At 61.3% G+C, this 43,153-nt stretch carries 38 protein-coding genes, 1 tRNA gene and 1 pseudogene; 30 read left to right on the top strand and 10 right to left on the bottom strand.

The genetic code is table 11. The features are described 5' to 3' along the window. Positions 1–318: 318 nt before the first annotated feature. Positions 319–1,146 carry a MurR/RpiR family transcriptional regulator gene (locus AC1DUU_RS00675; protein WP_476781477.1) on the bottom strand — a complete coding sequence of 276 codons (828 nt, stop codon included), beginning with the start codon at positions 1,144–1,146 and terminating at the stop codon, positions 319–321. A gap of 159 nt (positions 1,147–1,305) precedes the next feature. Between AC1DUU_RS00675 and AC1DUU_RS00670 the strand changes: the two genes are divergently transcribed. The 11 genes from AC1DUU_RS00670 to AC1DUU_RS00620 all read left to right on the top strand — a co-directional run bounded on the left by AC1DUU_RS00670 (position 1,306) and on the right by AC1DUU_RS00620 (position 12,902). Beyond that, the gene (locus AC1DUU_RS00670) at positions 1,306–2,127 is read left to right on the top strand and encodes an N-formylglutamate amidohydrolase (protein ID WP_476781476.1); all 822 of its coding nucleotides are present in this window, start codon (positions 1,306–1,308) and stop codon (positions 2,125–2,127) included. A gap of 18 nt (positions 2,128–2,145) precedes the next feature. After that, positions 2,146–3,705: an amino acid permease gene (locus AC1DUU_RS00665; protein WP_476781475.1), complete on the top strand. Its 1,560-nt coding sequence runs from the start codon at positions 2,146–2,148 to the stop codon at positions 3,703–3,705. A gap of 99 nt (positions 3,706–3,804) precedes the next feature. Continuing rightward, the gene (locus tag AC1DUU_RS00660; protein WP_476781474.1) at positions 3,805–5,175 is read left to right on the top strand and encodes a glutamine synthetase family protein; all 1,371 of its coding nucleotides are present in this window, start codon (positions 3,805–3,807) and stop codon (positions 5,173–5,175) included. Between the two features lie 53 nt (positions 5,176–5,228). Continuing rightward, positions 5,229–5,681: a helix-turn-helix domain-containing protein gene (locus AC1DUU_RS00655; protein ID WP_476781473.1), complete on the top strand. Its 453-nt coding sequence runs from the start codon at positions 5,229–5,231 to the stop codon at positions 5,679–5,681. Next, positions 5,671–6,090, top strand: a complete 420-nt coding sequence (locus tag AC1DUU_RS00650) for a type II toxin-antitoxin system VapC family toxin (RefSeq protein WP_476781472.1) — start codon at positions 5,671–5,673, stop codon at positions 6,088–6,090. The genes AC1DUU_RS00655 and AC1DUU_RS00650 overlap by 11 nt, the downstream gene beginning before the upstream one ends. Positions 6,091–6,106: 16 nt before the next feature. Next, the gene (locus AC1DUU_RS00645; protein WP_476781471.1) at positions 6,107–7,492 is read left to right on the top strand and encodes an aldehyde dehydrogenase family protein; all 1,386 of its coding nucleotides are present in this window, start codon (positions 6,107–6,109) and stop codon (positions 7,490–7,492) included. 37 nt (positions 7,493–7,529) lie between these two features. Beyond that, a complete protein-coding gene (locus AC1DUU_RS00640; protein ID WP_476781470.1) occupies positions 7,530–8,702 on the top strand; it encodes an iron-containing alcohol dehydrogenase in 1,173 nt (390 codons plus the stop codon). A gap of 239 nt (positions 8,703–8,941) precedes the next feature. After that, a complete protein-coding gene (locus AC1DUU_RS00635; RefSeq protein WP_476781469.1) occupies positions 8,942–10,048 on the top strand; it encodes an ABC transporter substrate-binding protein in 1,107 nt (368 codons plus the stop codon). A gap of 64 nt (positions 10,049–10,112) precedes the next feature. Beyond that, positions 10,113–11,030 (top strand): ABC transporter permease, encoded by a 918-nt coding sequence (locus AC1DUU_RS00630; RefSeq protein WP_476781468.1) that lies wholly within the window; start codon positions 10,113–10,115, stop codon positions 11,028–11,030. Next, complete coding sequence (locus tag AC1DUU_RS00625; RefSeq protein WP_476781467.1) at positions 11,027–11,818, top strand: ABC transporter permease; 792 nt, start codon at positions 11,027–11,029, stop codon at positions 11,816–11,818. Before AC1DUU_RS00630 ends, AC1DUU_RS00625 begins: the two co-directional genes overlap by 4 nt. Before the next feature lie 19 nt (positions 11,819–11,837). After that, positions 11,838–12,902, top strand: coding sequence for an ABC transporter ATP-binding protein (locus AC1DUU_RS00620; protein ID WP_476781466.1), 1,065 nt, complete (start codon positions 11,838–11,840; stop codon positions 12,900–12,902). Positions 12,903–13,009: 107 nt separating this feature from the next. Here the strand turns inward: AC1DUU_RS00620 and AC1DUU_RS00615 are convergent, their stop codons facing one another. Together AC1DUU_RS00615 and AC1DUU_RS00610 are read right to left on the bottom strand one after the other, a co-directional pair. Further along, entirely contained in the window at positions 13,010–13,255 is a 246-nt protein-coding gene (locus AC1DUU_RS00615) for a hypothetical protein (RefSeq protein WP_476781465.1), read from the bottom strand. A gap of 169 nt (positions 13,256–13,424) precedes the next feature. Next, on the bottom strand, positions 13,425–14,591 hold the full coding sequence (locus AC1DUU_RS00610; RefSeq protein WP_476781464.1) for a dihydrodipicolinate synthase family protein: 1,167 nt from the start codon (positions 14,589–14,591) through the stop codon (positions 13,425–13,427). A gap of 317 nt (positions 14,592–14,908) precedes the next feature. Between AC1DUU_RS00610 and AC1DUU_RS00605 the strand changes: the two genes are divergently transcribed. The 12 genes from AC1DUU_RS00605 (at position 14,909) to AC1DUU_RS00550 (ending at position 29,126) form a co-directional block, all read left to right on the top strand. Next, positions 14,909–15,946 carry a LacI family DNA-binding transcriptional regulator gene (locus AC1DUU_RS00605; RefSeq protein ID WP_476781463.1) on the top strand — a complete coding sequence of 346 codons (1,038 nt, stop codon included), beginning with the start codon at positions 14,909–14,911 and terminating at the stop codon, positions 15,944–15,946. Further along, positions 15,943–16,944, top strand: a complete 1,002-nt coding sequence (locus AC1DUU_RS00600; RefSeq protein ID WP_476781462.1) for a Gfo/Idh/MocA family protein — start codon at positions 15,943–15,945, stop codon at positions 16,942–16,944. The genes AC1DUU_RS00605 and AC1DUU_RS00600 overlap by 4 nt, the downstream gene beginning before the upstream one ends. 4 nt (positions 16,945–16,948) lie before the next feature. Beyond that, positions 16,949–18,559 carry an acyl CoA:acetate/3-ketoacid CoA transferase gene (locus tag AC1DUU_RS00595; protein ID WP_476781461.1) on the top strand — a complete coding sequence of 537 codons (1,611 nt, stop codon included), beginning with the start codon at positions 16,949–16,951 and terminating at the stop codon, positions 18,557–18,559. After that, positions 18,552–19,331 carry an enoyl-CoA hydratase/isomerase family protein gene (locus AC1DUU_RS00590; RefSeq protein WP_476781460.1) on the top strand — a complete coding sequence of 260 codons (780 nt, stop codon included), beginning with the start codon at positions 18,552–18,554 and terminating at the stop codon, positions 19,329–19,331. Before AC1DUU_RS00595 ends, AC1DUU_RS00590 begins: the two co-directional genes overlap by 8 nt. Then, on the top strand, positions 19,331–20,851 hold the full coding sequence (locus tag AC1DUU_RS00585; RefSeq protein ID WP_476781459.1) for an aldehyde dehydrogenase family protein: 1,521 nt from the start codon (positions 19,331–19,333) through the stop codon (positions 20,849–20,851). The genes AC1DUU_RS00590 and AC1DUU_RS00585 overlap by 1 nt, the downstream gene beginning before the upstream one ends. A 91-nt stretch (positions 20,852–20,942) precedes the next feature. After that, positions 20,943–22,196 (top strand): ABC transporter substrate-binding protein, encoded by a 1,254-nt coding sequence (locus AC1DUU_RS00580; RefSeq protein ID WP_476781458.1) that lies wholly within the window; start codon positions 20,943–20,945, stop codon positions 22,194–22,196. 65 nt (positions 22,197–22,261) lie between these two features. Next, entirely contained in the window at positions 22,262–23,179 is a 918-nt protein-coding gene (locus AC1DUU_RS00575; RefSeq protein WP_476781457.1) for a carbohydrate ABC transporter permease, read from the top strand. Then, positions 23,176–24,057, top strand: a complete 882-nt coding sequence (locus AC1DUU_RS00570) for a carbohydrate ABC transporter permease (RefSeq protein ID WP_476781456.1) — start codon at positions 23,176–23,178, stop codon at positions 24,055–24,057. Before AC1DUU_RS00575 ends, AC1DUU_RS00570 begins: the two co-directional genes overlap by 4 nt. A gap of 4 nt (positions 24,058–24,061) precedes the next feature. After that, a complete protein-coding gene (locus AC1DUU_RS00565) occupies positions 24,062–25,177 on the top strand; it encodes an ABC transporter ATP-binding protein (protein WP_476781455.1) in 1,116 nt (371 codons plus the stop codon). Position 25,178: 1 nt separating this feature from the next. Next, on the top strand, positions 25,179–26,687 hold the full coding sequence (locus AC1DUU_RS00560) for a GMC oxidoreductase (protein WP_476781454.1): 1,509 nt from the start codon (positions 25,179–25,181) through the stop codon (positions 26,685–26,687). Next, positions 26,684–27,460 carry a 3-ketoacyl-ACP reductase gene (locus AC1DUU_RS00555; RefSeq protein ID WP_476781453.1) on the top strand — a complete coding sequence of 259 codons (777 nt, stop codon included), beginning with the start codon at positions 26,684–26,686 and terminating at the stop codon, positions 27,458–27,460. The genes AC1DUU_RS00560 and AC1DUU_RS00555 overlap by 4 nt, the downstream gene beginning before the upstream one ends. A 10-nt stretch (positions 27,461–27,470) precedes the next feature. Next, positions 27,471–29,126 (top strand): GMC family oxidoreductase, encoded by a 1,656-nt coding sequence (locus AC1DUU_RS00550; protein ID WP_476781452.1) that lies wholly within the window; start codon positions 27,471–27,473, stop codon positions 29,124–29,126. Positions 29,127–29,149: 23 nt separating this feature from the next. On the opposite strand, the gene AC1DUU_RS00545 is transcribed toward AC1DUU_RS00550, so the two are convergent. The 3 genes from AC1DUU_RS00545 to AC1DUU_RS00535 form a co-directional block, all read right to left on the bottom strand. After that, positions 29,150–31,096: a diguanylate cyclase domain-containing protein gene (locus tag AC1DUU_RS00545; RefSeq protein ID WP_476781451.1), complete on the bottom strand. Its 1,947-nt coding sequence runs from the start codon at positions 31,094–31,096 to the stop codon at positions 29,150–29,152. A 224-nt stretch (positions 31,097–31,320) separates the two neighbouring features. Continuing rightward, complete coding sequence (locus AC1DUU_RS00540; RefSeq protein ID WP_476781450.1) at positions 31,321–31,689, bottom strand: YidH family protein; 369 nt, start codon at positions 31,687–31,689, stop codon at positions 31,321–31,323. A gap of 121 nt (positions 31,690–31,810) precedes the next feature. Then, positions 31,811–32,224, bottom strand: a complete 414-nt coding sequence (locus tag AC1DUU_RS00535) for a hypothetical protein (RefSeq protein ID WP_476781449.1) — start codon at positions 32,222–32,224, stop codon at positions 31,811–31,813. A 244-nt stretch (positions 32,225–32,468) separates the two neighbouring features. On the opposite strand from AC1DUU_RS00535, the gene AC1DUU_RS00530 reads away from it, so the two are divergent. The 4 genes and pseudogenes from AC1DUU_RS00530 to AC1DUU_RS00515 form a co-directional block, all read left to right on the top strand. Beyond that, positions 32,469–33,815, top strand: a complete 1,347-nt coding sequence (locus AC1DUU_RS00530; protein ID WP_476781448.1) for a DUF3300 domain-containing protein — start codon at positions 32,469–32,471, stop codon at positions 33,813–33,815. A 52-nt stretch (positions 33,816–33,867) separates the two neighbouring features. After that, positions 33,868–34,815 (top strand): DUF2950 family protein, encoded by a 948-nt coding sequence (locus AC1DUU_RS00525; protein ID WP_476781447.1) that lies wholly within the window; start codon positions 33,868–33,870, stop codon positions 34,813–34,815. 220 nt (positions 34,816–35,035) lie between these two features. Continuing rightward, entirely contained in the window at positions 35,036–36,676 is a 1,641-nt protein-coding gene (locus AC1DUU_RS00520) for a pilus assembly protein TadG-related protein (protein WP_476781446.1), read from the top strand. Positions 36,677–36,874: 198 nt separating this feature from the next. Then, positions 36,875–37,193 (top strand): annotated as a pseudogene (locus tag AC1DUU_RS00515) (ABC transporter permease subunit); the annotation flags it as partial. A 19-nt stretch (positions 37,194–37,212) separates the two neighbouring features. Here AC1DUU_RS00515 and AC1DUU_RS00510 read toward each other — a convergent pair. Further along, positions 37,213–37,287: transfer RNA gene (locus AC1DUU_RS00510), tRNA-Val, on the bottom strand. 105 nt (positions 37,288–37,392) lie between these two features. Next, positions 37,393–37,755 carry a cell cycle two-component system response regulator CpdR gene (gene cpdR / locus AC1DUU_RS00505; RefSeq protein WP_018429348.1) on the bottom strand — a complete coding sequence of 121 codons (363 nt, stop codon included), beginning with the start codon at positions 37,753–37,755 and terminating at the stop codon, positions 37,393–37,395. 229 nt (positions 37,756–37,984) lie between these two features. Here cpdR and AC1DUU_RS00500 point away from each other — a divergent pair, with 229 nt between their 5' ends. Both AC1DUU_RS00500 and hisN read left to right on the top strand, forming a co-directional pair. After that, positions 37,985–38,875, top strand: a complete 891-nt coding sequence (locus AC1DUU_RS00500) for an N-formylglutamate amidohydrolase (RefSeq protein ID WP_476781445.1) — start codon at positions 37,985–37,987, stop codon at positions 38,873–38,875. A 228-nt stretch (positions 38,876–39,103) separates the two neighbouring features. Beyond that, entirely contained in the window at positions 39,104–39,874 is a 771-nt protein-coding gene (gene hisN / locus AC1DUU_RS00495) for a histidinol-phosphatase (protein WP_476781444.1), read from the top strand. Positions 39,875–39,881: 7 nt separating this feature from the next. Here the strand turns inward: hisN and AC1DUU_RS00490 are convergent, their stop codons facing one another. Beyond that, positions 39,882–40,841: a lysophospholipase gene (locus AC1DUU_RS00490; RefSeq protein ID WP_476781443.1), complete on the bottom strand. Its 960-nt coding sequence runs from the start codon at positions 40,839–40,841 to the stop codon at positions 39,882–39,884. A gap of 459 nt (positions 40,842–41,300) precedes the next feature. Here AC1DUU_RS00490 and AC1DUU_RS00485 point away from each other — a divergent pair, with 459 nt between their 5' ends. Then, complete coding sequence (locus tag AC1DUU_RS00485) at positions 41,301–41,771, top strand: Hsp20 family protein (protein ID WP_476781442.1); 471 nt, start codon at positions 41,301–41,303, stop codon at positions 41,769–41,771. A 78-nt stretch (positions 41,772–41,849) separates the two neighbouring features. Here the strand turns inward: AC1DUU_RS00485 and AC1DUU_RS00480 are convergent, their stop codons facing one another. Continuing rightward, positions 41,850–42,899, bottom strand: a complete 1,050-nt coding sequence (locus tag AC1DUU_RS00480; RefSeq protein WP_476781441.1) for a threonine aldolase family protein — start codon at positions 42,897–42,899, stop codon at positions 41,850–41,852. Positions 42,900–43,153 lie beyond the last annotated feature (254 nt).

Raw genomic sequence — 43,153 nt, 5'->3', positions numbered from 1 at the left:
GCTTGCGAGGACTGTGCGCGAACTCGGTACGAAYAGCACCCAGCCAGCGGCTGCGACAAGCGCAATGACGATTGCCAAGACAATCTGCTTCCAGGCGGCCATCTGCATTCCAGTCTCGCTAAGTCCCTCGGCCCGGCATCGATCCGGTGCCACCTACACCGCTGCGCGCGGCGTCTGCACATTGTTTCGAGGTCTTGTGCGCGCAAAAAGGGCGTGCAGGCGACCGCAGTATAGCCTATTTCGATAGCCGAGACTTATGGCAATTCTCCGCCTGCCGCACATTAAATCTGCGTAATCTTTGCAGGAATGGACGCCGGATCAGCGCAGATCCTCGATCTCGCGGATGCGCTTGGCACCATCGGTTTCGAGCTTTCGGGTCAGCGCGCCGATCAGCGTTTCGGCGGCCACGAACAACGCAGCGGACGAATCCCAGGCGGAAGGCACTGCTGTGCGCCCGGCGATCACATGGCGGGCAAACCGCGCGATCGGCGACAGCCACTGGTCGGTGAACAGGACGATCGTTGCGCCGCGATTATGCGCTTTCTCGGCAAAGTGGATCAGGCTGTCCTGGTAGCGGCGGATGTCGAAGATCAGCAGCGTGTCGCGCTTGCTCATGTCGATCAGCCGATCGCGCCACAGGCTTTCCTGGCCGACGAGGTGGGTGACATTCGGCCGGATCAGATTGAGATGGGCGGCCATGTAGCGCGCCAGGGGATCGGTGAAGCGGCCGCCGACGAGATAGACATGGGCGCGCTGGTTGGCGAGCTGACCGACGATGTCGGTGAGTTGCTTGTCCGAGATATGCCTGAACGTCTCGCGGACATTTTCGAGCACCGCCTCGAGGATAGGCGCTGTCGAGGCGGGCAGGGGCGATTGTGCCGTGTTGGTGCGAGAGGCAGGCGACTGCAACTGGGCCGCCAGCTCGTCCTGAAGTGCCGACTGGAACTCCGGGTAGTTCTGGAATCCCAGCCTTGCAACAAAGCGCAGGATGGTCGGCGACGACACACCGGCCTGCTGGGAGAATTCGGCCACCGTTTTCAGCCCGATCAGCGGATATGACGCGATCAGCGTCTGGGCCGCACGGCGCTCGCCGGCCGGCATCGTGTCGATCTTTTCCGTGATCAATTCGGCAACGCTCGAAACCATCTGCATCTCCTCTGCGCACGTGGCCGATCTGGCCCAGCCGTGAGTCAGTTGCGCGCCTCAAATGACATTTGACAAACTCTTCCGATGTGTATGAAATCATCCATAGGGGCGCAATGAACAAAAATACGTAACATACGATACGGCCCCGGGGATGAATGAATGGGTATGGGCCAGGCCGCACTACGCGCCATGTCGAATGCCGTCCGGGTGACCAATCGGGCCGGGCGCAGCCCTTACGTCATTGTCTGCGATCACGCTTCCAATCGTCTGCCCGCGAGCTTCGGCACGCTCGGGCTCGACGCGTCCGAAATGCAGCGCCACATCGCCTGGGATCCGGGCGCGCTGCCGGTCGCCGAACGCATGGCCGAAGGCCTCGATGCGACGCTGGTTCAGTCCTGCGTCTCGCGGCTTGCCATTGATTGCAACCGGCCGCTCGCGGCCAACGACCTGATCCCCGAGATCAGCGAAACCACAGCGATTCCCGGCAACGCCGCACTCACCGTCGCTCAGCGCGAGGCGCGAATCGCGCTATCATGGCGACCGTTCCACGATGCGATCGACGAGGTCGTTTCGGAACGGCTCGGCGAAGGGCGGGAGACGAGACTGGTGTCTGTCCATTCCTTCACCCCGGTCTACAAGGGCGTTTCGCGCCCCTGGCACATCGGCATCATTCACGACGAAGATGCCCGGCTCGCCGCCCCCTTGATCGCGGCGCTGCGGGAACTCGACAACGTCAATGTCGGCATCAACGAGCCCTATTCGCCGGCCGACCGCGTCTATTTCACCCTGGAACACCACGGCAGGTCGCGCGGCCTGCCGTGCGCAATGATCGAAATCCGCAACGACGAAATTCCGGCGCAGACCGGGCAGCGGAAATGGGCGGATTTGCTCACGGGCATCTTTGCGGAACTCGAACCGGAGGCGGGCGAGGCAGCCCCATTCCAGACGGGCACCGGCCGCGCAGCTCAATCGAAGGCATAACAATAAGGGGACACTGACATGGCAGCACCTGGTTATACCGACAAAGACAAGAGCGAGGACGTCCAAGTCCTTCACARTATGGGCTACGCCCAGGAACTCGAACGGCGAATGAGCCAGTTCTCGAATTTCGCGGTTTCTTTCTCCATCATCTGCATTCTCTCAGGCGGCATTAATTCGCTGGCCCAGGCAACGTCGGGCGCGGGCGGTGCCGCCATCGGCATCGGCTGGCCGCTCGGCTGCTTCGTCAGCCTGGTCTTCGCCGTCGCCATGGCGCAGATCAGCTCGGCCTATCCGACGGCCGGCGGCCTCTATCACTGGGGCTCGATCCTCGGCAACCGCTTTACCGGCTGGCTCACTGCCTGGTTCAACTTGCTCGGCCTCGTCACCGTGCTGGGCGCCATCAATGTCGGCACCTACTACTTCTTCATGGGCGCCTTTGGCACCACCTATCTCGGCCTCGAAGACACTACCACCACCCGTATCATCTTCCTGGCTATCATCACCGGATTGCAGGCACTGGTGAACCATATGGGCATCGGCCTTACCGCCAAGCTCACCGACTTCTCCGGTTACCTGATCTTCGCAACCGCGATCGCACTGGCGCTCGTGTGCCTGATCGCGGCCGACAGCTACGAGATATCTCGACTGTTCACCTTCTCGAACTATTCGGGTGAAGCGGGCGGCAATGTCTGGCCGGCCAATTCGTCGATGTGGGTGTTCCTGCTTGGCCTTTTGCTGCCGATCTACACCATCACCGGCTACGACGCCTCGGCGCACACCTCCGAAGAGACGCTGAAGGCAGCACATTCCGTGCCGCGCGCCATGATCGGTTCCGTGCTGTGGTCGGCCCTGTTCGGCTACATCATGCTGTGCTCGTTCGTGCTCATGCTGCCGAGCATGGACGATGCCGCAAAGCAGGGCTGGAACGTGTTCTTCTGGGCGATGACCGAAYAGGTCAACCCGCTCGTCAAGGACCTGCTTTACTTCGCCATCTTCGTCGCCCAGTGGCTGTGCGGTCTGGCGACAGTGACGTCGGTGTCGCGCATGATCTTCGCCTTCTCGCGTGACGGTGGCCTGCCGGGCTCGCGGGCACTGGCCAAGGTCAGCCCGACCTACCGCACGCCGGTAGCTGCGATCTGGACCGGCTCGATCCTGGCGGTGCTGTTCGTCTGGGGCTCGTCGCTTGTCTCCATCGGCGAGACGCCGGTCTACACCATCGTCGTCGCCTGCACGGTCATTTTCTTGTTCTTCTCCTTCACCATCCCGATCGCGCTCGGTTTGATTGCCTGGGGCACGTCGAAGTGGGACAAGATGGGACCGTTCGATCTCGGCGAGGGCGTCTTCAAGCTGTTCGCCGTGCTGTCGATCATTGCCATGGTGCTGATCTTCGTGATCGGCATCCAGCCGCCCAACGACTGGGCGCTCTACATCACTGTCGGCTTCCTGGTCGTCACCGGCATCGTCTGGTTCGGTTTTGAGGCACGCCGCTTCCAGGGCCCGCCGATCGGCGACGAGGTGGCCAAGCGTGCCGCCGAGATCGCCGCGGCCGAACGGGCCGTGGGCGAAACCGGACACTGACAGCTCTCACAATGGCCGTGGCCGGCCAAGCGCCGGCCACGTCTCGTTTCAACCCCCAAGACGATCTTTTGAAGTGGCATTGCCCGGAGCGGAACAAAAATGGCTGGAAATCTCTCATTCGATCAGTTGAAAAAGGCTGTCGCCACAGGCGAGATCGACACGGTTCTCGCTTGTGCCGTCGACATGCAGGGCCGGCTGGTCGGCAAGCGGTTTTTGGCCAAATACTTCGTCGAATCCGCCTATGACGAGACGCATGGCTGCAACTATCTGCTGGCCAACGACATCGATATGGAGCCGGTGCCCGGCTACAAGGCGGCGAGCTGGTCGAAAGGCTATGGCGACTTCGTCATGAAGCCCGACCTCGACACCATCCGAAAGGTGCCGTGGCTCGAAAAGACCGCGCTTCTGCTCTGCGACCTGCAGGACCACCACACGCATGAAGACCTCGCCCACTCGCCGCGCGGCATCCTGCGCAAGCAGGTCAAGCGGCTGCAGGATCGCGGCTATCTCGCCTATTTCGCTTCCGAGCTCGAATTCTACCTGTTCAGCGAAACCTACGACTCGGCGCGTGGAAAGCACTGGCAGAACCTCGACACGGCATCGCCCTATATCGGCGACTACCTGATCGGCATCACCACCAAGGAAGAAGGCGTCATGCGCCGGCTTCGCAACGAGATGGAAGCTGCCGGCATTCAGATCGAAAATTCCAAGGGCGAGTGGGGCCCGGGCCAGGAAGAGATCAACGTCCGCTACGCTGAGGTTCTGGAGATGGCGGATCGCCATGTCATCTTGAAGAACGGCGCCAAGGAGATCGCGGCCAGCGAAGGCAAGGCCATTTCCTTCATGGCCAAGTACAATTACGGCCTCGCCGGCAACTCCAGCCACATCCACAACTCGCTGTGGAGCGCGGACGGCAAGACACCGCTGTTCTACGACAAGGGCAGTGAATGGACGTTGTCGAAGCTCGGTCAGCAATGGGCAGCCGGCCAGCTCAAATACGCCAAGGAATTCACCTGGTTCCTGGCGCCCTATATCAATTCCTACAAGCGCTTCCAGGCCGGCACGTTCGCCCCGACCAAGATCATGTGGAGCGAGGACAACCGCACCGCTGGCTTCCGCCTCTGCGGCGAGGGCACCAAGGGCATCCGCATGGAGTGCCGGATCGGCGGTGCCGACCTCAATCCCTATCTCGCCTTCGCGGCTTTGATCGCGGCGGGCCTCGCAGGCATCGACGAAAAGCTTGAGCTGCAGAAGCCATTCGTCGGCGATGCCTATCAGGCTGCCAGCCTGCCCGAAATTCCCAAGACCCTGCGCGATGCAACGGAAACCTTGGCGTCGTCGAAGATGTTGATCGAGGCTTTCGGCGAGGACGTCATCGAGCACTACGTCCACACCGCGCGCTGGGAACAGTTCGAATACGACCGTCGCATCACCGACTGGGAATTGCACAGGGGATTCGAGCGGTATTGATAAAATCAAAAATTGCGAGATAATGTGATTATCGCAATATCAATCAGGCCGACATGTCCACGTCTCAGACAAAAATCGACAAGGAATGGTTCAACAGTCGAATGCAGGAGAACGGTCTGTCTCGTGGACAGGTGGCCAAAAAGATGGGGCTGGACCCAAGTGCCTTGTCGCGTGCACTGAATGGCCAGCGTGGGATTAAAACAGACGAAATTGTGAAAATCGCAGCGATACTCAACGAACCAGTAAGCGCGGTGGTTGCTCACTTATACATGCGTAGCGACACGGAGGTTTCTGCGATCCCTACGTCGAAGCCGCACCTCGGTGCTGGCTTTATGGAGGCTCAGTTGGATTTCAAAGATACGTCGGGCGGAAACGAAGAGCGCATCGTCGCACCGCGCGGGGCCGATCCCTTGTTCGGCTGCATGGCTGACACGCTGACTTTGTTGCCGGACGTCGACTATACCGCGCCTGCCGATCCCGACTGGGGCAGGGCATATGAAGACTGACGGGCTGCTTCTGGATACATGCTTTATTCTGTGGCTTTCAACCGAGCAGCCGGTGGCACGCGTTGCCGTCGACGAGGTCACCAGTGTCCGGAAAAATGGCGGCGTGATCTCCGTTTCGGCGATGTCGGCTTGGGAAATCGGACTGCTTGTCGCCAAGGGCCGGCTTCCGTACATCAAGTCGCCACTTGCATGGTTTCAGCAGTTTGTTGAAGCAGGAGCTGTGCGTGTCGAAGCTGTCGACAGCGAGGTTTTGGTTGAATCTTCGTTTCTGCCCGGCGGCGTCCACAACGATCCGACGGACCGCATCATCATAGCCCAGGCGCGATCGAAAAACCTGGCCATCGTCACGCGGGATCGTGCAATCCTTGCTTACGGTGCGGCTGGCTTTGTCAAGACAATCCCTTGTTGAACTGGAGTTCTCTGTTTTGGAAACCGTAAAACTCAAATCCCCCGTCGATGGGTCGATCTATGCCGAACGGCCGATCGCCGAGGACAAGGCGGTCAACGCCGCGGTAGAACGCGCCCGTACCGCACAGGTCGCGTGGGCCCAGACCTCGATTGCCGAGCGTGGCAAGTACATGCTGGCCATGCTGGAACACCTCGTGGCGATGAGCGACGAGATCGTGCCCGAGATCGCTTGGCAGATGGGCCGCCCGGTTCGCTATGGCGGCGAGTTCGGCGGCGTCAAGGAACGCACCAACTACATGGTCGAGATCGCCGAACAGGCGCTCAAGCCGGTGCTCGCCTCCAACCCCAAGGACGGCTTCCGCCGCTATGTCCGCAAGGACCCACTCGGCGTGGTCATGGTCATCGCGCCGTGGAACTATCCCTATCTGACCGCCGTCAATACCATCGTGCCTGCACTGATGGCCGGCTCGACCGTCATCTTGAAGCACGCCGCCCAGACGCTGCTCGTCGGCGAGCGTTTCCAGCAGGCCTTCGACAAGGCAGGCCTGCCCAAGGGCGTGTTCCAGAACATCGTCTTGAACCACGTCCAGACCGAGAAGCTGCTCGCCTCCGGCAAGATCGACCACGTCAATTTCACCGGCTCGGTTGCTGGTGGGCGTGCCATCGAAAAGGCTGCGGCCGGCACCTTCATGACGCTCGGCCTCGAGCTTGGCGGCAAGGACCCGGCCTATGTGCTGCCCGACGCCAAGATGGACCATGCGGTCGCCAACCTCGTCGAGGGTGCGTTCTTCAATTCCGGCCAGTGCTGCTGCGGCATCGAGCGTGTCTACGTCCACGAAAAGGTCTATGACCAGTTCGTTGAGGGCTTCATAGCGGAAACAAAAAGCTATGTTCTGGGCAATCCGCTTGAGCAGGCAACGACAATGGGGCCCATGGCGCAGGCCCGCTTCGCCGATTTCATCCGCGAGCAGAAGGCCGAAGCCCTGCGCAAGGGTGCCGTCGCGCATATGAACACCAAGGACGCGGCTGACAAAGCGGGATCGCCCTACCTGCCGGCCGAAGTGCTGACCAATGTCGACCACCAGATGAGCGTCATGCGGGAGGAGAGCTTTGGCCCCATCGTCGGCATCATGAAGGTGCGCAATGACGAAGAAGCCATCGCCTTGATGAACGACAGCCCCTATGGCCTGACCGCTTCGATCTGGACCTCAGACACCGACCATGCAGTTGCGATCGGCGACCGCGTTGAAACAGGCACGGTGTTCATGAACCGCTGCGACTATCTCGATCCCGCACTCGTGTGGACCGGCGTCAAGGACACCGGCAAGGGCGCGGCCTTGTCGCAGATCGGCTACGACAATCTGACCCGGCCGAAGTCCTATCACCTGCGCGAAAAGATCTGATTTCCCGAAAGCCAATCGATTTCCTGAAAGCAAAGACATGTCCAAACTCGTTTCCAAGTGGAACTACCCCACCACCGTTCGTTTCGGCGCCGGTCGCATTTCGGAGCTGCCCGACGCGCTTGCCGCCACCGGCATCAAGAAGCCGCTTTTCGTCACCGATCCGGGCCTGGCAAAACTGCCGGTCGTCGCTTCGACGCTGAAGATCCTCGATGACGCCAAGGTGCCTTACGGCGTCTTTTCCGATGTTCGCCCGAACCCGGTCGAGTCCAACCTCACCGCAGGCATTGCAGCCTTCAAGAAGGGCAAGCATGACGGCGTCATCGCCTTTGGCGGCGGTTCGGCGCTCGATCTCGGCAAGCTGATCGCCTTCCAGGCAGGCCAGACGCTGCCGGTGTGGGATTTCGAAGACGTCGGCGACTGGTGGACCCGGGCCAACTCCGACGCCATTGCACCGATCATCGCCGTTCCGACCACCGCCGGTACCGGCTCGGAGGTCGGCCGCGCCAGTGTTCTGACGCATGAGGCGACGCATACCAAGAAGGTCATCTTCCATCCGAAGATCCTGCCTGCCATCGTCATTGCCGATCCGGAACTTTCGGTGGGCATGCCGCAATTCATCACCGCGGGCACCGGCATGGATGCGCTGGCGCACTGCCTGGAGGCTTATTGCGCGCCCGGGTTTCATCCAATGGCGGACGGTATCGGCGTCGAAGGCGTGCGGCTGGTCTTTGAAAACCTGCCCAAGGCCTACGCCAACGGCAAGGATCTGACCGCGCGTGCCAACATGATGGCTGCCGCAGCGATGGGCGCGACCGCATTCCAGAAGGGTCTCGGCGCCATCCATTCCCTGTCGCACCCGATCGGCGGTCTCTACGACACCCATCACGGCATGACCAATGCCGTCTTCATGCCCTATGTGCTGGCGTTCAATCGCGATGCGATCGAAGACAAGATCGTCCGGCTGGCTGCCTATTGCGGCATCAAGGGCGGTTTCGACGGTTTCGCCAAGGCGGTGATCAAGCTGCGCAAAGAACTCAAGGTGCCGCACGCGCTGCCCGGGCTCATCAAGGGTCTCGACATGGACAAGAAACGCAAGACCCTGATCGCCGACATGGCGGTGGTCGATCCGACCGCTGGCGGCAACCCGATCAAGCTCACCAAGAAGGCAGCACTCGGCTTGCTTGAAAACGCCATCGAAGGGACGGTTTGAGACTAGTGCTGGAACGCGAACGCGACTTGTATAGTCGGCAAAATAGAGGGGAGGGCTTGGGGAGGCTTCCGCAATTTAATTAGCCGGTAAACAACGGCGACGATTGCGACAACCGATTAAAAGTAGTTAACTTTTTTCCACTGCGCGCGCCGGCTTCATTTAACCTTCATGCGATTGTCACATGAAGCCGATACCGCATCGCAGGCGTCTCAGGGCGTCAGTTCAACGGAGAGGACAACATGTTCAAGCTTACGGGAAAAGTGCTTTCCCTTACCGCGGCGTCGCTGATGGTGACGACCGCGATCGTTTCCGCGCAGGATCTCGCCGCGCTCGAGGCCGCCGCCAAGGCGGAAGGCCAGCTCACCACCATCGCGCTTCCGCATGACTGGTGCGGTTACGGCGCGGTGTTCGAAGGCTTCAAGAAGAAGTACCCCGAGATCACCATCAACGAATTGAACCCCGATGCGGGTTCCAGCGACGAGATCGAGGCCATCAAGGCTAACAAGGACAACAAGGGCCCGCAGGCGCCTGACGTCATCGACGTCGGTCTCTCCTATGGCCCGCAGGCCAAGGCCGACGGCCTGATCCAGCCCTACAAGGTCTCGACCTGGGATTCGATCCCCGATACCGCCAAGGATGCTGACGGCTTCTGGTACGGCGACTATTACGGCGTGCTGTCGTTCATGGTGAACAAGGATCTCGTCAAGAACGCGCCGACAGACTGGGCCGACCTGCTCAAGGACGAATACAAGAACTCCGTCGCCCTCGCCGGCGATCCTCGCACGTCCAACCAGGCGATCCAGGGCGTCTACGCGGCCGGCCTGGCCTCGGGCGCAACCGACGCCAAGTCCGCAGGCGAGAAGGGCCTCGCCTTTTTCAAGGAGCTGAACGCCAAGGGAAACTTCGTGCCGGTCACCGGCAAGGCAGCGACGCTGGCACAGGGCCAGACGCCGATCATCGTTTATTGGGATTACAACGCGCTTAAGGGTCGGGACACGCTGAACAACAACCCGCCGGTCGAAGTCGTCGTTCCAAAGACGGGCGTCGTCGCTGGCGTCTACGTCCAGGCGATCAGCGCCTATGCGCCGCATCCGAACGCTGCCAAGCTGTGGATGGAATATCTCTATTCGGACGAAGGCCAACTCGCGTGGTTGGATGGCTACTGCCACCCGATCCGCTTCAACGATCTCGCCAAGAACGGCAAGATTCCGCAGGCAATGCTCGACAAGCTGCCGCCGCCTGCGTCTTATGAAAAGGCCGTGTTCCCGACGCTTGACGACCAGTCAGCCGCGAAAGAGATCGTGACCAAGCAGTGGGATTCGGTGGTTGGCGCCAACGTCCAGTAATTGAGTTTCTGCCATCACGGGCGGCCACGTGGTCGCCCGTATTTTCTCTCAAGACGGCGCACGAATGACCCAAGCCAGCATAACCACCACGGCTGATGCCGCGCGCTCCGCGCCACCGGACGCGCAAAGAGGCTTCCGCCTGCCGACCCATTGGCTCGGCGTCGCGCCGTTCTTCATTTTTGCACTGATGTTCCTGATCCTGCCGACGCTCTACCTCGTCGTCGGGGCCTTTCAGAACGATCAGGGCCAGTTCACGTTCGACAACATCCGGCAATTGTTCATCGACCAGTCGATCCGCGACTCTTACTGGGTGTCGATCAAGATCAGTTTCTTTTCCGCCACCATCGGCGCTCTCGTCGGCCTTGCCATGGCGATTGCCATCGTGCGCGGCGGGTTGCCCACCTGGGTGCGCTCGTCAACTATGACGTTTTCGGGCGTCGCCTCGAATTTCGCCGGCGTGCCGCTGGCCTTCGCCTTCCTGGCGACCCTCGGCCGTCTCGGGCTCGTGACCGTCATCTTGCGCGACGCCTTCGGTATCAACATCTACGCGATGGGCTTCAACGTGCTCAGCTCGTGGGGGCTGATCGTTGTCTATCTCTTCTTCCAGATCCCGCTGATGATCGTCATCATCACGCCCGCCATCGACGGACTCAAGCGCGAGTGGGGCGAGGCGGCAGCAACGCTCGGCGCCACGACCTGGCAATATTGGCGGATGGTCGTGATCCCGGTTTTGTGGCCGAGCTTCCTCGGCACTGTCATCTTGCTCTTCGCCAACTCATTCGGTGCCATTGCCACCGCTTATGCGTTCACCGGCTCGTCGCTCAACATCGTGCCGATCAAGCTTTATGCGCAGATCCGCGGCGACGTGCTGCACAATCCGCATCTCGGCTATGCGCTAGCCTTCGGCATGATCTTCGTCACCGGTCTCGCCAACATCTTCTATATCTGGTTCAGGACCCGCAGTGAGAGGTGGCTCAAATGAAGTCCAGTCGCTTCTGGGCCTGGCTCGTCTTTGCTGTTGGCGCCGCCTATTTCTTCATTCCGCTGATCGCGACTTTCGAGTTTTCGCTGCGCATGCGGCGCGGCGAATACTCTTTTGACGCCTACCGCGTCGTGCTCGGCGACGCCCGCTTCCAGGAAACCTTCGCCTATTCGGTGACGGTGGCGGTGTTCACGATCATCCTGGGCGTGCTGCTTGTCGTGCCGACGGCCTATTGGATCAGGCTGCGCATGCCGCAGCTCAGGCCCATCGTCGAATTCATCACTCTGCTGCCGCTCGTCATTCCGGCCATCGTCATCGTCTTTGGCTATATCAGGATGTATGGTTCGAACTCGCCGCTGCCGTTCCTGGGCTCGGCGCGGGGAACCGATGCGCTTCTGGTGATCGGCTATGCGACGCTGGCGCTGCCTTATATGTACCGCGCCGTCGACACGGGCCTGCGCACCATCGACGTGCGCACGCTGACTGAAGCCGCCCAGATTCTCGGTGYCGGCTGGGTGACCATCATCGCGCGCGTCATCCTGCCCAACGTGCTGATCGCCGTGCTGTCGGGAGCTTTCCTGACCTTCGCCATCGTCATCGGCGAGTTCACATTGGCGAGCCTGCTCAACCGCCCGGCCTTCGGTCCTTATCTGCAGAACATTGGTGCCAACCGCGCCTATGAGCCGGCAGCACTTGCGGTCATTGCTTTTGCCATCACCYGGGGGTGCATGTCGGTGATCCAGATCCTTGCACGTTTCGCGCCGAAGTCGGCAAATCGCCCGAACTGAACAAAAAGAGCAAAAGCCTATGGCCGACCCCTTCCTTTCCATCCAGAACGTCAAGAAATCCTTCGGCAACGTTGCCGTGGTCAAGGATTTCAATCTTGATGTCGGCGCGGGCGAGTTCGTCTCTTTCCTCGGACCCTCGGGTTGCGGCAAGACCACCATGTTGCGCATCGTCGCCGGCTTTGAGGAACCCTCGGCCGGCAAGGTCATGATCGGCGGCAAGGACGTTACTGGCCTCAAGCCCAACCAGCGCAATATCGGCATGGTGTTTCAGGCCTATGCGCTGTTTCCCAACCTGACCGTCGCCCAGAACATCGGCTTCGGCCTCAAGGTTGCCGGCATGCCCAAGGCGGAAGCTCAGGCGCGCGTCGCCGAGATGCTCAACATCATCAAGCTGCCCGAATTCGGCGACCGCTATCCCTATCAGCTCTCAGGTGGCCAGCAGCAGCGTATCGCCTTGGCGCGTGCGCTGGCGCCCAAGCCCAAGCTGCTCCTGCTCGACGAGCCGCTGTCGGCGCTTGACGCCAAGGTGCGCATTTCGCTGCGCGAGGAAATCCGCTCGATCCAGAAGAAGCTCGGCATCACCACCATCTTCGTCACCCACGACCAGGAGGAGGCGCTGTCGATGTCCGACCGCATCGTGGTGATGAACGAAGGCCGCGCCGACCAGACCGGCACGCCGTTCGAGATCTACAATCGGCCCTCGACCAAGTTCGTCGCCAACTTCGTCGGCACGCTCAATGTGCTTGAGGGCACGATCAGCGACGCTGCGTTGGGCACGGTCAAGATCAATGCCGAAGAGATAGGGCTCAAGGGCAAACTCAACGGGTCGAAATCCGGTGACACGCTGTCGTTTGCGCTTCGTCCCGAGGCCATCGCGCTCGGGCGCAAGGCGGGCAATGATTCAAGCCTGACCGGCCAGATCGCTGACGTGCATTTCCTGGGCTCGGTCATCCGCGTCCGTGTCGGCATTGGCCAAAACATGGTCTCGCTCGACACCTTCAACAGCCCCAACAGCCCTCCGCCTGCCGTCGGCGAGAAGACCGAGATCAGTTTTTCCTCTGGGGATGTGCTGGTACTACATTAGGTACAACAGCAAACCTGCGGTGATGCTGCAGGGCGACTAGAACGAATACCGTCAAATGAGAGGCCACGGACAGAGCCCGTGGCCTGCAATTGGCAATCGGCAACCGACTATGGATTGATGAGAACGTTGACCACCTTGGTGTTGTCGTTCTTGTCGGTCTGGATATCGACCTTGGCGCCTGCCGCAACTTCCGGTGGGATGGCGATAGAGGGGTCAATAGTCCAGCTGGTGCCGTCTTCCAGCGTGATGACGCGCGTTTCCTTGTTGTATTCCTTTACCACGCCATTGGCGTCGGCGAAGGCGGGAAACGACATTGTGCCGGCAACGGCCAAGGCGAGTACGAACTTTTTCATATAAGTGCTCCTTTGGTGTTTCAGCAATTTCATTGAACCACGTCGAAAGGCCCGCACGCACAAATTTCACGCGCACGCCACCGCCCCCAGCGACAGCTAAACAGCCGAGACGCTGTTTGGTTCCAACCAACGCAAAAAATTAATGGGCTAGACTAGGCGAAGCTAAGGGTCAGCCGATGCCGTACTGCATCATGAGAGCCGTCACGCGCTCGACCGCGAGGTCTGGCCTGTCGAGTACGTTGGCTTGATCGGCCAGGCGGAAGATATCGGCGTAATGCACCGCTCCACGTGCCGACTGCATGCCGGCCGGCATGGTGAAATGGTTCTGGTGGCCGTTGAGCCAGGCGAGAAAGACGACGCCAGCCTTGTAGTACTGCGTCGGCGCCTCGAAAATCTTGCGCGACAGCGGCACGGTTGGTTCGATGGTGGCACGGAAGGTATCCACATCGCCTTGCGCCAGAGCCGCAAGCGCCTTCGAGGCCGAGGGTGCCACCGCATCGAAGATGCCGAGCAGTGCGTGGCTGTGGCGCGTGCCGTCGCCTTCGATCAAACTGGCATAGTTGAAATCGTCGCCGGTGAAGCAGATCACGCCCTCGGGCAGGCGGCGGCGTAGCTCGACCTCATAGGCTTGGTCGAGCAGCGAGATCTTGATGCCTTCGACCTTGTCCTTGTGGTCAACGATGATGGCGAGCACGGTGTCGAGCGCGTCCTCGAAGCGTCTGCTGCCCCAGTAGCCTGCAAGCTCGGCGTCGAACATGTCGCCGAGCCAGTGGAGGATGACCTTGTCTCCGGTCTGGCCTAGTATCCGGCCGTAGACCTTGCGGTAGTCGTCGGGCGATTTGGCAACATGCGCGAGTGCACGGCTGGCCATCATGATCGAGCGGCCGCCATGCTTTTCAACGAAGCCGACCTGTTCTTCATAGGCTGATATCACCTCGTCGAGTGATTTGGCGTCCTGTTTGGCCAGTTGATCAGTGCCGGCGCCACAGGCGAGGTCCGCGCCTTCGACCGAACGCGCCTCGGTGAGCGAACGGCGGATCAGCTCCTGTGCGCCGGCCCAGGCGAGTCCCATTCCACGCTGCGAGGTGTCCATCGCTTCGGCGATCCTGAAGCCGAGGCCCCAGAGGTGATGGCGAAAGGCCATGGTCGTATCCCAGTCGATCGCCGGCTTGTTCCATGGGGTTGTATCGGCCCATGGATCGGAAACGACGTGGGCTGCGGCATAGGCGATACGGTTGAAAACGGGCACTTCTGAGGGTCGCTCCAATGGCGTACCCACGAGCCTGTAGTCGATGACCGTGCGGTCCACTTGTGGAAGCTTCACAAACCTGGCCATGGGTTCCTCCCCTGATCGGTTGCATGTCGTAATTTAGATCGTTCCAAATTTCAAGGCGGAATATCGAGGTGCCGCGGAGTTCATCTGGACTTCAAGTCTYTGATCGCTGGAGTCGCAGAGCAATTTTCGCCGAAAAGGTCACAACAGCCTGCAAACGCCCACGACAGGGGCTCGGAATGTGGATGCCGAAGTTGCACCATTGGCTCGGCGCTGCCGGAAAGGCGCAAGCTTCCGAAGCCTCGTGATGCTTGACAGTTTGGAACGTTCCAATTATTGGACTCGAATAACGGGCCGTAAGTCCCGCCGGGAGGATCGAGTTGAAGCAGCCGAAAGTGACAGTTGTCGATGTTGCGCACGCCGCTGGCGTGTCGAAATCGACCGTGTCGCTCGTCCTTCAGGGCAGCTCACTGGTGAACGAGGGGACGCGAGCCAAGGTGGGTGCCGTCATCCGCGAGCTTGGCTACGTCTACAACCGTGGCGCTGCCAATCTCCGGCAGTCAAAATCCAAGATCGTCGGCATCGTCGTCAACGACCTGACCAACAGCTTCTTTGCCGAACTTGCCGTCGGCATGGATATGGTCGTGCAGTCTGCCGGCTACATCCAGTTCATGGCCAATACCTCCGAAAACGCCGACCGGCAGGGCGAGGTGATCGCCTCGATGCGCGAGCACGGCATGGCCGGGCTGATCCTGTCGCCGGCGCGAGGCACGACAGCCGCCGACCTCAAGCCGCTGGTCGATAGTGGCATTCCGGTGGTGCTCGTGGCGCGTAACGTGCCCGGCCTAAAAGTTTCATCTGTGGTCTCCGATGGCCATGCCGGTGCGATGTCGGCGGTCCGGCACCTGGTCGAACTCGGGCATCGGCGCATCGCCTTCCTTGGCGGCTTCAACGACACCGCCGTCTTCGAAGAACGGATGCGCGGCTTTCGCGATGCGCTGCGCGAAGCTGGCCTGGATCCCTCGGAAGAGCTGGTCATCAGCTCGGCGCCATCGCGCGCCGGAGGTGTGGCGGCGGTCGAGCGGATGCTGTCCATGGCCGATCGGCCGACAGCGGCCCTTTGCTTCAACGACGCGGTGGCGTTCGGCGCTTGCGATGGCCTGCGCAGCGCGCGCATCGAGCCGGGTGTCGATTTTGGCGTAATCGGATTCGACGACGTGATCGAGGCCAAGACGGCAGTGCCGGCGCTGACCACCGTTTCCGTCGATCCGCAAGGCATGGGCAGGCGGGCGGCACAGCTTCTGCTCAAGCAGATCAATGCCGGTGATTTCGACGCCGAGGCAATGGTGGCCACGGTGCGTTTGGTGGTGCGCGAAAGCTGCGGTGCGCCGCAACGGGTCAAGGAGCTTATGGCATGACGCGCTGGGGTCTGATCGGGGCGAGCACCATCGCCAGGGAATGGGTGATCGGCGCGATCCGGGCGACCGGCGGCGAGATCGTTTCGGTGATGAGCACCAATGCCGAGCGCGGCCGTGCCTATGCCGAGGCGAACGGAATCGCCAAATCGGTCACTTCGCTCGACGGTATCTTTGGCGATCCTGATATCGATGCCGTCTACATCTCCACGACCAACGAACTGCACCACGATCAGGCTATTGCCGCAGCGCGCGCCGGCAAGCATGTGCTGTGCGAAAAGCCGCTGGCGCTTTCGCTCGACGATGCCAAGGCGATGGTCGTCGCTGCCCGCGAGGYCGGCGTTGTCATGGCGACCAACCACCATCTGCGCAATGCGGCGAGCCACCGTGCCATGCGTGACGCCATCGCTTCGGGGCGCATCGGCAAGCCGCTGGCCGCACGGGTGTTCCATGCCGTCTACCTGCCGCCGCATCTCCAGGGTTGGCGGCTCGACAAGCCGCAGGCTGGCGGCGGCGTGATCCTCGACATTACGGTGCATGACGCCGACACGTTGCGTTTTGTACTGGGCGACGATCCGGTCGAAGCGATTGCGCTGAGCCAGAGCGGCGGCATGGGAATGCGCGGGCTTGAAGACGGCGTGATGGGCGTTTTGCGCTTCAAATCAGGTGTCATCGCGCAATTTCACGACGCCTTTACCACCAAATTCGCCGAGACCGGCTTCGAGGTGCATGGCACTGAGGGATCGCTGATCGCGCGCAACGTGATGACGCAGAAGCCTGTTGGCTCGGTCGTCCTGCGCAATGCCGAGGGCGAGCGCGAACTGCCGCTCGGCCAGCACAATCTCTACGAAGCGGCACTTTCGGCCTTCCACAATGCCGTCGCCGGCAATGGCGCGCCAGCGGCAAGCGGCGAGGACGGCGTGTGGTCGTTGGCCACCGGGCTTGCCGTCGCCAAATCGGCTGCGACGGGTGCTGCGATTGCAATCGAACCGGGGCTCTGAGGCGATGGGCAAGCACATCACGCCCGCTGAAGCGGCAAGCCTGATCCCGGACGGCGCAGTCGTTTCGGTCTCGTCGTCGAGCGGTCTTGGCTGCCCCGATCTGATGTTGAAGGCCATCGGCGAACGCTTCGAGGCGTCAGGTCATCCGCGTGATCTGACGACGCTGCACCCGATCGCTGCAGGCGACATGAGCGGCATCAAGGGCGTCGACCACATCGCCAAGAAGGGCCTGCTCAAGAAGATCATCGGCGGCTCCTACCCCTCGGGGCCGTCAAGTTCCGAGCCGCCGCTGATCTGGCAGATGATCGGCAACGAGGAAGTCGCCGCCTACAACGTGCCTTCCGGCATCATGTTCGACATGCACCGGGAGGCGGCGGCCAAGCGTCCGGGCGTGCTGACCAAGATCGGGCTCGACACTTTCGTAGACCCTGATCGGCAGGGCTGCGCGATGAACGCCAAGGCCGCCGCCGAACCGGTGGTAAAGAAGATCAATTTCGAAGGCGAAGACTGGCTCTATTTCCCGGTCATAACGCCTGACGTGGCAATCATCCGGGCGACGACATCAGACGAACGCGGCAACCTCACTTATGAACATGAGGGTGCCTATCTCGGCGGCCTCGACCAGGCGCTTGCGGCGCGCAACAATGGCGGCATCGTCATCGCCCAGGTCAAGCGCATCACCAAGGACGGCTCGCTCAGGCCGCACGACGTGCGCGTGCCCGGCATGCTTGTCGACTATATCGTTGTCGATCCCGACCAGAAGCAGACGACGCAGACGGCTTACGACCCGGCGATTTCGGGCGAGATCATGCGCCCGCTCGACAGCTTCCGCGTGCCGGAGTTCAACATCCAGAAGGTCATAGCCCGGCGCGTCGCGCAGGAGCTCGAGGCTGGTAGTGCCGTCAATCTCGGCTTCGGCATCTCGGCCAATGTGCCGCGCATCCTGCTCGAAGAAGGCCTGCACGGCGAGGTCACCTGGGTGATCGAGCAAGGGGCAGTCGGCGGCGTACCACTGCTCGATTTTGCCTTCGGTTGCGCGTCCAATGCCGACGCCTTCATGCCGTCGCCCTACCAGTTCACCTATTTCCAGGGTGCGGGCTTCGATGCATCGCTGTTGTCGTTCCTGGAGATCGACCGCAGCGGCTCGGTCAATGTCTCCAAGCTCAGCTTCCGGCCGCATGTGACGGCAGGGGCGGGCGGCTTTGTCGACATCACGGCGCGGGCCAAGAAGATCGTGTTTTCCGGCATGTTCAATGCCGGTGCCAAGCTCGACATCGCAAACGGCAAGCTCGTCATCGACAAAGAAGGAAAACTCAAGAAGCTGGTCAACGAGGTTGAGCACGTCACCTTCTCGGGCCGGCGCGGCGTCGAGCAGGGCCAGGACGTCACCTATGTCACCGAGCGTTGCGTGATGAAGCTGACGGTCGACGGCATCGTGCTCACCGAGATCGCGCCCGGCGTCGACCTTAGGGCGCATATCCTCGACCAGTCGGAATTCCCGCTTATTGTTTCCGACAAGCTCAAGCTGATGGACGCGGCATTGTTTGCGGATGCGCCGATCGGGCTCAAACTACCGCGCAGGGCCGCGCGTACCCTTGGTGGTATCAATGGCTGACCAGCGCATCAAGGTCGAGGTCTCAGGCCATGTCGCGGTCATCACCGCGGCGCGGCCCGACAAGTTGAACGCCTTCGACATCGATATGCTCAAGGCGCTCTCGGCTGCCTGTGACGAGGTCGAGGCCAATGCTGACGTTCGTGTCGCGATCCTTACCGGTGAGGGCAAGGCGTTTTCGGCCGGTGGCGACATCAAGGCCTGGGGCGCGATGACGCCGAGCGAGTTCGGCCATGCCTGGGTGCGCTTCGGCCATCGTGTGTTCGAGCGGCTGGCGACGCTGCGCGTGCCTTTGATCGCGGCAATCAACGGCCATGCGCTGGGTGGCGGGCTGGAGCTTGCCATTGCGGCCGACATTCGCATCGCCGAACGGCACGTTAAGATCGGCCTGCCCGAGACCGGGCTCGGCATGGTGCCGGGATGGTCGGGCACGCAGCGGCTGGTGCGCCGAGCAGGTGCGCAGGTCGTGCGTCGCATGGCACTGGGCGGCGAGGTTTTTTCCGCCGAAGAAGCCGCAGCACTTGGGCTGGTCGACAAGGTTGTTGAAACAGGTGGGGCGCTGACAGCGGCGCGCGAATACGCAGACCGCATTGCAGCGCGTGGTCCGGCGGCGGTCGAAATCGCCAAGCTGATGATCGCCACCGCCAATGGCGAAGACAATGGAACCGCCGTCGAGGCGCTCGGCTCGATTCTCGTCGCCAAGACCGGCGACCTGAAGGAAGGGCTTGCCGCCTTCAGCGAGAAGCGCGCGGCGAAATTTTCGGGAGAATGGTAATGACGGTCCTGATGCGCCCCAAGCCGCTCGACGGTTTCAAGGTTCGTGAATTCAAGATGCTGATCGACGGCAAATGGGTCGCCGGTTCGACCGGCACGACCATCGAGCGCGCAAGCCCCGGACATGGCGTTGTCGTCAGCCGTTATCAGGCGGCGACAAAGGCCGATGCCGAGCGGGCCATTGCGGCAGCTCGTCGCGCGTTCGACGACGGCCACTGGCCGCGGATGACCGGTGCCGAGCGTTCGCTGATCCTGTTGCGCGCCGCCGATATGATCGCTGCGCGGGCGGACGAACTTGCTTTTCTCGACTGCATCGAATCGGGCAAGCCGATCTCGCAGGCCAAGGGAGAACTGGCCGGGGCCGCCGACATCTGGCGCTATGCCGCTGCCCTTGCGCGTGACCTGCATGGCGAGAGCTACAACACGCTCGGCGACGGCACGTTGGGGGTGGTTCTGCGCGAGGCGATCGGCGTGGTTTCGATCATCACACCGTGGAATTTCCCGTTCCTGATCGTCAGCCAGAAGCTGCCCTTCGCGCTCGCCGGCGGCTGTACTGCGGTGGTCAAGCCGTCGGAGCTGACCTCAGGCTCGACGCTGGTGCTCGGCGAGATTCTGCTCGAAGCCGGCGTTCCGGCTGGCGTGGTCAACATCATCGTCGGCACCGGCCTCGAGGCCGGCGCGCCGCTGACCAGCCATCCCGATGTCGACATGGTGTCGTTCACCGGCTCGACTGGCATTGGGCGCCTGACCATGGCGAACGCGGCGCAGACGCTGAAGAAGGTGTCGCTGGAACTCGGCGGCAAGAACCCGCAGATCGTTTTCCCCGATGCCAATCTCGACGATTTCGTCGATGCGGCGGTGTTCGGCGCCTACTTCAATGCAGGCGAATGCTGCAACGCCGGTTCGCGCCTGATCGTCCATCGCGACATCGCCGAAGACGTTACCAGCCGCATTGCAACCCTCTCCGCCAAGGTCAAGGTCGGCGATCCGCTTGACCCCGAAACGCAGGTTGGTGCGATCATCACGCCGCAGCATCTTGCGAAGATCGTCACTTACGTGAAAGGTGCGAGAGACAGTGGCGCTGACGTCGCCATCGGTGGTTCCGCCGCCGATCTCGGCCTTGGCCAGTACATGGAACCGACGATATTGTCGTCGGTCGCCCCCGACATGGCGGTGGCGCGCGAGGAGGTGTTCGGACCGGTGCTTTCGGTACTTACCTTCGAGACCACGGACGAGGCGATCCGCATCGCCAATTCGATCGACTATGGCCTGTCGGCTGGCGTTTGGAGCCGCGACTTCGATACCTGCCTGACTGTCGGCCGGCGGGTACGCGCAGGCACCGTGTGGATGAACACCTTCATGGACGGCGCTTCCGAATTGCCGTTCGGCGGTTACCGCCAGTCAGGCATCGGCCGCGAGCTCGGCCGCCATGCGGTGGAGGATTACACCGAGACCAAGACGCTCAACATGCATATCGGACCGCGCACGGGCCACTGGATGCCGAAGGAGGCACGGGCCTGACGGTCAAGAGGAGGAATTCCCCGAGGCGGGGCCGAAGGGAACTTATGCCACGCAATCGTGCGTGAGGAACTTGCAACCGGGAGGAACTGGAATGCGTAAGTTTTTGATGAGTACGGCAGCTGTTGCGGCGCTGTTTGCCGCGCCGATGCCGATGGCGCATGCCGATGAAAGTGTGGAAGTGCTGCACTGGTGGACGTCGGGCGGTGAAGCTGCTGCACTCAACGTGCTGAAGAAGAACCTGGAAGCCCAGGGCGTGACCTGGAAGGACATGCCAGTTGCCGGCGGCGGCGGCGAAGCCGCGATGACCGCGCTGCGCGCCCGCGTCACCGCAGGCGATCCACCCACAGCCGTGCAGGCACTTGGCTTCGACATCACCGACTGGGCCAAGCAAGGCGTGGTTGGCGACCTCAGCGAAATGGCTGACAAGGAAGGCTGGGACAAGGTCATTCCGGGCGCGCTGCAAAACTTCGCCAAGCATGACGGCAAGTGGATCGCAGCACCGGTCAACGTGCACTCGACCAATTGGGTCTGGATCAACAAGGCCGCCCTCGACGCTGCCGGAGGCAAGGCGCCCGAGACGTGGGACGAATTGATCGCTGTCCTCGACAAGATGAAAGCTAACGGCATCATCCCGATCGTCGGCGGCGGCAATGCCTGGAACGCGTCGACGATGTTCGACTCCGTGGTGCTGTCGCTAGGTCCAGACTTCTACAAGGCGTCGATGATCGACCTCGACCCTACTGCACTGAATTCGGACAAGATGGTCGAAGCCTTCGACCGCTTGGCGAAACTCAAGTCATATGTCGACAGCAATTTCTCCGGGCGTGAGTGGAACCTTGATTCCGCCATGGTCATCGAGGGCAAGGCCGGCATGCAGATAATGGGCGATTGGGCCAAGGGCGAGTTTGTCAATGCTGGCAAGAAGCCGGGTACCGACTTCGTCTGCATCCGCTTCCCCGGCACGCAGGGCGCCGTCACCTTCAACTCCGACATGTTCATGATGTTCAAGGTCGGCGACGACAAGAAGAAGGCGCAGCTGCAGATGGCTGCCGACATCGAAGACCCAGCGTTCCAGTCGTCGTTCAACGTGGTCAAAGGCTCGGCGCCGGCGCGCACCGATGTGCCTGATACGGCTTTCGACGATTGTGGCAAGAAAGCCATCAAGGACCTTGCCGAAGCCAACGAGAAAGGCACGCTGTTCGGCTCGATGTCCCAAGGCCATGCCAGCCCAGCTGCAGTGAAGAACGCCATGTATGACGTCATCACACGCCAATACAACGGCGACATCGACTCCAAGGCCGCGGCCCAAGCGCTGGCCGAAGCGGTTGCCGCAGCCAAGGGCTAAGTTTAGCCCAGTGCCCCGGCTTCGGCCGGGGCACCCTTTACCAGATCAACCCAGAGGCTGGACCCATGGCCGATCTTACGACGACCGCACCCCGCGCGGTAGCGAACCCGCGCGCGACGATGCAGGATCTTCTGCCGAAGCTCGTGCTGGCGCCGAGCTTCGCGGTGATCCTTATCTTCGTGTACGGCTTCATCATCTTCACGGCCTTCCTGTCGTTCTCAGGCTCGAAGCTTTTGCCTGATTTTTCGACCTGGGTCGGCTTCGGCAACTATGTCAGGCTGTTCAACCATCCCAACTGGATCACGGCCCTCAAGAACCTCGCCATCTTTTCGGTGCTGTACATCGTCGTGTGCAGCGCGATCGGACTGGCGCTTGCCATCTTCCTCGACCAGAAGATCCGCGGCGAAGGCTTCCTGCGGCCGATCTACCTGTACCCCATGGCGTTGTCGTTCATYGTCACCGGCGTTGCCTGGAAATGGTTCCTCGATCCGGGCATCGGGCTTGAGCACGTCATGCAGTCATGGGGCTGGGAAAGCTTTTCGTTCCGCTGGATCAAGGACGGCAAGATGGCGATCTACACCATCGTCATTGCCGCGGTCTGGCAGTCCTCGGGCTTCGTCATGGCGATGTTCCTCGCCGGCCTGCGCGGCGTCGACAATGAGATCATCAAGGCCGCCCAGATCGACGGCGCCTCGACGCTCACCATCTACCGCCGCATCATCATTCCGCTGATGCGCCCAGTGTTCCTCTCGGCTTTCGTGGTGCTCGCCCACCTCGCCATCAAGTCCTACGACCTTGTCGTGGCGATGACTGACGGCGGCCCCGGCACCGCGACCTGGACCCCGGCATTGTTCATGCAGAAATTCACATTCGGACGCAACGAAATGGGCATGGGCGCCGCTTCTGCGATCATCATGATGATGATGATCTTCACCATCATCGTGCCCTATCTCTATTCCGAGCTCGGGGGGAAGAAAAAATGAGCGCTGCTTCCCAAGACGTCGCCACCCGCAACAGCATCTTCGCCCGCGCCATCATCTATGTCGTGCTCATCCTGTTTGCGATCTACTACCTGCTTCCACTCTACGTCATGGTGGTCAATTCGCTGAAGCCGCTGGAGGAAATCCGGCAAGGCAACATGCTGGCGTTGCCGCAGCAATGGACGATAGCGCCCTGGCTGTCCGCATGGTCGACGGCGCAGATCGGCGTGCAGCCGGTCGGGCTCAAGCCCTATTTCATCAACTCGGTGCTGATGGTCGTTCCTGCGGTCGCCATCTCCACCATCCTCGGCGCGCTCAACGGCTATGTGCTGACCAAGTGGCGCTTCAAGGGTGACAGCATCGTCTTCGGCATGATGCTGCTTGCCTGCTTCATTCCGTTCCAGATCGTGTTGATCCCCTCGGCCCGCATCCTTGGCCTCACCGGGCTTGCCGGCACCATCACCGGGCTGGTGCTCATCCACGCCATCTACGGCCTTGGCTTCACCACGCTTTTCTTCCGCAACTATTACGAGGCGTTTCCAACCGAGCTGATCCGCGCGGCACAGATCGACGGTGCCAGCTTCTTCCAGATATTCCGCCGCATCCTTCTGCCGTCGTCGGGGCCGATCATCGTCGTCACCGTCATCTGGCAGTTCACCAACATCTGGAACGACTTCCTGTTCGGCTCGTCCTTCTCGGGCTTCAACTCCATCCCGCTCACGGTGGCGCTGAACAATCTGGTGAACTCGTCGACCGGCGTGAAGGAATACAACGTGCACTTCGCCGGTGCGATCCTCGCGGCCCTTCCCACCCTCATCGTCTACATCGTCTCCGGACGCTACTTCGTGCGCGGCCTGATGGCCGGCGCGGTCAAGGGGTAAGCCCATGTCGTTTCTCAAGATCAGCAATCTCTACAAGTCCTATGGCCAGGTGGAGATCCTCAAGGACATCAACATCGAGATCGACAAGGGCGGTTTCCTGGTGCTGGTCGGCCCGTCGGGCTGCGGCAAGTCCACGCTGCTCAACACCATTGCCGGACTCGAACCGATCACCTCGGGCGAGATCGCCATCAACGGCAAGTCGGTGGCCGGGCTGCATCCGTCCAAGCGCGACATCGCCATGGTGTTCCAATCCTATGCGCTCTACCCGAACATGACGGTTGCGGGGAACATCGCCTTTGGCATGGAAATTCGAGGCGTGCCCAAGGACGAGCGCGAAAAGGCGATCAAGACCGTCGCCGACATCCTGCAGATCGGCCATCTGCTCGACCGCAAGCCGAGCCAGCTTTCCGGCGGCCAGCGTCAGCGCGTCGCCATGGGCCGGGCGCTGGTGCGCGATCCGCAGGTGTTCCTGTTCGACGAGCCGCTGTCCAATCTCGACGCCAAGCTGCGCGTCGATATGCGCACCGAAATCAAGCGCCTGCACCAGCGCATGAAAACGACCATCGTTTATGTCACCCATGACCAGATCGAGGCGATGACGCTGGCCTCCAAGATCGCCGTGCTGAAGGACGGTGTGTTGCAGCAGTTCGGCACTCCGGCCGAGATCTACAACAGCCCGGCCAACATGTTCGTCGCCGACTTCATGGGCTCGCCGGCGATGAACCTGCTCAAATGCCGTCTCGAAGGCGGTGCGGGTGGTCTCAGTGTCATTCTCGATCGCCCTGGCGATCAGCCGCTGGCACTGCCTATCAAGGTGGCCAACGGCGCGCTCGGCGCCTATTCCGGCAAGGAGATCATTTTCGGCGTGCGGCCTGAGGCGCTGACCGACCCTGATGGCGCCGACCGCAACGCCAAATCCATCGCCGAAGGCGAGTGCCTGATCGAGGTGGTGGAGCCGGCCGGCTCCGACACCTTCGCCGTCACCAAGCTGGGCGGCAAGGAGGTGGTCGCGCGGCTGCGTGCTGACGCGGCCATACATGCAGGCCAGAAGACGAAGCTCGCCTTCAACCTCGACAAGGCGGTCTTCTTCGACCCCACGAGCCAGCTGCGTATCGCCTGAAATGCCTGGATCGCCTGACATCGTCATCATCGGTTCAGGTGTCGGCGGGGCTACGGTCGCCGCTGGCCTTGCTGCGACCGGCGCCGAGATCCTGATCCTGGAGACCGGCGGCCACATCGAGGACCGCCCCGAAAACCGCGACCAGCGTGCCATCTTCCAGCGCGGCCATTTCCGCCCTGATGAGACCTGGTATGAGGCCGACGGTACCGGATTCAATCCCGGCAACTACTACAATGTCGGTGGCAATTCGAAATTCTACGGTGCCGTGCTGACACGCTATCGCCGCGAGGATTTCGCAGAGATGCAGCATCTCGAAGGTGTGTCGCCGGCATGGCCGTTCCCTTACGAGGAACTGGAGCCTTGGTACGGCCTGGCCGAGGCGCTTTACCAGGTGCGCGGCGCACTTGGCGAAGACCCGACCGAACCCGTGCATTCGAAGCCCTATGGGCTGAGGCCTGTCGCCGATGAACCAGCGATTGCAAAGGTGCGGGCGCGCCTGAAGGCGAAAGGCGTGCATCCTTTTTCGCTGCCGCTGGGTGTCGACATCGAGCGCTGGCTCGCCAAGGGCAAGACGCCGTGGGACGCGCATCCCAACAGTTTCGACGGCAAGATGGATGCCGAGACGGCGGCACTTGCGATCGCGCTGAAGCATGAGAACGTCAAGTTACAGACCGGTGCCAAGGTAACGCGGCTCGAGACCGGAGCGGACGGGCGCAACATTGCTCCCGTGCATTTCACGCAGAATGGCGAGAGCCGGGTGCTGAAGCCGAAGCTCGTCATCCTGTCGGCGGGCGCGGTACAGTCGGCAGTGCTTCTGCTGCGCTCGGCCAACGACGCGAATCCTAGGGGTCTCGCCAACAGCTCCGACCAGGTCGGCCGCAATTTCATGAACCACAACTCGACGGCGGTGATCGCCTTGAGCCCGTGGTTTCGCAATGACTCGATCTACCAGAAGACCTTTGGCTTCAACGATTTCTATCTATCGGACGGCGAGGGCGGTCCGCCGCTCGGCAATGTACAGCTGCTCGGGCGCATCTCGGGCACTATCCTGAAGGGCGCCATGCCCTCGGTGCCCGAGTGGTTGCTCAACCGGGTGACCGCGCATTCGATCGACTTCTACGCGATGAGCGAGGACCTGCCGTCGCCCGAAAGCCGCGTCATGGTCGACGGCGATCGCATCGTGCTGAAATGGGTGCGCAGCAACTGGGAGGCGCATGAGCGGCTGGTGGGGAAGCTCAAGGACGTGCTGCGCAGCGCGGGCTTTCCGATCGTGGTTTCCCGCGCCTTCGACAAACGCACGCCGTCACACCAATGCGGTACCGTGCGCATCGGCACCGATCCCAAAGATGCGCCGCTCGATGTCTTCTGCCGCGCCTTCGACCACCCGAACCTGTTTGTGGTCGACGCGAGCTTCTTGCCGACGTCCGCTGCGGTCAATCCGGCCCTGACGATCGCAGCACAGGCGCTGCGCGTCGCCGACCATATTGCCAGGAAGGAGCTTGCGGCATGAGCATCCAGGCGAAACCCGTGGCCATCGTGACCGGCGCGCGCCGGGGCATCGGACTTGCGGTTGCCAAGGCTTTGGCCGAAGCGGGCTTCGACCTCGCCATCACCGACCGCGAGGAGGACCAGGCAGCGGCCGACGCTGTGTCCGGCCTCGAAAAGCATGGTGCCAAGGTACTGTTCGTCGCCTCGGACCTCGCCGGGATCGAAGGCCATGCGGCTACGGTGGCCAAGATCGTCGAGCATTTCGGGCGGCTCGACTGCCTGGTCAACAATGCCGGCATCGCCTCCAAGGTGCGCGGCGACTTCCTCGAACTCACGCCCGAGAATTTCGATGCCATCATGGCGGTCAATCTGCGCGGCACGGTGTTTTTCACGCAAGCCGTGCTGCGGATGATGCTGGCCATGCCGCAGCCAGGCCAGCGGCGCTCGATCGTCAACATCACCTCGATCTCGGCGGAGATGACCTCGCCCGAGCGGCTCGACTACTGCATGTCGAAGGCTGGGCTCGCCGCCTTCACCCAGGGGCTGGCGCTCCGGCTGGCAAGCTCCGGCATCGATGTGTTCGAGATCCGTCCCGGCATCATCCGATCCGACATGACGGCGAAAGTTACGGAAAGATACGACCGGCTGATCGCCGAAGGGCTGGTGCCGGCCGGGCGCTGGGGCGAGCCCGACGATATCGGACGCATCGCGGCAGCCCTTGCCAGCGGCGCCTTCGGTTTCGCCACCGGTTCCATCATCAAGGCCGACGGTGCGTTGTCGGTCGCGCGACTTTGAGAGTTTCGAGATGACCTACGACTACATCATCACAGGCGCCGGGCCGGCCGGCTGCGTGCTCGCCAACCGGCTGAGCGAGGACGCGGATGTTCGCGTGCTCCTGCTTGAAGCCGGCGGCGGCGACTGGAATCCGCTGTTCCACATGCCGGCGGGTTTCGCCAAGATGACCAAGGGCGTGGCCAGCTGGGGCTGGGAGACCGTGCCGCAGAAGCACATGAAAAACCGCGTGCTGCGCTACACCCAGGCCAAGGTCATCGGCGGCGGGTCGAGCATCAACGCGCAACTCTACACGCGCGGCAACGCCACCGACTACGATCTATGGGAGCGCGAGGACGGCTGTACCGGCTGGAACTACCGCTCGGTTTTGCCCTATTTCAAGCGCTCGGAAGACAACCAGCGTTTTGCCGACGACTATCATTCCTATGGCGGTCCGCTCGGCGTTTCGATGCCGTCGGCGGCACTGCCGATCTGCGATGCCTATATTCGTGCCGGCCAGGAATTAGGCATCCCCTACAACCACGACTTCAACGGCCGCCAGCAGGCGGGTGTCGGCTTCTACCAGCTGACCCAGCGCAACAAGCGCCGCTCGTCGGCGTCCATGGCCTATCTCGATCCGATCAAAAACCGTCAGAACCTCACTGCTCGCACAGGCGCACGCGTGACGCGCATCGTGGTCGAAAAGGGCAGGGCGGTTGGAGTCGAAGTGGCCCACGGCAATAGCGTCGAGTTCATCCGCGCCGAGCGCGAGGTGCTGGTCACCTCAGGCGCGATAGGCTCGCCGAAACTTCTGCTGCAGTCGGGCATCGGCCCGGCCGATCATTTGAAGGGCGTAGGTGTAACAGTCGTTCACGACCTCAAGGGCGTCGGCGAGAACATGCAAGATCATCTCGACCTGTTCGTCATCTCCGAATGCACGGGCGATCACACCTACGACAATGTCGCCAAGCTGCACCGCACGCTGTGGGCCGGCCTGCAATATGTGCTGTTCCGCACCGGACCGGTGACGTCGAGCCTGTTTGAGACCGGCGGCTTCTGGTATGCCGACCCCGACGCGCGTTCGCCCGACATCCAGTTTCATCTCGGGCTTGGCTCGGGCATCGAGGCGGGCGTTGAGCGGCTCAAGAACGCCGGTGTGACGCTGAACTCGGCCTATCTGCATCCGCGCTCGCGCGGCACCGTGCGGCTTGCGTCGAGCGATCCCGCGGCAGCGCCCTTGATCGACCCGAACTACTGGAGCGATCCACATGACCGCAAGATGTCGATCGAAGGGCTGAAGGTCGCGCGCGAAATCATGCAGCAGGCCGCGCTCAAGCCGTTCGTGCTGGCCGAACGCCTGCCTGGGCCGGGCAAAGTCAGCGACGAAGACCTGTTCGACTATGGCTGTGCCAACGCCAAGACCGACCATCACCCCGTCGGCACCTGCCGAATGGGCACCGACGACATGGCGGTGGTTGATCTCGAATTGAAGGTGCATGGCATTGCAGGCTTGCGCGTCTGTGACAGCTCGATCATGCCGCGCGTGCCTTCGTGCAACACCAACGGTCCGACGATCATGGTTGGCGAGAAGGGCGCGGACATCATCCGCAATCGCGAGCCGCTGCCCCCAGCCATTTTCACCCATGAGCGCAACGACGCGCGGCCACGAGCGCGCGCCGAGGTGAGTTAGGCGTACTGCCGGCGCCAGCTGCGTTATCTGGACATGCGAGCAGCACGTGAAGGCGCTGCTTCGGCAACCTTGTTGCGTTCGACCAAACGCGCCATGTCCGCCAACAACACGTCCTGCTCGTAGAAGGCGATACGTCCGCGACCGAGTTCTTTTGCGCGATAGAGCGCCTGGTCCGCACGCTTCAACCAGGTCCTGACGTCCTGGCGTTCCTCGCCCAGCAGCGTGATGCCGACGCTCGCGCCGATGGTGATGTTATGGCCGTCGATGTCGTACGGCGCGCACAGCACCTCTACCAGCCTGCTGCCAAGAGCCGCGGCCGCCTCGGGCTGATCGGCATTCGTTTGCACGATCGAGAACTCGTCGCCGCCGACACGCGCGATGCAGTCCGTGCCGCTCGTGCAACTGCGCAATCTGGCAGCAACTTCGCACAGGAGCGCGTCGCCCACGGGGTGGCCGAGCGTGTCGTTCACCTGCTTGAATCGGTCGAGGTCGAGACAAAGCAAGGCACCTTGCGCGCCATTGCCGGCCTCTTTAGCAGCCTCCTCCAGGCGCAGCCGGAACAGAGTGCGGTTTCCAAGTCCCGTCAGCGCATCGTGGTGCGCCATATGGGCGATGCGGGCCTGATCTTTTTTCGGCGCGTCGATGTCTTCGAGGACACCGACCCATTCAACAACATTGCCATTGTCGTCGGCGACCGGAGAACCCTGCGAGCGGACCCATAGCCACTGATCGTCCCTGACCTTGAGGCGGAACTCGACATCCAGCGGTGTCGCATTGGCGATCGCCTCGCTCCAGGCTGCCGATGAATGCGGCCGGTCTTCGGGGTGGATGGCATCGGCCCAATCGTAGCCCACGAGCTCGCTTGCGGGCCTGCCGGTCAGTTGCTCCCAGCCGGTGGCCGAACCGACCCCATCGAAAGAACGTCGCCAAAGCACGATGGCGCCTGCTTCGGCAATGACCCGATAGCGCCGCTTCTCACTTCGCAACGCCTTTTCGGCTTTCTCGAAGCTCAGCCGCAGCATTTCGAATTCGCGAATGGACGAAGGCGGCACTGACGCGTCGTTCGACAGCTTGCCGTCCGCAATCGCGTTGCTGTGGGCGACCAGCGCCTGTACCGGCTGGAGGATGCGGCGGCCCAGCCACATGGCAAGGGTGAGCGCCAGCCCGATCGCCACGATTGCACCGATCAGAAGACTCATGATGGGATCGCGCCAGCGCGCGTTGAAAACGCTTGTCGGCTCGCCGACGACGACAACCCAGCCCGGAGTGCCCTGCAGTTTCTGGAACGAAAGCATGACCGGCAAGCCTTCTGCGGTTTCTGCTTCGATCAGTCCCGAGTCGGTTCCCAGCGCCTGGAGTTTAGGCCAGTCGGGCGCGATTTGACCGACGAAACGTTCCGGCTCGCGCGAGCGCGCCACGATGCGGCCGTTGCCATCGGTCACCGCGACGAGAATGCCAGTCAGCGAGCGTTTTCCTCGCAGCAAGGTCTGCACCAGCGCGGAAGGGGAAGTCGTCAGGACAAACGCGGCCTGGCCGCCTGTCACCGGCAGCGCCAGTGACAGCAGGGGCCTGTCGTCCCTGATGACGATGTTCGAGACCATCGGCGATTGGCTCTGCAGTGCGGCCAAGGCGGTGCCTGCGGCCACAGTAGAGCGGGAACGCAAAACATGCATGCTTTCCGCGTCGACCAGTGCGACCTCACCATCGAGGCCGATCTTGCCGAAGCCTTTCTCAGACAGCGGGATCGGCTCCGCATGAGGCTGCGCAAAGGACGATGCGAGCACTTCCATGGTGGCGAAGCGCCCCTGCAGCTCGCCCTCTATGGCGTTGGCGAGCGTGCCGGCGGTGTCGTTCAACCTGGTGGTCGCGGTGTGCATGTAAGCGTATCCCGCATGCCAGACCGCAAGGGCCGAGACTGCGATTACCGGCACGAGGCAGACGAGCGCCAGCGCCAGGAGATAGCTGTTCAAGCCCCGCTGCACGCCCTGTTTCGCTTCCGTGACCACCTTGCACATACTCCCATGGATGCAACCCAGCGTAGGCCGATACCAGGGGCCGCTAATGCACCCAAAAGCCTTCCAAATGGTCAACATTTGGAGCGCTTGAGGCCGGGATAGCTGAATTCATGCCACCTCGGAGAGGAAGTTGAAGCGGGAAGCAAGGACGTCGGGGAGGTGGTACTGCAGACGCCGCTCTAGCCGAAAGGGCCGATCTGGAAGACCATGCTGACGATGGCGGCGACGCCGATGAAAAACAGGATCACTGCCGTGACGAGCGTGAACGATGGCGGGAAACTGCTTTGGGCGTGGACGAGCCCGGCAGCTCTCATCGCCTCACGCTCCCGTCGCAGGCCCAGCATGAACTGAAGATGGTAGATGATGCCGACAACGAGCATGACGATGCCCAGCGCGACAAGGGCAATGCCGAAATTGCGCGCCGGTGCTGTGCCGGTCAGCGCTGCTTGTTCGCGCAATTTCTCAAACACCTGGTAGATGGTGAAGCCGAAGCTGATCAACGCAAGCGAGGTGCGGATCACCGACATCAGGGTACGGTCGGCGCTCATGCGCGTGCGCTGGAACGCCATACCGGTTCGACGGGCGGCGAGTTCGTCCGAAACCTTGTCAAACGCAAGCGTGGGTTCCGTCGGCGTGACGTTCCTCCCGATCAAGTGCAGGGCAACAAATTCAGAGCTGGCAGCGATAGTATCTCATCGATATCTCGGGGAAGCTCGGGTCCATTCGCTCGAACGTATCCTTGTCGACCACCCTGAATGACATGGACATGCTCTGGAACATCACGGAATCGGCGCAGCTCAGAAGCACCGAGAGGTGGTCTTTCATTTCGCTTATCTTGCCAGCGGTGCAAGACATGTTCGACCCGGTGATCTTGTTGCCGTTGATGAGGATGCCTGTGGTCAAGCTGGACGTTTTGTCCTTGAATGCGATCTTGCCGTCCACCTTGTGGAATGTATCGGCGCAGTCGGTGCCGCCCGTGGTCCAGGCGCCCTGCAGTGCGTCCATCGACGCAGCCTGCACACCGGTCGCAAAGATCATTCCCGCCGCAGCGAGTGCGAAAGCAACTCCATTTTTCGACATCACGGGACCCTCAGCCTCCTGTTAGTCAGGGAATGCTAGGGCGTGTCGCAAGGGAATGCTAGAGGCGCTCATCGATGGGCAACAGGAAAGGTGACGGTGGTCACGCGGCATGAGCATGCTGCTAGCGTGCAGGCGCGTTTCAAAGATTTTTGACAGTTGCATACTGGCCAAAAGGATACGCCTGGACAAGTATGCGGCGGATGGGGAGCTTGCGGAGCGACGGCGCAAGTCAAGCGAGGGGGGTACCATGAGTGACCTGCGTAAATCGTGGATCGCGTTCGGAGCGATGTTGGCCGTTGCTCTGGCCATGCCTGGGACGGACCGCGCGCTGGCTCAAACCAGCGACACCACTGCTGCAGCGCCGGCAGCGGCTGCGGACGAGAACCAGCCTGCACCGCTGACCGAAGATGAACTCGAGATACTTGTCGCGCGTATCGCGCTCTATCCCGACGATCTGGTTGCCGTTGTGCTCGCAAGTTCGATCTATCCGCTTCAGATCGTGCAGGCGTCGCGCTTCCTCGAAGACATCAAGAAGACCCCCGACCTCAAGCCGAGCGACAAATGGGACGGCAGCGTCATTTCGCTGCTCAATTATCCTGAGGTCGTGAAGATGATGAGCGACGACCTCGACTGGACCCAACAAGTCGGCGACGTCGTTGCCAACCAGCAGAAGGACGTGCTGGTTGCCATCCAGCAGTTGCGCGACAAGGCGGTGCAGAAGGGCGTTCTCAAATCCGGCGAGAAGGTGGTCGTTTCGAAGGAAAGCGACAAGGTAATCATCAAGTCGTCCGACCCGCAGACGATCTATGTGCCGACATATCCGCCCGAGATGCTCTACGAGCCGAACTATGTCTACCCGCCGGAGCCCATCGTCTACGCGCCATATCCTTCCTATTATTATCCCACTGCGACCTATTGGGCCGGCTTCGTCACCGGCGCAGCCTGGGCTGCGGCCGTCGACTGGAACCATTGGGGCGCATGGGGTGGCAATGTCGACATCGACGTCAACCGCATCAACAACCGCTTCGATGTCGATTTCAACAAGATCGACGTCAACAATATCGACGTGAACAAGATCCGGAACACGGACTTCCGAAACATCGACCGCTCGCAAATGGACCTCAAGAACCTCGACGTCGACCGCTCGAAGCTGACCCAGAACCTGCAGGGGCGGGACGGCAACGACCTGGCGCGCAAGGCGCAGACCAGGGAGCAGGGGTCGAATACCGCCGCCCGTGCCCATGACCTCAATGGCAAGGACATCAGAAAGAATGTCGCCGAAGGGCTGAAGAACAATCCTGGCGCGCAACTTCCCAAGCCTGGGCAAAAGCTCGACAGACCGGCGGTCAGGGATCAGGCCAATCGTCCGGCTGCGGCAGGCGACAGGCCTACAGCCAAACAAGTGACCGAAAGAAAGGTCGCGCCGAAAAAGCCCGCCGCCCGCATCGACGAACGCCCGCGCAATCCCTCGGCGCTCGGCAACCCGGAACGGGGCAGAGATGCGATGAACCATTCGAACTGGGGGGCTATGAGCCGTGGTGGCGGGAACCGTGGCGGGGAGTTGAGGGGCGGTGGCGGTCGGATGCACAGGTAAAAGCAGAAGCTTCGAAGACAGCCAAACCCGAAGAAATTCAGGGAGAACGACAATGAACCGCCTGTTGATCGCAGCTACCGCCGCCATCTTCATCCTGGCACCAGGAAACCACCACGCAGCGGTCGCGCAGGAAACTGCAACCGCCGACCACGACTTCGACAAGTTCATCGGAGCAAAGCCGCCGGCATTCGACGGCRTTGACGCCCTTGTCGGTGCGTTCAAGGCCGGTTTGTCGTCGTCAGACAAGGCGGCCTTCGCCAAGCTGCTTGGGCTCGACCCGGCGGCAGTTTCGGCGTCCAAGGAAGTCGACGGGAGCTTCCCTGAAATCCGGGACGCCGCAGCGCAGTCCGTCACTCTCGACGAGACCAGCCCCGATCGCCGCATACTCGTGCTTGGCGACAAGGCCTGGCCGTTCCCGTTCCCGGTGGTGAAAGCCGACGGCAGGTGGTCGTTCGACACGATTGCAGGTCTGGAAGAGGTCATCAACCGCCGCATCGGCGAGAATGAACTCGCCGCGATCGCTGCAATGCGGAGCTATGTCGACGCGCAGGAGGTCTACCACAAGACCGATTGGGACGAAGACGGTGTGCTCGAATATGCGCAGAATCTGGTCAGCACATCCGGCACCTATGATGGCCTCTACTGGCATTCCGGAGATGGAATCCCCGAGAGCCCGGCCGGCGAGTTCGTCGATGAAAAAGCCCTGCAGAAACCGGAAGACGGCTATTTCGGCTATCGCTACCGCATCCTGAAAAGCCAAGGAGCAAACATTGCCGGCGGAGCGTATGACTACGTCATCAACGGCAATATGATCGGCGGTTTTGCCCTGATAGCGACGCCCGCACATTACGACCGAAGCGGCATCATGACCTTCGTCGTGAACCAGTACGGCACTGTCTACGAAAAAGATCTCGGCAGTGCCTCGGAAAAAGCGGCCGCAGCCATCGCCACGTTCAACCCTGACGACAGCTGGACCGTGGTCGACGAGCCGGGGGACTGAATACAGGCACAGCTCCTGAATTGTATACAGCGCCCTCATGCAGGCTTGCGGATCTCTGCTCGGCGCCACGTCGATTGGACGACCTGTAAGGCTTTTGACGAACTGCGCGATGGACGGGCACCCGCCGCGGTCGAAAGCTCAGCTGGAGGTTGTATCCCCTAAACGGTATTTTAAGTCGTTTGCGCGCAAATAATCGCAACAAGAAATGCGGGGGGTTGCGGTGTTCAAGCGCTTTTGGCAGTCGACCAGCGGTAATTTCGCGATCATGTTTTCTATATTACTGCCGGTGTTGCTGGCAGCCGTTGGCCTTGCGCTTGATGTCGCCAATCTGTCGAAAGCCAAGTCAGACCTGCAAAACGCGCTCGACTCGGCGGTRCTTGCGGCGTCGCGCCTGAGCGACCAGACAGGATCCCGCACCGACGTGTTCAACGCGTTCTTCAAGACCAACATTGCCAACAAGTCGGCGCTGGTCAACGCGACGGCCAAGCTCGAGGTCGACCAACGCGTCAATCAGATCAGAACCACAGGGACGGCCAACGCCGATGTGGCATTGAATTTTGGTTTCATATTCGGGAAAAGCGCGCGCGTTTCGGCGGTTGCCAACGCTTTTGAATCGACCGCCCGGCTCGAGGTCGCGCTGGTTCTGGACAATACCGGTTCGATGGGGGCGACCAACATGAAGGYGCTGATCGAGGGGGCAAAAGATGTCGTCAACGCCTTACAGAAGGTCAAAACCGACAGGCCTGAGCGCGAGATCCTTGCAGCGCTCGTGCCGTTCGTCACGGCGGTGAATATCCAAAGTGCCAAAGGTTTCGATATGTCCTGGATCGACACGAGGTTGGCTGTTCCGAACGACGGAAACAGCTCCAATGGCACCAATTTCAATATCACCATCGACGCGGAGGGCAAAGAATGGCGAACCGGCCATTGGAAACTCTTCAAGGCGCTGGAAGAAAAATGGAAGACCGGGCCAAAAGGCGAATGGAAGGGCTGCGTAGAAGCACGCCTCGGTGACTACGCACTGAAGGATGACGCGCCAAATATCGCCATCCCCGGCACCTTGTTTGTGCCCTATTTCGCGCCTGACGAGCCGGGTGTTGCGACTAAGGCCGCCAATAGCGGAACCAACTACAACAATAGTTACCTTGATGATCTGGGTGCCGACAAGAACACGGGCGATCGTGCCCGACAGAAATCGATAGATAAATATTTCAATCAAGGTGTCCGCGACAAAGCGATCATCAAAGATACGCCGAACTTGACGAGCGGTCCAAACTACGCCTGTCCGACACCAGTCGTTCCACTGACTGAAGATCTCGTTTCACTCGTGGGCGAACCAGAAAAAAAACCTGCAGTCGCAGGTGAGCTCGACAAGATGACATTCTGGAACGGCTCGGGAACCAATGTGTCGGAAGGGCTGGCCTGGGGTTATCGAGTGCTGTCGCCCAGCCAACCCTTTAATCAGGGCCACCCCTTCAAGTCGCAGGACACTTCCAAGGTGGTGGTGGTCTTCACCGACGGCGAAAACAATGTCTTTGGCGCGTCGGGCGCAAAAATCAACAAATCCGACTATGGTTCCTACGGGTTCCTGGATCAGGAACGGATGGGGTCGCCAAACCACGCAACCGCTCTCACGAAGGTCAACGCCATGACGGAGAACGTATGCATACGGCTGAAGAATCAGGGGGTGATCATCTACACGGTGGTGTTGGACGCGAATATTTCCGTGGCCAACCGCAAGCTCTACAGTGACTGCGCGACCACTCCGGCCAATTTTTTCCCGACCAAAAACACCGCCGAACTGAGGGCTGCGTTCCAGGCCATCGCGAACTCGATCTCGCCGCTGTACATAACCAACTGATCGAGGCCGTGTCGCGGCCGGCCCTGCGCCCTGGGGAGGTGTCGGCTGCCGATCTCGCTGGCGAGCCAGGCGTGCACGCGCGATCCGTCCATGCGCGCGGCGTTGGGGCGCGCCGCATCGTCGGCTCGCGGTCGGCCACCGGCTGCTGAGACCCCTTTGATTTTTCGCCCGACAATAGACTGAGTTGATCGCGTCTGGATCAAGGCCGCCGTCTATAGGATCTCAGCTGTCTCGGCGGGCATCGCTGGCGTCATCCAGGCCGAAATGGTTTGGTGCCGTCGACCCCAATATCGAGTCAGGTTTGGAATTTCAGGTGATAGCCGCCGTCGTCATCGGCGGCGCTAATCTTGCCGCCGGTGAGGGGGCTGCATTTGGCGAGATCATCGGCGCCTATCGAGATCATCCGCAACCGTCTCGGCCTGCCTGGAAACAATGCTTCCTGGCAAGGCGCCTTCATTGGCGACGCCATCGTGCTTGCGGTGCTGTCATCAGAATCCGCAATTTTCGTCGCAGCGAACAGGGAAGGTGGGTTCGGATGGTGGGCGTGACAGGGATTGAACCTGTGACCCCTGCAATGTCAATGCAGTGCTCTCCCGCTGAGCTACACGCCCATCCGATGGAGGCGGATACACCATTTTTGATCCGGCGCGTCAATAGCGTGTTTGGCGGAAAAATGCGCCGGATCATCATTTCCCTTGGCGACGCAAGGGAAGCGCCTATGCGGCGTGCAGCATCTTTTCGACCTCGTTGACGAGATCGCGCAGATGGAAGGGCTTCGACAGCACTTTTGCGTCGCGCGGCGCCTTCGAATCAGGGTTGAGCGCCACCGCCGCAAAGCCGGTGATGAACATCACCTTGAGATCGGGATCGATCTCGGTGGCGCGGCGCGCCAGTTCGATGCCGTCCATTTCCGGCATGACGATGTCGGTCAAAAGCAGTGAGAAAGGTTCTTCGCGCAGCCGCTCGTAAGCGCTTGCGCCATTGTCGAAGTCGCTTACCTGGTAGCCGGCGCGCTCCAGCGCCTTGACCAGGAAGCGGCGCATATCGTCGTCGTCTTCTGCCAGAAGAATGCGTGCCATCAGTAATCCCGTCCGAATCAGCGGTCGAAGCCGCCCCCCAGCAGGGGCTTCGTTAACCATCTTGTATATGAGCGCCGGACGGTAAACATCAAGTGAATGCCGCGTCGGCGCAAAGACGCAAAGGCACGATCAGCGGCGGTTATCCACATTTCGAAGTGCTGGACACCGGCGGCGGCAGGTGGCACTTTCGAGCGATGAGCAAGTGCATTTCGCAGGTCCATCAACAAAGATGACGCCAGCCGAAGATTTCTCGGTGTTGCCGCCGTTCGAAGTCCGGACGAGTGCCGAGCAGCGTGTGCCGTTCGTGTTCAATTCGCCGCATAGCGGGCGCTGCTATCCCGACCGATTCCTGGCCATGACCCGGCTAGATGCCACCTCGATCAGGCGCTCGGAGGATTGTTACGTCGATGAGCTGTTCGGAGCGGCGGTTGCCCTTGGCGCGCCGATGCTGGCCGCGCATTTTCCGCGCGCCTATCTCGATGTGAACCGCGAGCCTTGGGAACTCGATCCCCGGATGTTCGCCGAGCCGGTGCCGTCATTTGCCAATATCCGTTCGGCACGTGTTGCCGGCGGGCTCGGCACGGTGCCGAAGCTGGTCGGCGAGGGGCTCGACATCTATGCCGGCCGGCTGCCGCTGGCCGAAGCAATCGGGCGCATCGAATGYGTCTACAAGCCCTACCATGAGGCGCTGAAGCGGCTGGTCACGCGCACGCACGCACGTTTCGGCTATGCGGTGCTTGTCGATTGCCATTCGATGCCGGCGTCGATCCGCATCGGCGACAATGGGGTGCGGCCCGATTTCATCGTCGGCGACCGGTTCGGCACCTCTGCTGCATCTGCTCTGTCGGAGTGTGCGATCGGCCTGCTTGCGGCGATGGGTTATACCGTGGCGCACAATAAACCCTATGCGGGCGGCTTCATCACCGAGCATTATGGCCGGCCGTCGCGCAAGCTTCACGCGCTGCAGATCGAGATCAATCGCGGGCTCTACATGGACGAGCGCACCTTCAAGAAATCGGCGGGCTTTTATGCGCTGGCGGACGATCTGGCCCGGTTTTCCGCCGATTTGATGGCGGTTCCGGATCATTACTTCCTCGACCTGCCGCTGGCGGCGGAATAGCCGGGGCCAGGGAACGGCTAAAAAAAGACCGCTCCGGAGAGCGGTCCAAGTCTAGGGAGGAAACGCCCAAGGAGGGCATGGACAGGAGAACCTGTCCGAAGCCGAGATTATTGTGCGCTGCACAAAAGTCAAGGCGCGCTTTGGGACTTTTTAAATCATGGTGATGTGGTTATTGCCCGCTGGGGTTATGGCGTGTCATCCACGCAACAATTGAGATTGGGGTGAATAATGGTCGACGCCGAGTTCATGCGACGGATCGCAAGCGCAGCTGCTGCCGAGACATTGCCGCGTTTTCGCCGGCAGGGTGCCGTGGCAAACAAGCTTGCTGGCGGCTTCGACCCGGTCACCGAGGCCGACCAGGAGGCTGAGCGCGCCATTCGCGCGCTGATCAACGCCGAGTTTCCCGATCATGGCATCCTGGGCGAGGAGCATGGCAGTGAAAACATCTCCAACAGCCATGTCTGGGTCATCGATCCGATCGATGGCACCCGCGCCTTCATTTCCGGCCTGCCGGTCTGGGGCACGCTGGTCGGGCTGACGATCGATGGCGACGCGGTTGCCGGGGTGATGTCGCAGCCCTTTACCGACGAGCTGTTTTTCGCCGACGGCAACGGCTCGCACTACGAGGGCCCGGGCGGGCCGCGCAAGCTTGCGGTGCGCAAGACGACAGCACTTTCCGAAGCGACGATGTTCACCACCACGCCGGCGCTGTTCAAGGGCGAGATGCGCAAGCGCTATGACCAGCTGGAAAGCCAGGTGCAGCTCGCGCGCTACGGCACCGACTGCTACGCCTTCGCCATGGTCGCGGCGGGGCAGGTCGACATCGTCGTTGATCCCGGCCTCAAGCCCTATGACATCGTGGCATTGATCCCGATCATCGAGCAGGCCGGCGGCATCGTCACCACTTTCGACGGCGGTCCGGCAGAAAATGGCGGCGACATCATTGCCGCGGCCACGCCTGAGCTGCATGCCGCGGCGATGGCAGTTCTCCGGGGCTAGGGGCTCGTCAGTCCACCGTCGCGGGCGTTCCGGGCACGAAGGCCGAGACGGCCGCGAGCAACTGCTCGCGGTAGATGTCGACTTCCTGCAGGATCTCGTGGCGGGAACCGTCGATGGTCAACAGCGACGCCACCCGGCAGCGGTTGGCATATTGCTCGACGTCGCGCGTCGACACCACCTCGTCGGCACCTGCGGTGATGATCAGCATCGGCACTTTGAGCGAGGCGATGAATGCCGGGTCGCGCACGGTTTCCGAGGCCTTGGCCGCAGCGCGCAGCCAGGCGATTGTAGGGCCTCCGACCGACAGCTCGGGATAGGTCTCGTAAAGCAGGATGTTGCGGCGATAGCGGCGTTCGTCGCTGGTCAGCTTGTTGACGGCGAAAGGCGTTCCCTCGCGTGGGCGCGGYCCCCAGGCGACATAAAGCCGGCCGAGCCCGAGCCAGCACATCGCCGTGGTGAGGCGCTTGATCGTCTTCATCGACAGCGGCGCGCCAATGACCGACAGGAACGGCGCCACCAGCACCATGCGCTGGACACGGTTGCTCATCAAAGGGGCCGCCAGCATGGCGATCAGTGCGCCGCTCGAATGGGCAAGGATGAAGAACGGGCCACGGCAGTCGGGCAGCACGATCTGCTCGAAAAAGGCCTCGAGATCTTTGACATAATGATCGAAGCTTTTGACGTAGCCGCGATGACCGTCGCGCAACAGCCGTTCGGAGGCACCCTGGCCGCGCCAGTCGAAGGTGGCGACCGCATGGCCATGAGCGGAAAGGTTGCGAATGGTCTCGAAATACTTCTCGATGCACTCGTTGCGGCCCGGCAGCAGGATCACAGTGCCCATGAAGGGCTGGCTGGTCGCCGGAAACAACGCATAGCGCAGCCGCTTGCCGTCATGTGCGGTGAAGTTGCCGCCCGTGGCCCTCTCCGGAACCGGATTGCCGGGGATTTCGTGGAACAGGTCCGTCATCAGGCGCTTCGGCTTGGAACTCGCTGCCGTGGGATCAGGCTATCTCAAAGGGTGATAGAAAGGGCAGCGGCGAAAATCAAAGGAATTCCGTCACGAAGCCGAAACGAATGAGGCCGGAGGCAGCTTGCGGGATGCCTCCGGCCTCTGTCGTTCCGGGAGGAAGGGACGTTACAACCCGGTTCGGCCTCGTCGGCAGCGTTCTGTGGCGCTGCCTGTTCGTGAACTTGAATGCACTTTAGGCGAGGCGACCTGAACGGACACCGAAGGGTCGGTTCATCTTCGGTTCATCAGAGGAAGGGGCGAAAAAAACCTCTTCGTTGCATCTCTTGAAATGGCTTTGGGCGACACCCAAATATCTCCTGCGGCGCCCAATATCGGGGCCGCTGATCACCGCCGGGACGCCAAGAAGGGTTTCGGCACAGGTCACGCGCAAACCTTGTTGCTCACTGGAGAACACCCATGCGTCACGTTGATTTTTCCTCGCTCCACCGCTCGACCGTCGGCTTTGACCGGCTGTTCAATATGCTCGACGGCCTTGGYCAGCCTGAAAGCGGGCAGACGACCTATCCCCCCTACAACATCGAGCGTACCGGCGAAGATGCCTATCGCATCAGCATGGCGGTTGCCGGCTTCTCGGAAACCGAGATTTCGATCGAAGCCCATCGCAATGTGCTGACCGTGAAGGGCGATCGCAGCAATGAAGCCACCGGCGAMGGTTCGGAGCTGCTGTATCGCGGCATCGCCTCGCGCGCTTTCGAGCGACGCTTCCAGCTTGCCGACCACGTCGAAGTCGTGGGTGCTACCCTCAAGAACGGTCTGCTTCACATCGATTTGAAACGCAACATCCCGGAAGAGCACAAGCCTCGCAAGATCGAGATCGCGGCTGCACCGGCGAAAGCCAAGCAGATCGAAGCCAACACAGTGAACTAACCAAAACACTCCTCCCAAGGAGAAAAGGCGGCGCTTTCGGGCGCCGCCTTTTTCATGTTTTGGTCAGTCAGTAAGCCTTCAGCGCAGCAGATCGCCGAAGCGGCTGATCTCGTCTTCTGTCGTGGCGAAGCTGGTGACAAAGCGGTAGAGCGTTTCGTCCTCGCCGATCTGGCCGTCAAAGCCTGCCGGCGCATGCCAGTCATAGAAGGCGGCACCAGCGTCTTGCGCCCTTTTCGCCACTTCCGTCTTGATGACCGCAAAGACCTCGTTGGCCTGAGGCTGCCAGGCGAGGCGTGCGACCGATGAGCTTGAGATCGCTGCGGCGAGCTTGGCTGTCATGGCGTTGGCATGGCGCGCTGTATCCAGCCACAGGCCGCCGTCGAAATAGGCATCGAATTGGGCGGAGATGAAGCGCGACTTGGAAAACAGCTGTGCGGCGCGCTTGCGCAGGAAGGCCATTTCCTTGGCGCGGTCGAGGTCGAACATGACAACGGCTTCAGCGCACCAGCAACCGTTCTTGGTGCCGCCGAAGGAGACGATGTCGACGCCGCGCTTCCAGGTCATTTCGGCGGGCGTGGTCTCAAGCGACACCAGCGCATTGGCAAAACGCGCGCCGTCCATGTGCAAGGGCAGCGAATACTGGCTGGCAATAGCCGAGACGGCCTTGATCTCGTCCAGGCTGTAGACGGTGCCGACTTCGGTCGACTGGGTCATGGAAATTGCCGAAGGACGGCCCGAGTGAACGAACTCCGGCGCGAAACGAGCAACCGCCCGTTCCAGATTCTTGATATCCATGCGCCCGAATGCACCGTCGACCGGGTGCAGTCTCGAGCCGCCGGTGAAGTATTCCGGCGCGCCGCACTCGTCCTCGATGATGTGAGCCTCGCGATGGCCAAACGAAATTCCGCCTGGCTTGTTGTAGGCGGCCAGCGACAGCGAATTCGCCGCCGTTCCGGTCGCCACGAAGAACACAGCCACTTCGCGTTCGAAAATCTCGGAGAAGCGCTTATAGACCGCCTGGTCGAGATCGCCGTCGCCATAGGCGCGGCTGAAGCCGGCTGCGCTGGCGTTAAGCCGTTCGGCGACTTTGGGATGAGCGCCGGCCCAATTGTCTGATGCAAAGAACATTTTGTGCGTCCGTAATGTGGCTGTCGGGGACTGCGTGGCAGGATGGGCCTGAGCTAGAGCGGATTTGGCGATTGTCGGCAAGTCCGCGAGCCGGAATTCGATTGAGGCAGAGCCGGACACGCATTTGACCGGTTGTTCAAAAATTACGCCGAATGCGAGTTCGGCGTAATTTTGTGTCTTCGAAACGGCGGAAAATTCGTGAATCGGTCTTGTGCGTATTCAAGAATTCTGTCATATCGAATTTAGGACAGTAG

The organism is Aminobacter sp. P4_H6_2 (assembly GCF_056400805.1).
This window is presented reverse-complemented; position numbering and strand designations above follow the sequence as displayed.

What these genes read in the sequence shown, in the direction of transcription:
- AC1DUU_RS00635 (WP_476781469.1), top strand. Translation starts at nt 8,942, where the DNA reads ATGTTCAAGCTTACGGGAAAAGTGCTTTCCCTTACCGCGGCGTCGCTG.
- AC1DUU_RS00675 (WP_476781477.1), bottom strand. Translation starts at nt 1,146, where the DNA reads ATGGTTTCGAGCGTTGCCGAATTGATCACGGAAAAGATCGACACGATG.
- AC1DUU_RS00555 (WP_476781453.1), top strand. Translation starts at nt 26,684, where the DNA reads ATGAGCATCCAGGCGAAACCCGTGGCCATCGTGACCGGCGCGCGCCGG.
- hisN (WP_476781444.1), top strand. Translation starts at nt 39,104, where the DNA reads ATGGTCGACGCCGAGTTCATGCGACGGATCGCAAGCGCAGCTGCTGCC.
- AC1DUU_RS00640 (WP_476781470.1), top strand. Translation starts at nt 7,530, where the DNA reads ATGTCCAAACTCGTTTCCAAGTGGAACTACCCCACCACCGTTCGTTTC.
- AC1DUU_RS00580 (WP_476781458.1), top strand. Translation starts at nt 20,943, where the DNA reads ATGCGTAAGTTTTTGATGAGTACGGCAGCTGTTGCGGCGCTGTTTGCC.
- AC1DUU_RS00595 (WP_476781461.1), top strand. Translation starts at nt 16,949, where the DNA reads ATGGGCAAGCACATCACGCCCGCTGAAGCGGCAAGCCTGATCCCGGAC.
- AC1DUU_RS00660 (WP_476781474.1), top strand. Translation starts at nt 3,805, where the DNA reads ATGGCTGGAAATCTCTCATTCGATCAGTTGAAAAAGGCTGTCGCCACA.
- AC1DUU_RS00630 (WP_476781468.1), top strand. Translation starts at nt 10,113, where the DNA reads ATGACCCAAGCCAGCATAACCACCACGGCTGATGCCGCGCGCTCCGCG.
- AC1DUU_RS00565 (WP_476781455.1), top strand. Translation starts at nt 24,062, where the DNA reads ATGTCGTTTCTCAAGATCAGCAATCTCTACAAGTCCTATGGCCAGGTG.
- AC1DUU_RS00540 (WP_476781450.1), bottom strand. Translation starts at nt 31,689, where the DNA reads ATGAGCGCCGACCGTACCCTGATGTCGGTGATCCGCACCTCGCTTGCG.
- cpdR (WP_018429348.1), bottom strand. Translation starts at nt 37,755, where the DNA reads ATGGCACGCATTCTTCTGGCAGAAGACGACGACGATATGCGCCGCTTC.
- AC1DUU_RS00560 (WP_476781454.1), top strand. Translation starts at nt 25,179, where the DNA reads ATGCCTGGATCGCCTGACATCGTCATCATCGGTTCAGGTGTCGGCGGG.
- AC1DUU_RS00655 (WP_476781473.1), top strand. Translation starts at nt 5,229, where the DNA reads ATGTCCACGTCTCAGACAAAAATCGACAAGGAATGGTTCAACAGTCGA.
- AC1DUU_RS00590 (WP_476781460.1), top strand. Translation starts at nt 18,552, where the DNA reads ATGGCTGACCAGCGCATCAAGGTCGAGGTCTCAGGCCATGTCGCGGTC.
- AC1DUU_RS00480 (WP_476781441.1), bottom strand. Translation starts at nt 42,899, where the DNA reads ATGTTCTTTGCATCAGACAATTGGGCCGGCGCTCATCCCAAAGTCGCC.
- AC1DUU_RS00610 (WP_476781464.1), bottom strand. Translation starts at nt 14,591, where the DNA reads ATGGCCAGGTTTGTGAAGCTTCCACAAGTGGACCGCACGGTCATCGAC.
- AC1DUU_RS00650 (WP_476781472.1), top strand. Translation starts at nt 5,671, where the DNA reads ATGAAGACTGACGGGCTGCTTCTGGATACATGCTTTATTCTGTGGCTT.
- AC1DUU_RS00570 (WP_476781456.1), top strand. Translation starts at nt 23,176, where the DNA reads ATGAGCGCTGCTTCCCAAGACGTCGCCACCCGCAACAGCATCTTCGCC.
- AC1DUU_RS00550 (WP_476781452.1), top strand. Translation starts at nt 27,471, where the DNA reads ATGACCTACGACTACATCATCACAGGCGCCGGGCCGGCCGGCTGCGTG.
- AC1DUU_RS00530 (WP_476781448.1), top strand. Translation starts at nt 32,469, where the DNA reads ATGAGTGACCTGCGTAAATCGTGGATCGCGTTCGGAGCGATGTTGGCC.
- AC1DUU_RS00615 (WP_476781465.1), bottom strand. Translation starts at nt 13,255, where the DNA reads ATGAAAAAGTTCGTACTCGCCTTGGCCGTTGCCGGCACAATGTCGTTT.
- AC1DUU_RS00620 (WP_476781466.1), top strand. Translation starts at nt 11,838, where the DNA reads ATGGCCGACCCCTTCCTTTCCATCCAGAACGTCAAGAAATCCTTCGGC.
- AC1DUU_RS00585 (WP_476781459.1), top strand. Translation starts at nt 19,331, where the DNA reads ATGACGGTCCTGATGCGCCCCAAGCCGCTCGACGGTTTCAAGGTTCGT.
- AC1DUU_RS00670 (WP_476781476.1), top strand. Translation starts at nt 1,306, where the DNA reads ATGGGTATGGGCCAGGCCGCACTACGCGCCATGTCGAATGCCGTCCGG.